The organism is Flavobacterium crassostreae (assembly GCF_001831475.1).
GTDB lineage: Bacteria > Bacteroidota > Bacteroidia > Flavobacteriales > Flavobacteriaceae > Flavobacterium > Flavobacterium crassostreae.
Map to the genome: position 1 here is coordinate 1,903,156 of NZ_CP017688.1, position 57,671 is coordinate 1,960,826.

Here is a 57,671-nt window from a genome sequence, read left to right on the forward strand (position 1 = left end):
TACTTTGTTGGTTTTGAATCCATATTGGGTATAAAGGGCATTTATTTTTTCGTTATATTCTAGGGTATTGGATAAAGGGTTGGTTGTATTGAAGGTATTTTCGGTGGACAAAACGGCATATTTTTTATTTAAGGTATTGAAATTTCCTTTGTAGCCAGCCTCAAACTGACTTCCTTCTTTGATGGGTAAAACATAATCTGCTTGAAGCAAAAATTGGTTTTGTGTTTCGGTATTGTTGGTAGTGCTGTAGGTGGATTGGTCTACAAAATGGTTGTTAATTCCGTTTATTGTAGCGTTATCGAGGTCTTTTTCTTTGGAGTAGGAGGCATCTGTGGTTAGTTTATGCCCACTTTTTGAAAAGTTTTTTATAAAATTGGAAGCAAACTCCCAATCGTTTCCAGTGTTTTTTCCGTCATTGAGACGGTAATTGGTATAAACAAAATGGTTGTTTTGGTCTAGGTTATTATAGGTTACTTGGTCTTGGTTGGTGCCGTTGTTTTGTCTATAACTCCAGCTATTGGTCCAAAAAGTGGTAGGGTTGAGGGTCCATTCGGCACCAGTTTTGGTGTTAATTCCTTTTCGGTTTCTTTTGGTGTCTCTGTTTTCGTTGATGTATTTCAGGATGCTCCCATTGTCCGGATTAAGGTATTGGGAGTTGGTGGTTCCTGCTCCTTGACTGGTTCTATAACTATAGCCAGTGGAGGTAAAGTAATTTATTTTTTGTGTTTTGTAATTTAAATTGGCGTTTAAACCATAGGTTTCGGGTAGTCCTAGCGAGCCAATTAGGGTGCCATTAAAGCCGTCTGTTTTTCCTTTTTTTAAAATAATATTCAAAATACCGGCACCACCTTCGGCATCATAGCGGGCAGATGGGTTGGTGATTACTTCTACTTTGTCAATTGCATCTGCGGGTATTTGTCGCAAGGCTTCGGCCATGTTTAGGGCATTGGATGGACGGCCGTCAATAAATATACGTACATTATCACTGCCTCTCAAGCTCACATTTCCTTCTACATCTACGGATACCGATGGAACGTTTTCAAGAACATCACTAACGGTTCCGCCTTTCACTAGCATGTCTTTGCCTACATGGTACACTTTTTTATCCAGTTTTATTTCTACGGTAGATTTTTCGGCACGAATAACTACTTCCTTTAATTGCGAAACATCCTCTATCAAAGCAAGGGTTCCGAGGGCGGTATTTTCTTTAAAAAATTGCTTTATTAGCACGGGTTTAAAAGAGATAAACTCTATTTGGAGCGTGTACAATCCGGGGGCAATTACAATACTAAATTCGCCTTTAGAGTTGGTAATTCCGCCTGCGGTTATTTTTTGGGTTTTAGAATTTGTAAAGGTAACCGTTGCATATTCTAGAGGTTGTTTGCTTGTTTTTTCGAGCACATTTCCGGTTATGGTAATATCCTTTTGGGCAGGTTTTTGTTGGGCAAAACCAAATAGAAACACAAAAAATAAAGCAAGTGAAAGTTGGTGTTTTAAGGAATACGGCATTAGGATTGGTTTGGGTTAATGTTTTTAGACACCAAAAATCGACATTGGTTTATTGGCTAAATCATAAAAATAAGTTAATATATAAAATCCTACTTATATAAAACAAGGCAATTTATCCAAATCTCTAGCTATAATTGCCTTGCCGTTTTTAATAACTATTGGGCGTTCTATCAGGATTGGATACGTTACGAGTGCTTTTATAACTTCTGTGTCCGTTAGGGTTTTGTTTTTAAAGTTTTCAATCCATATTTTTTCTTTTTGGCGCACCAATTCTATTGGTTTTAAGGATAGCATTTTTAATAAAGCAACCAATTGGGCTTCTGTGGGTGGGTTATTGAGGTATTGGATAATTTCGTAGTTTTGTTTGCTTTGTTCTAAAAAAGCTAAAGCATTTCTGGATTTTCCGCAACGAGGATTGTGATAGATTTGGATCATTATTAATTTTTTAAAGGGGTTTTATTCAAAATAAAAAAGGTATTTTTAAAGTCACAAAAATACGCCATCAAGGGCTATTAATGGCTTAAAAATTTTAAAAAAAGAAAGTAATGTTTATAGAACAAGGAGTGCGAGCAACAAACAGATTTTGGAAATATATTGTTGGTTCAGTGGTGGTTATTCTGGCTTCGGTACTTGGTCAAGTTCCGTTGTTAGTGGCGCTCAAAATGGATACCGCTACCAGTGTTGCCAGCGTTTCATTGGATTCTGAATCTGTTTTGCATCATTTTGAACCCAATATATCGTTGTTTTTGGTGCTTTTGTCTTTTGTTTTTGCGATGCTAGGGTTTTATTTCGTGGTTACTAAACTGCACCAGCAACGTTTTTTGTCAGTAACGACCTCTCGTTCAAAAGTAGATTGGGGCAGAATTTTTTTTGCCTTTGGGTTGTGGTCTCTTTTTACTATTGTAGCTACCATCGTTTATTACCAACTCGATCCACAGAGCTACCAATGGAATTTTAAACCAGTTCCTTTTGCTATTTTGGTGGTAATTGCGGTGGTTTTGATTCCTTTTCAAACCAGTACCGAAGAATATGTTTTTAGAGGCTATTTAATGCAAGGGTTTGCTAATTTGTCTGGTAATAAATGGTTTCCGTTGCTGATGACTTCTGTGATTTTTGGAGGATTGCATCTTTTTAATCCTGAAGTTGCAAAGTTGGGTAACATTATTTTTGTATATTACATCGGTACAGGGCTATTCTTAGGGATTCTTACCTTGATGGATGAAGGCTTGGAGCTTGCGCTTGGATTTCATGCCGCAAATAATTGCATTGGTGCATTGCTCATTACCTCTGATTGGTCTGCATTTCAAACGCACTCTATTCTTAAAGAAGTTGCTGCTCCCCAATCGGGGCTCGATGTTATATTGCCCGTAGTGGTGGTTTACCCCATACTTTTGTATATCTTTAGTTGCAAGTACCAATGGACCAATTGGAAACAAAAATTGACCGCCAAAATTGCACCACCAAAATTTTAATGCTTTTAAAAACGAACCGCTATGACAAATCAAACCACCTACCACGAAGTACATACTAGTTTTAAACTAAATGGACTACAACTGGACAAAAACGAATTACGCAGAGTTGCATACTCTTTGATCAAAGAAGGCGATGCCACAGAAAAGGCAATGGGAGATTTTATTTTAGACTGGTTTGATAACAAGCACTATATTGAATTGCAAACATCCGGCACAACAGGAGCTCCAAAAAGGATCCGTATGGAGAAACAAAAAATGGTAAATTCGGCTTTAGCCACTGCTGCTTTTTTTGAATTACATCCCGGAGACAAAGCATTATGTTGCTTGCCTGCCACCTATATTGCCGGAAAAATGATGTTGGTTAGAAGTTTTGTATTGGGTTTAGAAATGGATCTAGTTGTGCCCAATGCAACTCCGTTGGCTCACAATAAAAAGCATTATGACTTTGTGGCCATGGTACCCTTGCAGGTACAAAATTCATTAGAAGGTTTAGATAAAGTTAAAAAGTTAATCATTGGAGGTACTAAAGTAAGCTCCGATCTGGAAAAAAAATTAGTAAACTTAAAAAATACTTCTGTTTATGAAACCTATGGTATGACAGAAACCATCACGCACATAGCTGCCAAAAAAATAGGAGAAAAAGCACTCCGTGTTTTGCCTGGGGTGCAAATTTCACAAAACGAATCCAATTGCTTGGTGATTACTGCGCCAAAAATTTCAGACCAACCCATTAGTACTCAAGATGTAGTAACGCTCCTTGATGACAAACAATTTGTTTTTTTGGGACGTGCGGATAACCTAGTAAACAGCGGAGGAATCAAGTTAATCCCAGAACAAATAGAAGCAAAATTGGCGGCTGTACTGCATTCTAAATTTTTTGTTGCTGGAATAGCAGATCCTATCTTAGGAGAAAAACTAGTTTTAGTGATAGAAGGCAAAAAACAAAAAATAAATACCGCTATTTTTGACGTTTTGGATAAATACGAAATCCCAAAAGAAATTCTATTTGTGGCTAAATTTTTAGAAACCGAAAACGGTAAGTTAAAAAGAAAACAAACCATAGAGAGTCTTTAGGTAGCGGTTGTTAGGGCAAATTGTGTTTGTCAACCAAAAGCCCCTATCTCCAAGGGCAGCATCAAACAACTAATGGGCTTTTTTAATATCTTTTAGGATCCAGTTTAGTTCTGGATCTATATGCTGGATTCGATCTTGTAGCGTAGGTAGTATTTCGTGATCCGGATAGATACCATGTCCTACCACGGATGTTTTGTAAAAAGGGACAACGTGCATTAGTCCTGTTCTTATTTTTAATTTAGAATATGGCAATTTAAAAGTAGGCATAACGCCAGCTACGGTACCATTGTAGGCACCTCCGGTTTCTTGACCCACAAAAAAGGCTCTTTTGGATCCTTTTAAATTAGACGAAAGAATGCTAGATGCCGAAAAACTTAAACCATTAATCAGCACATACACTTTGCCTCTGAAGGCATTAGTATTGGCTTGTCTTTTTTTTGTTTCGGTGGCAAAATAACTTTTTCCGTTGTCTTTTTTGTGTATCGTACATAGCAAATAGCTGTAGTAGGCAGGAGATAAAATGGTTTTTAATATTTTTAGAACAAAAGATCCTCCGTTGTAATACGATCCGTTAAAAAATTGGGATCTAGAGACTACTTCTGAGGGTTCTAAAAAAACAAAAGTTGTATCGGATAAATAGGCATATAAATCCGAAATTTCGCTCAAACGTCCGCCACCATTATCTCTTAAATCTAAAATCAAATTTTTAGTTTGGTATTGTTTTATTTTTTCAAAAGTTTCTTTGTAAAAACGACGGTATGCTTTGTTTTTAAAACCTCTAATTTTGAGTACCGCTATGCTGCTGTCTTTTTCGAGAAAGCGGATGTTGCGCATGTATTGAGCTGTGGCGGGATCATAGCCTTGGATTCGTTTTTTCTGTCTTACTTTTTTTGCTTTTTGGGCATGGTTAGTTTGTTTTTTTGGGGTGTTTGTTTTTTTGTTTTGGGTGGTCTTGGTTTCTTTTTTAAATCGTTTGATGGTGCTGGTTTTAAGGCTATCTCGGTATTTTAGAACATAGGTTAAACTATCTTGGATGCCGTTTTCGATGGTAAAAAAAGTAGTAAACCGTGCGCCATTACCTCGTGTTTTAAAAGTGGTATTAAACCCATCTGAGGCATAATAGTTAGAATATTGGTCTATTAACTCGTTGGGTTTGGTTCGGTTAATGCTAATTACTTCGGATCCTACTAAGATGGTGCTATCTTGTGAGTTGTTTTTGAGAAGGTATAGTTTATGGTCTAGATACTCAAAATCAAATTGGGATAAAGGCCCGATGCCTTTTTGCAGGAGTGCTTTGGTTTGTTTTTTGGTGTATTTTATTCGAGGGGCTTGAACAAACAAATGGCCTTGTTTTACTGCAGCAACCACGGGGCTTATTTTTTTAAAAAAAGCTAGCGGTGTCATTGGGGTAGTAATGGTGTTTTTGAGGCTGTCAAATTGATGGTCTAAGGTCCATTTGCTGCTGTAGAGGTATAAGTTGGGATGTAGTTTTTGAAGTTGTTTGTAGGCAAAGGCAACATCTGCTTGTAATTTTGGTGCGGGTATTAGGGTTTGGTAGTGGGTGTTTTGTTTGCTAACGGTGTTGCATTGCACAAAGAAGTAAAGAAGCAATAAGAGTGGTAGTGTTTTTTTCATCCAAATTATTCATTAGAGTACTCTTTTTAAATTTTTGTTGTAGCTCCAATGGTTAGGTTTAAATTGGCTCAAATAAAAATGTTTAAATTGGAATTATGAGAAATACACCAACTAAACTTGAAATAACTTTTTTTGAAATAATTAGTAATGCTCTATAGAGTAGGACACTATTTAAAAAATATAGATTTTTGATAAATAACAATGAGAACATTATTTATGCTTTGGTAGTTTTTTTAGGCCTTAAAATAAATGCTGTAATTCCAAAAACTATGACAAACGTGGTTTGAGCAACAAGGTATCCAAATCCATATTCAGTAAGCTGTTCATAATCATAAATGATTATTTTTAGAAAACGAAATAACGAGTAAATAAACAACAGAAATGATATGTAAAATATACTTTTTTTCATATAATAAAAATTTGAGGCGGAAATTTTTTCCGCCTCAAAAGTATGATTTATTTAGTTACAGTTGTAATTGTAGGTGTGTAGATACCAAATGTTAATCCAGAGATTAATCCATTTACAAATGTTTGTCGCGTGTGTACGGTGTAGTCTTTTGCTCCACCAGCCATTTCTTTAGAATCAGAAACTCCAACTGGAGCTAAACCACCAACCACATAATGGTTCCATTTGGTAACTTGTTGGTTTCCTTGGGCTCCATTTCCAACTACACTTGTGTAAGAATAACAAGAAGTTAATAACATGGAAGCAGCAAAAATTAAGGCAATAGTTTTGATTGAATTTTGAATCATTTTTCTGGTTTTTAAATTTAAAATAGTAAGTTTAATACCATACAAATATAATTTATTTTTTAAGTTAAAAAAATAAATTATTAAAATTGCGATCTTTATTTTTAGTCATATAAGTAGGGTTACTTTGTTCTGGAGATGATTAAAAAATATAGAACAATTTAGTTGTGGTAATTTTCTTTTTTGTTTGGGCTAGAAGAGTTTTAAACCTAGTTCGGAAAAATACTTCTCAATTGTTTAGCCCCGATAGAAGCGGCATCCTTTTTAAGGCAGTTGTTTTGTGAATAACAAAAACAACTGCCTTAAAAAGATATAGCGCATAGCGGGAGGGGACTTGTTTTGGTAGTCTAGTCTGCCTGCTCCTGAATCTTTAAAAGTGTTTAAGTATGTTATACCTGAATGACTCCTAGGTTAAAGGGTTTGGTGATCGGGGAGTGGTTTGCGGCTTCGATACCCATGGAGATCCAGTTGCGGGTGTCTAGGGGATCTATGATGGCGTCGGTCCATAAACGGGAGGCGGCATAGTAGGGTGACACTTGTTCGTCATACCGGGCTTTGATTTTGGCAAATAGGGCGTCTTCTTTGGCTTGGTCTACTTCTTCACCGCTTTTTTTGAGTGAGGCGGCTTCTATCTGTGCGAGTACTTTTGCGGCTTGTGTGCCTCCCATTACGGCAAGTTCTGCGCTTGGCCAAGCAAAAATTAGTCTTGGATCGTATGCCTTGCCACACATGGCGTAGTTTCCGGCACCATATGAGTTGCCTATTATTACGGTAAATTTAGGCACTACAGAATTGCTTACGGCATTTACCATCTTGGCGCCGTCTTTGATAATACCGCCTTGTTCTGACTTGGAGCCTACCATAAATCCGGTTACATCTTGTAGGAATACTAAGGGTATTTTTTTTTGGTTGCAATTGGCTATAAAACGGGTGGCTTTGTCTGCGCTGTCCGAATAGATTACGCCGCCAAATTGCATCTCGCCTTTTTTGGTTTTGACTACTTTTCGTTGGTTGGCTACAATTCCTACTGCCCAGCCTTCTATGCGTGCATATCCGGTGAGGATGGTTTGTCCGTAACCTTCTTTGTAGGGTTCAAATTCGGAGTTATCAACCAGACGCAGGATGATGTCCATCATGTCGTATTGTTCGTTGCGGGCTTTGGGCAAGATGCCATACAGTTCTGTTGGGTCTAAGGCGGGTTTTTGGGGTTTTATTTGGTTAAAACCGGCTTTGTCATAGTCTCCAATTTTAGCCACAATGTTTTTTATTTTGTCTAATGCGTCTTGGTCGTCTTTGGCTTTATAATCGGTTACTCCAGATATTTCGCAATGGGTGGTGGCTCCACCTAGGGTTTCGTTGTCTATGGTTTCTCCAATTGCGGCTTTGACTAGATAACTTCCTGCCAAGAAAATGCTTGCTGTTTTGTCTACAATTATGGCTTCGTCACTCATAATAGGAAGGTAGGCACCTCCGGCAACGCAACTACCCATTATGGCTGAAATTTGGGTTATTCCCATGCTGCTCATTTGAGCATTGTTTCTAAAGATGCGTCCAAAATGTTCTTTGTCCGGAAAAATCTCGTCTTGCAAGGGTAGATAAACCCCTGCACTATCTACTAAGTAAATAATGGGTAGGCGGTTTTCCATGGCTATTTCTTGGGCTCTTAGATTTTTTTTGGCGGTGATAGGGAACCATGCTCCTGCTTTTACGGTGGCGTCATTTGCCACTACAACGCATTGTTTTCCTTGGATGTATCCTATTTTGACTATAACACCACCAGAGGGACAACCACCATGTTCTTTGTACATTCCTTCTGCTACAAAGGCACCTATTTCTATGGATTTTGCCTTGGGATCTAGCAAATAATCTATCCGTTCTCTGGCGGTCATTTTTCCTTCGGCATGAAGTTTGGCTATTCTTTTTTCTCCACCGCCTAAACTAACCTTAGAAAGCTGTAGTTTTAATTTGGATACTAAAAGTTTATTGTGGTCTTCGTTTTTATTGAAGTTTAAATCCATGTTGTAATAGTGTTATATAGTTGGTGCTAAAATACAAAATCCTACCATATTTTGGGATTGTTTTGTGGCTGAATCTCTCAAAAAACAGCTTTAAAGAGTCTCCAAACAGAAGTGTGTTCTTGGATGGAGATTTTTATTATGGGAGGGGTTTATTTTTTGGATTCAGTAACTAATCTCTTTAGGATTGCCCATTGTTTTAATGCGTCACGAGCTTCAACGGCGGGGTATCCTAACATGGTTTTTCCGGCGGGTATATCTCCGGTAACTCCGGATCCAGCACCGACAACTGCTCCACTACCAATGGTGGTGTGGTCTTTTATAGAAGCACTTCCGCCAATTATAACACCATCTCCTAAGGTTACGGATCCTGCTAATCCACTGTTTCCGGCCATGATACAAAAACGACCTAGCTTGCTGTTGTGTCCGATTTGTACTAAGTTGTCAATCTTGCAGCCATCTCCTACTATCGTGGAGCTAAACTTGCCTCTATCGATGCAAGAATTAGCACCAATTTCGACCCAATTGCCTATAATTACATTGCCTATTTGTGGTATTTTAACCAAGCCTTTTTCGGGGCAGGGTCTAAATCCAAATCCATCTGCTCCAATGGTAGCATTGGGGTGTATAATGCAGTTATTGCCAATATGGGATCGTTCTCTTATTACGGTTCCGGACCAAATAACACTATGGTCTCCTATGGTAGATTGGTCTAGTATGGTTACATTGGGATAAATAATACAATTTTCGCCTATTTTTACCTCTGGACCAATGTAGCATCCTGCGCCTATCTTTGTGCCATTAGCTATGGTTGCAGTGATATCAATCACTGCAGTAGGGTGGATGTCACTATTGAATAGGGGTGGTGGTGGTGCAAATAGGGTTAGTATTTGTGACATGGCTAAGTCGGCATTCTGGACTTTAATAAAGGCTCTGTTGTCTCCAGGGGCAATGCTAATATCTTGGTTTACTACTGCTACTGCAGCTTTGGATGTAAACCATAGTTTTTCGTATTTTTTATTTCCAATAAATGATATTTCTGTTTCTTGAGCAGCTTCAAGTTGTTCTGGTGCGGTTATGTGGTGGGATGTGGCACCAATAATAACTCCATTAAGGATTTCATTAATTTCTTGTACGGAGTAAGATTTCATTACGTTTTTATTAAATTGTGGTTAATATTTATCAAATAAAATGATTTTGATCGTAGCTTGCAACTATTTTTTTCATTTGAATCTAAAGTAAGCTCTTTATAAGGGATTATAGAAAGAAAAGGTATTTATTTTAGGATAAAAAGTGGTATAATCTAAAAAAAACCACCCAATAATTTTGAAGTTATTGGGTGGTTTTCTTAAAAAAAAGAGGTCTTTATATTTATAAATTGGTAATAATGGTGTCTTTTGGATACCTAACTTTATAGCTAATTCGGATTTTTTGGGTTGTATTGCTGTCTAGTTTTAGGTGCCAAGTCAATAGGCCTGTTTCTTGATTTACGTTTGCCTTGCTGGTTTCTACTAATACAACACTAATTTCTTTATCGGTTGGCAATGGATATTGGTCTTTTAGTTCTAGTACAACCGCTTCTTTTTTGTTATTTCTGACCGTGATATCATAGGTAAAGAGTTGTTCTTTATAACTAGAGAGAAATTTGGTGCCAGATTTGTCTGCTATTTTTTCGCGGTTAAGCGTTATTTTTTTGTCTCTACCCATGCTTAATTTTAAGGTATCTGCAGTTTGGCTTGGATTAATTTGTGTTTTACCTACATGCATTCCTTCAAAAATAATGTTGGCTTCGCCTGGCAGTAAATTATATTTAGAATAATCGCTGATTTCGGCCAATAAAAAGGCTTCTTTGTCTGCTTTTGGAGCAGCAAAGTAGGTATAGGTTGCGGGCAGTTTTATCTCTTTTAGGGCTACACTATGGATTTTTCCGTTGGATAAAATAGTATACGGAATTGCAATATCAAACGATACATTAAGCTGGTTTTGCACATCGGTAGCATGTAGACTTTGTACCGAGTAGGCCAATGCTTTTTTTTCTTTTTTTAATCCATTTGCCATTATGCCATCCTCTTGCAGCCTGTTATCCAAAGATTCCATTGCGGCATAGCTTCTTGGAGGGGTTTTTGTGGCAGCATAGGTATTCTGAAAGTGCAAAAACCAAGGTTGTAAATCTGGAGCTTGGTTGTTTTGATTAGGGTTGCCGCTAGAGAGGGTGAGTTGTATGTTTTTCCAGTCTATGCCCGAGTTTTGCATAACGGCAGCCTTGTACATCATGTTAATGGGAGTTTGGATGTTTTCTGTGCGTAGGTCATAAAAAGGGTTCCAGCTTGCAGTGTTGGTTATGTAGCTAATGGCCAGGGGGATGTTTCCGGCAGTTTCGTTTCGGACTTGCAAAATTAATTTTCCGGAAGCGTATTTTTCGGGATCTTTGGTATGGAATTGCAATTTGTTGTTTAGAGCCGAGAGTTTTTTGTTCCAAAGTGTTTGTTTTTCGGCTAGGTCTACAATGGTGTTTTCGAGTTCGCTTCTTTTGGTGGAATAATAGGCAACTAGTTTGGTCAATTCCATAACGTTCCAACTAGTATTGGCGGCGGAAATGGTTTTGTTTGCGTCTAATAAAGCAATTGTTTGGGTGTTAGAATTGCTTAGAATTTGTATTCTCTTTAATTCTCTTTGTACCAAAGTAATGCTGTCTTTGACTTTTTTTATGGCTGGACTGCTTTGGTCTGTTTCAAATTCTGAAATATAATTGGTAGTAAATTGTACCGATAAAATAGTCACAGTGCTAGGAGCTCCTATTTGCACGGTATTTTCGTTAAGATAATTAGCTATGTTGTTAATTACAATTTCGCTGTTTCCGGCCGGAAGAGCAACTAAGGTGTTTTGGGTGAGTTCTGCTGCATTGGCATAAACGGTGGCAGCTTTTATTTTTGCGGTAGTAAAAATTGGTTTTTGTCCTAGGGCAAAGGCAGTGACAAAAAGCCCAATCAAAATGGCTTGTTTTTGCATCTAAATCGTATTTTGAGTTTAAAGAAGTTCTTTTTTAGTAAAAGTAATCAAAAAACTACAATAACAAGGGATGGTCTTTTTTGCTTTTTTTAAACAAAAAAAAACCAAGCCAACTCCAATTTAAAGAGAAGGCTTGGTCTAAAAGGGTTATTATGAGTCTTCGTTTTGTTGCCCCATCATCATTAAATAGGCTTTTAGAAAGGCGTCAATATCGCCGTTCATAACGCCATCTACATTACTGCTTTCGTAACCCGTACGAACGTCTTTCACCAGTTTGTAGGGTTGCATAACGTAATTTCGGATCTGAGAACCCCATTCAATTTTCATTTTTCCAGCTTCAATATCCGCGCGTTGGGCCAGTTGTTTTTTTAGCTCAATTTCGTACAGTTGGGAACGCAACATTTGCATGGCACGTTGTCGGTTGTCTTGCTGGGAACGTGTTTCGGAACATTGAATTTGGATTCCGGTTGGTTTGTGGAACAACTGTACCTTAGTCTCTACTTTGTTTACATTTTGCCCTCCCGCGCCACTGGATCTCGAGGTAGTTATTTCAATATCAGCGGGGTTAATGTCAATTTCAATACTATCATCCACCAGCGGATAAACATATACAGAGGCAAACGAAGTATGGCGTTTGGCATTGCTATCAAACGGAGAAATACGCACCAATCGATGCACGCCATTTTCTCCTTTAAGATACCCAAAAGAATACTCTCCTTCAAATTCAAGTGTTACGGTTTTTATACCCGCTGCATCTCCTTTCTGAAAATTTAGTTCTTTTATTTTATAGCCATATTTTTCGCCCCACATCATGTACATGCGCATGAGCATAGATGCCCAATCACAACTTTCTGTACCACCTGCTCCAGCGGTAATTTGCACTACAGCACTCAGGGTATCGCCTTCGTCAGAGAGCATGTTCTTGAACTCAATGGCGTCTAAGTGTTTTTCTATCTGTGCATATTGTTGGTCTAGCTCTTCGGGACTTAATTCTCCTTCTCGATAAAACTCATAGGCAAGCTGCAATTCTTCGGTCATTGCAACGGCTGTATCATAATCTTCAATCCATTTTTTTTTGTTCCGAAGATTCTTTACAATATGCTCTGCTTCTTTGGCGTTATTCCAGAAATCAGGAGCAAATGTTTTTTCTTCTTCGTTGGCAATTTCGATAAGTTTAGCATCCACGTCAAAGATACCTCCTCAACGCACCAAGGCGCTCTACAATACCTTTTATTTGTTCGGTAGTTGTCATAAATTGTGTAATTTTGTTGGACAAAAATAAGGAATTTTGAGAAGAGACAAGCAACCACTTGTTTTTTTAAATAAATATAAAACCAATAGATGGAAATAAATTTAGTTAGCGATACAATTACTAAGCCCACTTATGAGATGTTGCAGTATATGTTTAATGCTGAGGTTGGAGATGATGTATACAAACAAGATCCTACAGTTATAGAGTTAGAAGATACTATTGCAGATGTTTTTGGTATGGAAGCAGGACTATTTTTTCCGTCAGGAACCATGGCCAATCAAACCGCCATTAAGCTACATACCCAACCTGGAGAACAAATTATAGCGGATAAATACGCCCATATTTACCTTTATGAAGCAGGTGGGGCTTCTTTCAATAGCGGGGTTTCTTTTTCTTTGTTAGATGGAGATCAAGGCAGGATAACAGCAGAACAAGTAGCTGGAGCAATCAATGATCCAGAGTTTTATCACAGTCCTCTAACAAGTTTGGTCTGTGTCGAAAACACCACCAACAAAGGCGGTGGCGCTTGTTATGAACTAGACGAATTGCAAAAAATCAAAACCGTTTGTGATGCTCATAACTTAAAATTTCATTTAGATGGCGCCCGAATCTGGAATGCATTAATTGCCAAAAAACAAGACCCAAAGTCTTTTGGGAGGTTGTTTGATACCATTTCTGTTTGTTTGTCCAAAGGATTAGGAGCACCCATAGGCTCCGTTTTATTGGCAGACAAGGCGACCATTACTCGTGCCTTACGCATCCGCAAAATGTTGGGTGGAGGCATGCGTCAAGTAGGCTATTTGGCAGCAGCAGGATTGTATGCCCTAGATCACAACGTTATCCGTTTGTCTGAAGACCACAGAAGAGCCAAAGAATTGGCAGGTATTTTGAGAAAAACAAGCTGGGTAGCTACCATAGCGCCTGTAGAAACAAATATTGTGATATTTACACTAAAAAGCAACTATAAAGAAGCAGAGGTTATAGAAAAATTAAAACAAAAAAACATTTCTATAAGTGCCATGGGGCAAGGCAAACTACGGATGGTAACCCATCTAGATTATAGAGAAGTAATGCATACCTATGTGCTCGAAACCTTGAGTAAACTGGCGTTATAGTGGTTTCTTAAAACCAAAAAACGGGGTGTAATATACTCCCACCCCGTTTTTTTTAATTATTTAAACAAATTGTCCATCCCCGGAATCATTGGCATGTCCATTTTTGCCACAGCGTCTAACTCCGCTTCGTTAATCTTAGAAGCTTTTTCAATGGCTTTATTGAGTACTAAAACCATATAATCTTCTAATTGCTCCTTGTCTTCTAATAAGGCATCATCAATGGTTAGTGTTTTTATTTTTCTGTTTGCAGTAAGGGTTACTTGCAACAAACCATCCGAACTTTGCTCCTCAACCAGAACCGAATCCAGACGTTTTTTAGTTTCTTCAATTTTATTTTGGGTTTCCTTCAACTTACCCATCATTCCCATTAAATCCATTTTAGTTGTTTTTTAAAGTTAATCAAGCACGAAATTACTATTTTTGGTGCAATAACCAATGCAAAATAACCTCAAAAGACGTACTATTCTAAAGTGGCTTTGTGTTATTTTTGTAAAAAACAAGACTTTCAAAAAATGACAAAAAATATACCTGCTCCAATAGCAAAGCAAATTCCTACTCCCTTAGAAAAATTCGAAGACATTAGGATCGATAATTATTTTTGGTTAAAAGATCGAGAAAACCCCGAAGTTATAGAATATCTAAACCAAGAAAACGAGTATTATCAGGCCATGACGGCGCATACCCAAGATCTTCAAAAAGATTTGTTTGAAGAAATGAAAGCCCGTATCAAAGAAGACGACCAATCTGTTCCGTATCTATACAACGGCTATTACTACATAACCCGTTTTGAAAAAGGCGGTGATTATCCTATTTATTCCCGAAAAAAAGGCAGCCTTTCGGCAAAAGAAGAAATCCTTTTTGACTGCAATCAACTCGCCAAAGGACACAAATACTTTCAATTAAGCGGCTTGAGTATCAGTATAGACAACCAAATGGCAGCCTATGCCGTAGATACCGTTGGAAGACGCGTGTATACCTTACACGTAAAAAACCTTGCTACAGGAGCAGTTTTAGAAGATAAAATTGAAAATACCACCGGAAATTCTACCTGGGCCAATGATAACAAAACCCTATTTTATACCAATCAAGATCCCAAAACCCTAAGATCAGATAAAGTATTGCAACACCAATTGGGCACCGATACCGCAACAGATACGTTGGTTTACTTTGAGCAAGACGAAACCTTTGATGTGGCAGTTGGCAAAGAAAAATCACAAAAATACCTACTCATAAGTTCTTCGAGCACGTTAACCACAGAGTTTAGGATTTTATCTGCTGAGGATCCCAACGGAAAATTCCAAGTATTTCAAAAAAGAGTTCGTGGTCTAGAATACAGTATTTCGTATTACGAGGGCTATTTTTATATAGTAACCAACAAAGATAAGGCTACCAATTTTAAGTTGATGAAAACGCCCGAAAATGCCACAGCCAAAAAAAATTGGCAAGAAGTAATCCCACATCGCGAAGATGTTTTGCTAGAAGACATTGATATTTTTAGAGATTTTCTGGTAGTTTCTGAGCGTAGCAATGGCTTGAACCACCTCCGGATTCTGCCCTGGAATGGCGATCCAGAATATTTCTTGCCATTTGATAGCCAAACCTACACCGTATATACTACCTCAAATGTAGATTTTGATACCGATATTCTTCGTTACGGATACCAATCTATGGCAACACCATCGTCTGTGATTGATTTTAATATGAAAACCAAGCAAAAAGAAGTTAAAAAAGAGCAAGAAGTTCTGGGAGGTTCTTTTGATAAAAATAATTATATCGAAGAAAGAATCTGGGCAACGGCCAAAGATGGAACCCAAATACCCATTTCGATGGTGTACCGAAAAGACCTAAAAAAAGACGGAAAAAACCCCTTATTGCTCTATGCTTATGGATCCTACGGCCATTCTATGGATCCTTATTTTTCTTCCACAAGACTCTCTTTGTTAGATAGAGGTTTTGTGTATGCTATTGCGCATATTAGAGGAGGAGAAGATCTAGGTAGACCATGGTACGAAGCAGGCAAATTAGCCAAAAAGAAAAATACCTTTACAGATTTTGTTGCTTGTTCTAAGCATCTGATAGACCAAAAATACACCTCTGCAAAGCATTTGTATGCCGAGGGAGGTTCTGCAGGCGGCTTACTGATGGGAGTTATCATCAATAAAGCCCCAAAATTATATAATGGGGTTATAGCCCAAGTTCCTTTTGTAGATGTAGTCACTACCATGCTCGATGATTCGATCCCATTAACGACAGGAGAATATGATGAATGGGGCAATCCAAACCTCAAAAAGTACTACAAATACATGAAATCGTACTCGCCCTATGATAATTTAAAAGAACAAAAATACCCCAATATTTATGTTTCTACAGGGCTACACGACTCTCAAGTACAGTATTGGGAGCCTGCAAAGTGGGTTGCCAAGATGCGAACCCTAAAAAAAGACACCACCGTTTTGTACCTAGATACCAATATGGATGCGGGTCATGGCGGGGCTTCAGGTAGGTTTGAGTCCCTCAAAGAGCTAGCAAAGGAATTTAGTTTTTTATTAGATTTAGAGAAAATTAAAAAGTAATTAAAATTTTTTTGTTAAATTTGCACTGTTTCAGGGTCTAATAAAATAAGCCCTGTTTAACTATTTTTTTATGAAAGAAGAAATAAATGCTTACAATAATGTTTTAGAGTTAATAGGGAACACCCCTCTTATTAAGCTAAACAAAGTCACCCAAAAGTTAGAAGGTAATTTTTACGCCAAAGTAGAAGCTTTTAACCCAGGGCATTCCTCCAAAGACCGAATAGCGCTATATATTATTGAAGAAGCAGAGAAAAAAGGGATTTTATCTCCAGGAGATACCATTATAGAAACTACATCAGGCAACACCGGATTTAGTCTAGCAATGGTAAGTATTATAAAAGGATACAACTGTATTTTAGCGGTAAGCTCAAAATCATCCAAAGATAAAATAGACATGTTGCGCAGCCTAGGGGCCAAAGTATACGTCTGTCCTGCCCATGTATCTGCAGATGATGAGCGATCTTACTACAATGTAGCCAAAAGATTGCATGAAGAAACCAAAGGATCCGTATATATCAATCAATATTTCAACCAATTAAATATTGATGCACATTATAACTCCACAGGGCCTGAGATTTGGAAACAAACCAACGGCAAAATCACCCATCTAGTAGCCTGTAGCGGTACCGGAGGAACCATTTCTGGAACAGCAAAGTATTTAAAAGAACAAAACCCGAATATTAAAATTCTAGGAGTAGATGCTTTTGGTTCGGTATTAAAAAAATACCACGAAACAAGAGAGTTTGATACCGACGAAATTTATCCTTACAGAATAGAAGGCTTAGGTAAAAATTTAATACCCGCTGCTACAGACTTTGACATGATAGATAAATTCATGAAAGTTACTGACGAAGAAAGCGCCCATTCTGCCCGAGAAATAACCCGAAAAGAGGGTTTATTTGTAGGATACACCTCAGGAGCCGTTTTGCAAGCAATCAAGCAATATGCCGAAGAAGGCGAGTTTGACGCCAACAGTAGAGTAGTGGCAATATTTCCAGATCACGGATCTAGATACATGAGTAAAGTATTTAGCGATGATTGGATGAATGAGCAAGGTTTTTTTGATAGTATAAACAAAGAAGAAGCACAAAAAATTGAAATGATAAAATAATTTTTATCCAATTTCATGGGATCCAAATAACACCACAGATCCAGATAAAAAATAGAAACGTGCTCCTGTTAAAAAGGACACATAAAAAATAAGGGTTTGACTTTTTAATTAAAGTTTAACCCTTTTTTTGGTAACAATAATGTAGTATGAATCCGAGCTATGATAAAATACACGATACTCTCTCGTTTTTTGGTATAGACAACCTCAGGCAGTATTATGTATCCACAGGAAACCAACTTAAGGCATATCCTAACCACGCCATTAGGATGGATTACTATTGTCTTTGTCTTTGTTACCAAGGCAGTGCCGAGGTGTTTATAGACAACAAAATACAGCTTATACATTCTAATGAAATAATAGCGACCCGTCCGGCTACTATTATTCAGTTTATAAATGAAAGCGAGGATTTTAAAATTAAATTTCTCTTTTTTGAAAAAAACTTTCTTGTTGAGAATGCTTCAAATAGTTTTTTTTTAGATAAAATAAAATTATTTAGAGGCTGCAATTACCATCTAATAAGCGTCAATGCAACACAAAGAGAAAGCTGGTTGGATTTGTTGGCTTATTTAGAAAACAAAACAGAACAAGAAAGCGCTTATATAGAAGAGAAAATCAGGACAATAATTTATTATTTATTATTAGAAACAGCCGATATTTTTAATCAAAATAAAGACAAAGATACAGACAAACAAAAGCAGCTGTTTAATGATTTGTACTTTAAGTTCTGTGATTTAGTAAATGCGAATGTTACCGCAAACAAACAGTTGGATTTTTATGCTAAAACACTCTGTGTAACCACCAAACATTTAATTGAAGAAGTAAAAAAAACATCTGGCACCACTCCGGGCAAAATTATTAATGAAGCCCTAATTCAGGAGGCATATATCCTGATGAATAATCCCACCTACAATATTACCCAAATTGCTTTCAAATTACACTTTAGCTCCACGGCATCCTTTAGCCGATTTTTTAAAAGAATTTCAGGAATTTCTCCTCGTGCTTACCAACAAAAGAATTTGAGGTAACAAAAACAGAATTTTGGGTAAAACCAATAGGCTTTGCTTGCTTTAAATTTGTAGTACTTAATCCAGTTTATAGCATTGATTTTAAATTATTTAATTAAAAATCGGTCTTTTGTAAATACGGTTTAAGCATGTTTATGTATAAATTTATTTTAACCCTAAAATTATGAGCAACAACAATTCAGACAGACAAGCCTATTTTATTGGAGGAGGTTTAGCTAGTTTAGCAGCGGCCGTTTATTTATTAGAAGATGGTGGATTTAAAGGGACTAATATTCATATTCTAGAGTCTTTACCCGTTCTAGGAGGCAGTAATGATGGAGCAGGAAACAACCAAGATGGATTTATATGTCGTGGTGGTAGGATGTTAAATGAGGAAACGTATGAAAATTTTTGGGAACTAACCAGCCGTATCCCTTCATTAGAAATACCCAATATGTCTGTAAAAGACGAAATACTAGCTTTTGATAAAGCAAACCCTACACATGCCAAATCCAGATTGGTCGATGCCAACGGAAACAAAATCTCGGTGACGGATATGGGCTTTAACACTGAGGATAGACTCCAAATGGTAAAGTTGTTTTTTTCTGATGAAAATGATTTAGATAATGTAACAATAAGAGATTGGTTTGGAGACCATTTTTTTACAACCAATTTTTGGTATATGTGGCAAACTACTTTTGCTTGGCAAGAATGGTCTAGTATATTTGAGTTTCAGCGCTACATGAAACGCATGCTATTAGAATTTTCAAGAATCCACACCCTAGAGGGAGTTACCAGAACGCCTTATAACCAATTTGACTCCGTTATCTTGCCTTTAAAAACGTTTTTGGACCGTTTTGATGTAAATTTTAAACTACGCAAAACCGTTACAGATCTTGAGTTCAAAGAAACAGACGCCATTACCGTTACCGAAATAAAGTGCACCAATGCCTTGGGAGAAACAGAAACCATAAAGGTTTTGGATACGGATTTAGTGTTCTTTACTAATGGTTGTATCACCGACAACTCCAATAACGGAAACTACCATACTCCAGCAAAATACCAACCAAACAATCCGCCTAGTTTTGCTTTATGGCGAAAAATTGCGGATAAAAAACCAGGTAGATTAGGAAATCCAGATCCATTTTTTGCCAAACCAGATCAAACCAAATGGTATTCTTTTACCCCAACATTTAAAGGAAACCGAATGCTAAAACTCATCGAAGAGTTTACGGGAAATAAACCCGGAAGTGGTGCTTTAATTACGTTCAAAGATTCTTCGTGGAGAATGTCTATCGTTATTGCTGCTCAACCTCATTTTAAAGCACAAGCAGAGGAGGTAACCATTCTTTGGGGATACGGACTCTATCCAGATAAAATAGGAGATTTTGTAAAAAAACCAATGATTGATTGTACCGGAGAAGAAATCTTAACCGAGCTAATTGGGCATTTGCATTTTCAGGAGTATGAAACAGAAATCAAACAAAGCGTTATCAATGTAATTCCTTCTATGATGCCTTATATAGATGCCTTGTTTCAACCCAGAGCCAAAACAGATCGTCCAGAGGTTGTACCGGTTGGAGCAACAAATTTTGCTCTAATTAGTCAGTTTGTAGAAATACCCGACGATATGGTATTTACCGAAGAATACTCCGTTAGGGCAGCCAAAATAGCAGTCTATACCTTGCTAGGGCTAGACAAAGAGATACTACCAGTAACCAGCTACTGGAAACATCCAGAGGTTTTAGCAAAAGCAATTCATACTTCTTATAGATCTTAAATACTTCAAATTATGACATTTAAAAATATTACCATTGCAGGAAGCGGCGTTTTGGGTTCTCAAATTGCGTTTCAAACAGCCTTTCATGGGTATTCTGTTACTCTATACGACATTACAGATGCGGCATTAGCCAAAGCCAAAACTACTTTGCTGCAACTCAGTAAAGCATTTAAAACAGATTTAAACGCCACAGAAGCACAATTAGAAGCCACTTTTGCTAATTTAAAGTATTCTTCTAATTTAACACAAGCTGTAAAAAATGCAGATTTATTGATTGAAGCAATACCAGAAAACCCAAAAATTAAAATAGATTTTTATCAAAAATTAGCAGCTGTTGCCCCACAAAAAACCATTTTTGCTACCAACTCATCTACTTTGTTACCTAGTGAATTTGCTGCGGCAACTGGACGTCCAGCTCAATTTGTGGCGTTGCATTTTGCTAACGAAATCTGGAAACACAACACTGCAGAAATCATGGGACATGCAGGTACTTCGACCGAAGTATTTGAGCAAACAGTAGCTTTTGCTAAATCAATTGGGATGCTTGCTTTGCCTTTGCATAAAGAGCAACCAGGTTATATTTTGAACACTCTTTTGGTGCCATTATTAAATGCTGCTACAAGTCTTTTGGTAAACCAAGTTGCAGATGTACAGACTATCGATAAAACTTGGATGGCGGCCACGGGTGCACCAATGGGGCCTTTTGGTATTTTAGATGTAGTAGGCATTACTACAGCTTATAATATTAATCTAATGGCTGCAAAAACCAGTAATGATCCGGTAAAGATAAAAACAGTGGCTTATCTTAAAGAAAATTTTATCGATACCCATAAATTAGGAGTGGCCACCTCCGAAGGTTTTTATAAATATCCTAACCCAGCTTATAAAGACAAAGATTTTTTGAAGAAATAGTAGCATTCTGCTACATACTTCATGTTGTATGTCTTTGTTAGATTAAGGCAGTATTAAATGCAAAACTCCAGCCGTAGCTAGAGTTTTGTATTTAATTATAAAGCAATTTAGGCTTCTTCCATGGTGTGGTAAACGTTCATTACGTCATCATCCTCTTCCAGCTTTTCAATCAATTTTTCTACGTCTGCCATTTCGACTTCGGATAGTTTTTTGGTGATTTGCGGAATTCTTTCAAAACCAGAAGATAGAATTTCTAAATTACGGTTTTCTAGCTCTTTTTGGATGGTTCCAAAATTAGTAAAAGGGGCATAAATTAAAATACCATCTTCGTCTTCAAAAACCTCTTCGGCACCAAAATCAATTAATTCTAACTCTAATTCTTCGGCATCGAGTCCTTCTGCAGGGATACGAAAGTTGCAGGTATGATCAAACATAAACTCCACAGAACCTTGTGTTCCCATGGTGCCGTTGCATTTGTTAAAATAACTTCGAACATTAGCAACTGTTCTATTGTTGTTGTCTGTAGCGGTTTCAATCAATAATGCAATACCGTGTGGAGCATAGCCTTCAAAAAGAACTTCTTTGTAATTTTCGGTATCTTTATCGGTGGCTTTTTTGATAGCACGCTCTACATTATCTTTAGGCATATTTGCTGCCTTGGCATTTTGGATAACTGCTCTTAATCTTGAATTGGCATCTGGATTTGGACCACCTTCTTTAACGGCCATCACAATATCTTTTCCAATTCGGGTAAATGCTTTGGCCATTGCGGACCAACGTTTCATTTTTCTACCTTTTCTGAATTCAAACGCTCTTCCCATTTATAAGTTTGTTATTTTGAGCTGCAAAAATACATGGATTATGCAGGTTATAAAATCATTTTATTTTTTATAAAAAGGTAGTTTAACCACTGTTGCGGCAACATCATTTTTACGTATTCTAATAAAAATAGCACTATCCACAGCACTATTGGCAACGGTAACATATCCTAATCCAATTCCTTTATTCATTGATGGAGACATGGTTCCAGAGGTTACAATTCCAATTACGGTACCGTTGGCATCTACAATCTCATAATCGTGTCTTGGAACGGCACGTTCTTGCATTTCGAAGGCTACTAATTTTCTGGTTACTCCAGCTTCTTTTTGCTTTTTTAGGTTTTCAGAATTGGTAAATTCTTTTGTAAATTTGGTAATCCAACCTAAACCAGCCTCTAATGGCGAAGTAGTGTCACTAATATCGTTTCCGTATAGACAGAATCCCATCTCCAAACGTAAGGTATCTCTGGCAGCTAAACCAATTGGTTTGATCCCAAAAGCTGCACCCGCCTCAAAAACTTTGTTCCAGATTTGTTCTGCATCGCTGTTTTTGCAATAAATCTCAAAACCACCGGATCCAGTGTATCCTGTTGCAGATATTATTACGTCATCAAATCCTGCAAAATCAGCTACTTTAAAGTGGTAATACGGAATGGTTGCTAAATCCACAGAAGATAAAGATTGCATGGCCTCTACCGCTTTAGGTCCTTGAATGGCTAGTAAAGAGTAGTCTTCGGAAAGGTTTTTCATCGCTACTCCTAAATCATTTTTGGACGAAATCCAGTTCCAGTCTTTGTCTATATTAGAAGCATTTACTACCAAAAGGTATTTTTCTTCCTCCATTTTGTAAATGATTAAATCATCTACAACACCACCGTTGTCATTTGGCAAACAAGAATATTGTGCTCTACCTACCGTTAATACAGCAGCATCATTAGAGGTTACTTTTTGAATTAAAGCCAAGGCATTTGGGCCTTCGAGCAAAAATTCTCCCATGTGAGAAACATCAAAAACACCCACGGCATTACGTACGGTTTCGTGTTCGGCATTTACTCCTTCATATAATATTGGCATGTTGTAACCAGCAAACGGAAGCATTTTTGCTCCCAAACTTTCGTGTATGTGCGTAAGGGCAGTATTTTTCATTGTTTTTGTATATAAAATTTGAAGTGGCTAATTTATTCAAAATTTATTATATCTATAGCATTTCTGTTTAAATTTACGGTTTTTTGCCAACGGTTTTTGCTTATGGTTGCTAATTGGTGCTTTGGCAGGCTTAAAACTAGAGACGCTTCTGTTGGATTAGGTTTTGGTGTTTTTGAAATTTAAAAGGGCTTGTTTTGGATTTTAATACCTAAAAAGACGTTTTGGTTTAGGTTTTATTTTGTATTTTTAGAAAAATAAATAAAAATGAAACAAGCGGTTGTTTTGGATAAAGCAGAAATAGTAAAACGCTATAAACCCATAGATCCTCAAACACACAAAGGCATGCAAGGGCATGCATTGATTATAGCCGGAAGCTATGGCAAAATGGGGGCGGCGGTTTTGGCTTCAAAATCCTGTCTTAAAACAGGTTGTGGGCTGGTAACGGCTCTGGTGCCTAAATGTGGTTATGAAATTCTGCAAATAGCAAATCCCGAGGTTATGACCCTTACGGACAAAAAGGAGCAATACCTCTCTGATATTAAAATGGCTATAAAACCACAGGCTATAGCTATTGGACCGGGTTTGGGGCAGCATATTGTTACCCAAAAGGCGGTTTTGGATTTTTTAAAAACCAATAGAATACCGTTAGTATTGGACGCAGATGCTTTGAATATTTTGGCTTGTAATAAAGCTTGGTTTTCGGTGTTGTTGCCAAAAACAATACTCACACCGCATCCTAAGGAGCTAGAAAGGCTGCTTGGAGAATGGCATACCGAAGAAGAAAAATTCCAGAAGACACGTGCCTTTGTGTGCCAATATGATTTGATCGTGGTTATGAAAGGTGCTCCTACTTATATCTTTACTCCTGATGCAGTATATGTTAACACTACCGGAAATGCTGCTCTAGCAACTGCTGGCAGCGGTGATGTTTTGACCGGCATGCTAACGAGTTTGTTGGCACAAGGCTACTCTGCCACAGATGCGGCACTACTTGGGGTGTACCTTCATGGTCTAACGGCTACTATAGCTTTGCCTAAGACTGGATACCAATCTTTTACGGCTACAACTATTTTGAAAAATATTGGAAAAGCGTTTTTGAGTTTAGAAAACCAGCTGTAGTTAGCATATTTTTTTTTCTAAAAAGACAAATTCTAGGGGTTTTTGATCAATAGAATCGGTTGGGTTTGGGAATGCTTCTCTGGCTCCTGTGGCCACATATCCATGACGCTGGTACCAAGCAAGTAACTCTTCTCGGACTGAAATTACGGTCATCTCTATGGTGTTTAGCCCTAAGGCGCGTGCGTGCTGTTCGGCGGCTTGTAGCAATTGTTTTCCTAAGCCTTTGTTTTGAAAGCTTGGGGATACAGTGAGCATTCCTAAATAGAGTTGGTGGTCTTTTTGGGTTACTAAAACGCAACCCAAGATTTGATTGTTTTGGGTGTATTTTAATAGAGTATGGATGGGGTTGGAGAGGATTTGGTTTAGTTCTTCGGGAGTGGTTCTATTGCCTTTTAGTATATAGGCTTCGGTGGTCCACCCTTGTTTGGCGGTTTCGCCACGGTATGCTGCATTTATTAGGCAATTTAATGCTAAACTATCGTTTGGATTGGCTGGGGTAATCATGTTAGTGGGTTGTTTTGAGGCAGGATAGTGGGTTGGTGCTAAAATAAAGACTACTGCACGTGAGGGAATTGCAGTAGTCTTTTGGGAATAGTATGGGTTTTGTAAATCTAATATAGATCCACTGTAATTTTTTCTAATTTTTGTGTAACAAAACCTCGGCATGTAGGGCAACTTCGTTCCATGTTTTGCTAACGCCATCTTTGCCGGTATGCAAGGCTAGGCAGGCTTTGTTGATGGCGGCTACGGCGGCTAGAGCATCCCAGTTTTCTAAATGCATTATGCCATCAAAGCTTAATTTGGTGTCTGTATTTGCGGTGTATTTTAGAGGGATGTTGGCTGTTTTTCCGTTTAGGGTTACGTCAATGGAGCATTGGTTGTTGTCTGCTACTTTGAATACTCCTGAGATGAGTTGGGTGTTTTTCATGGTTCCAAAAAAGAATTTTAGGATTTTTGGATCGCGTGTTCCTGAGGCGTCGTTGGTATATAGACTCTTTACGGGAATGCTAAATTGGGTGCCGTGGAGTGCCTCTAGTGCTGTTTTTGCTTGTTTGGTGTTGGTGAGGTTTATTTTTTGAAAGCTGCCTTTTACGGCTACTTTGTCGGTGGTTTTGTAGGCGGTAAAGTTTACGGTGGTTGCGCTGTCTATAATTTGGTAGCTGTTGGCTGTGTTGGTTTCGGGTTGGGTGGTTGTTGTGGCTGCTGGGGTTGGTTCTGGGGTGTTTTTGGGGGTTTCTTTGCAGCTAATTGCGGTAAGGGTTAGTAGGCTTAGGGCAAGGTGTTTTAGGTTTTTCATGGTGTTTGTGGGTTTTAGTGTTTGGAGGTAAAATTAAGGATATTTTGTGGGAGATTAGTATTTTGGTGCTTGTTTATGGGGGTAATTTAATGTTAAATCCTACGTAATATTGTGTTAAGATATGTAGGCTTTGTATGGGGTTTGGTGTTTTGTGATTACTTTTAGGGTATTTTTAGGTTTTGTTTTGGGTGTTGGTGGGGTTTTAGCCCAGATAGTAGCGGCATCCTTTGGGTTCTTTCTTTAAGAACCTAAAGATATAGCGGATAGCTGGAATTGCTCCTGAAAAGTAAAGAAGGATTGCTGTAACTGACACTTTTGGGACGGGATGAATAGCAATGACAGGGAGCTGAAAATGTCATCTTGGCAGTTTGTTTTGCCACAGAAGTATAAAAACTGACAATTGATATATGGGTTTTGTGTTGGCACAAAGATTGCTTTATAGTCTGCAAGTAATTAAAACAAGTATACATTAAATTAAATATATTAAAAATGGGTAAAATAATCGGAATTGATTTAGGTACGACAAACTCTTGTGTTTCTGTAATGGAAGGTAATGAAGCAGTTGTTATTCCTAATGCAGAAGGAAAAAGAACTACACCATCTATCATCGCTTTTGTTGAAGGTGGAGAAATTAAAGTAGGAGATCCTGCAAAAAGACAAGCGGTAACAAATCCTACTAAAACAATTGCTTCTATTAAACGTTTTATGGGACAAGGTTTTGGTGAGGTTTCGGCTGAAGCAAAAAGAGTTTCGTACAAAATTGTAAAAGGGGACAACAATACGCCACGTGTGGATATTGATGGTCGTTTATACACTGCACAAGAATTGTCTGCAATGACGCTTCAAAAAATGAAAAAAACGGCCGAAGACTATTTAGGTCAAACCGTGACAGAAGCCGTTATTACGGTTCCTGCTTATTTTAATGATGCACAACGTCAGGCTACTAAAGAGGCTGGTGAAATTGCTGGTCTTAAAGTAATGCGTATCATCAATGAGCCAACTGCTGCGGCACTTGCTTATGGATTGGACAAAAAAGGAACGGATCAAAAAATCGCTGTTTATGATTTAGGTGGGGGTACTTTTGATATTTCTGTTTTGGAATTAGGAGACGGTGTTTTTGAGGTTTTATCTACAAATGGAGATACTCACTTAGGTGGAGATGATTTTGACCACGAAATTATTGACTGGTTAGCGGATGCATTTAAAGAAGAAGAAGGTATTGACTTGCGTTTAGACCCAATGTCTTTACAACGTTTGAAAGAAGCTGCTGAGAAAGCAAAGATTGAATTGTCTTCTTCTACAGAAACTGAAATCAACTTGCCTTACGTAACTGCTACAGCTTCTGGGCCTAAGCACTTAGTTAAAAAATTATCTAGAGCGCAGTTTGAAAAATTAACAGATTCTTTAGTGAAACGTTCTATGGCACCAGTTGCTAGAGCGCTTAAAGATGCTGGTTTATCTGTTTCGGATATTGACGAAGTTATCTTGGTTGGTGGATCTACACGTATGCCAAAAATTGCTGAAGAAGTTGAAAAATTCTTTGGTAAAAAAGCGTCTAAAGGAGTTAATCCTGATGAGGTTGTTGCTATTGGAGCAGCTATCCAAGGTGGGGTTCTTTCTGGAGATGTAAAAGATGTATTGTTACTAGATGTAACGCCATTATCTTTAGGTATTGAAACTATGGGTGGTGTAATGACTACTTTAATTGAGTCTAACACAACTATACCTACCAAAAAATCGCAAGTTTTCTCAACTGCTGCAGATTCTCAACCAACGGTTGAATTACATGTATTGCAAGGAGCTAGAGCAATGGCTGCGGATAACAAAACTATTGGTCGTTTTAACTTAGATGGTATTCCACCAGCACCAAGAGGAGTTCCACAAATTGAAGTAACGTTTGATATTGATGCCAATGGTATCATCAAGGTATCGGCTACAGATAAAGGAACTGGAAAATCTCACGATATCCGTATTGAGGCTTCTTCTGGATTAACATCTGAAGAAATTGAAAAAATGAAGCAAGATGCAGAAGCTAATGCTGAATCGGACAAAATTGCAAGATCTAGAGCAGAGAAATTAAACGAAGCGGATGGAATGATCTTTCAAACGGAAACGCAATTGAAAGAAATTGGAGATAAATTAGCGGATGATCATAAAGTTGCTGTAGAATATGCATTGACTGAATTGAGAATGGCACACCAATCTCAAGATCTTACTGCTATCCAAACGGCACTTGATAACATCAACGCTGCTTGGAAAACTGCTACCGAAGCGATGTACGCACAAGGAGAGCAAGGTCAAGCTGCTGCAGAGCCACAAGCTGCTGCAGAAACAGATAATGTTCAAGATGTAGATTACGAAGAAGTAAAATAATTAGGCACCCGCAAGCGCACAACCAGTAAATGTTACTGGTTTGCCTTTGCAGCTACAACGAGAAGCTACGGCTGCTCTGTATACTAAATTTTAAAACCGTTCCTGTGTTTAGGAACGGTTTTTTTTTGGGAGTATACCCATAAATATGATTTTTCTCATAGAAAACAAAAGTAGCTTGTGTTAGTTTTGTTGGCTAGTATCAAAGTATATAAAATAGTATTGCTATTGTGTTAAGACGCAATGCCAACCTAAAAGTTTTTTGTAATATTACGGTATATAATAATTTTTGGATGAGAAAGATTACGTTTAAAAAAAACAGTAAAACCCACGGCAGTCCCTTAGAGTATACAGGCAAACACAAAAAGTTTGAATCCCAAATGCAGTTGTTTGTCTATGATGATCTTCAGGTTACGGAATACGAAGATTTAGAAATAGAAGCCCTAAAGAAATGTGTTGTAAATGGCAAAACCAATTGGCTTAATTTGCATGGGTTGAACGAAATAGAAATTATTGAGGGTATAGGCCATTTTTTTAAAATAGATACTTTTATCCTTTCGGATATTTTAAACACCACCAGAAGGACCAAGTTAGAAGAATCTTCTCAAAATCTATTTTTTAACATCAAATCGTTATTGCCCACCGAAAAATCAGATAATATAAGTGTAGAGCAAATTAGTTTTTTGATCCAAGATGGGGTTTTAATATCCTTTCAGGAAAAGCGATCCGATTTTTTTGCACACATCCGAACCCGCATTCGCAACCATACCGGGATGGTGAGACTCAAAAAAGCAGATTTTTTGTTGTATTTGCTTTTGGATGCCGTTATGGAAAATTTTTATATCACCATTGAGAATGAAGAGGATAAGGTGGAAGAATTGATTACAATTTCTAAGAATAGTGCCGACCCAGAGATATTAATTAGGATTGAAAAACATCGAGATAACTTTAATTTTTTGAAACGATCCATTATTCCGCTCCGAGATTCTTTATTTGCCATCAAAAGTTTGCAAGAAGACGAAGATTTTGGCCTAATTGAACACGAAACCTTTAGCTATTTTTCGAGATTGCATCAAAAAACATTAGAACTATTGGAACAAATAGACTCCGATATGGGAATGTTAGAGAGTGCTTCCAATTTTTTCTTTTCGTCCCAATCTCATAAGATGAATGAAATTATGAAAACCCTTACTATTGTATCGGCAATATTTATTCCGCTTACTTTTATAGTAGGAGTTTATGGAATGAATTTTGAGCACATGCCAGAGTTGAAATATCCATACGGCTACCACACCGTTATAGCAGTAATGGTTTTTATAGGTATTATTATGATTTTTTATTTTAAAAAAAGAAAATGGTTCTAAAAAGCCAATAAAACACCTACTAAAACCCAAAAAATCCAAACACCACTTTTATATAAAATCATTTCAAAAAACATAAAATAATGAACAAAGCCATATACATAGCAACCTCAGAACACAATAGCGGGAAATCAATTATTACCCTTGGTTTGATGCGAATGTTAATTGGAAAAACGGCCAAAGTAGGTTATTTTAGGCCTATTATTGAAGATTTTGAACACGGAAAGTTAGACAACCATATTGAAACCGTAATTTCTCATTTTAAGCTAGATATTGCCTTTGAAGATGCTTTTGCAATTACCAAAAGCAAACTAATCAAGAAAAAAAACCAGGGGAAAATAGGGGAGGTATTAGATCTAATTATTGAAAAATACAAACGCCTAGAAGAACAATTTGACTTTGTATTGGTCGAAGGCACCAGCTTTAGCGGCGAAGGCACTGTTATAGAACTAGACATGAATGTTTTGATTGCCAAAAATCTTGGTATTCCAACCCTAATTGTAGGATCTGGAGCAGGCAAAACCCTCGATGAGGTAGTGGATAGTTTGTATCTGGCCTATAATTCCTTCCGAGAGAAAGAGGTAGAGGTGCTGGCTGTTATTGCCAATAAAGTATTAGAAAAAAATATTGCAGTGGTGGCCAATGGTCTAAAAGCCAGTTTGCCAAAAGAAATTTTGGTTACTGCTATTCCTATCATTTCAAGTCTAAATAATCCTACGATAAAAGAAATTGTAGACGTATTGGATGCTAATGTTCTATTTGGAAAAGAATTTTTGAACAACGATATAGGGAGTTTTAGTGTTGGTGCTATGCAATTGCGTAACTATTTAGTACACCTAAAAGAAAACGCCTTAGTTATTACCCCAGGAGATCGAGCAGACATTATATTAGGTGCTTTGCAAGCCAATGAATCGGCCAATTATCCTACCATTTCAGGAATTATTTTAACCGGAAACATACTGCCCGAAGAAAGTATTTTAAAATTAATTGAAGGCTTAACAAGCGTTGTGCCTATCCTAGCTGTAGAAGGAGGTACTTATGGCATAACCAACAAAATAGGCAATATTAAGTCCAAAATATATGCAGACAATACCCACAAAATAGAAACCTCAATCCATACCTTTGAAAAATATGTAGATATTGATCGTTTATCCCATAAATTAAGCGCTTTCGAAGCCGAAGGCATTACGCCCAAAATGTTTCAATATAATTTAGTCAAAAGAGCCAAAAAACACCGCAAACACATTGTTTTGCCAGAGGGTAATGACGAGCGCATCCTCCTTGCAGCCTCCCGACTATTGGCTATGGATGTGGTCGATATGACTCTGATTGGTAACCAAAAAGACATAGAAAATAAGGTTGCAGAGTTAGGTATTGCTTTTGATTTTTCAAAAATAAAAATTACCAATCCTATAGCATCTGCCAAATACCAAGATTATGCCAATACGTACTACGAATTGCGTAAAAACAAAAATGTAACCATCGCAATGGCACGAGATCTAATCGAAGATGTTTCTTACTTTGGTACCATGATGGTCTACAAAGGCGATGCAGACGGAATGGTTTCGGGGGCGGCGCACACTACCCAACATACCATTTTGCCAGCATTACAATTTATTAAAACCAAACCCAACTCTAGTGTGGTTTCGTCTGTGTTTTTTATGTGTTTAGAAGACCGAGTATCCGTATTTGGAGACTGTGCCATAAATCCGAATCCAACTGCAGAACAACTAGCCGAAATTGCTATTTCTTCTGCCGATTCGAGCAAAGCCTTTGGTATAGAACCCAAAATTGCTATGCTATCGTATTCCTCGGGATCTTCTGGCAAAGGGGATGAGGTCGAAAAAGTAAGAAAAGCCACTGAGATAGTCCGACTAAAACGTCCGGATCTAAAAATTGAAGGCCCAATACAATATGATGCAGCCGTAGATATGGAAATAGGCCAAAGCAAAATGCCAAACTCCGAAGTAGCCGGACAAGCAACAGTCCTTATTTTTCCGGATCTAAACACCGGAAACAATACCTACAAAGCCGTACAAAGAGAAACCGGAGCCTTAGCCATAGGACCCATGCTACAAGGTTTAAACAAACCCGTGAATGATTTAAGTAGAGGCTGTACCGTAGATGATATTATAAATACAGTAGTAATTACTGCCATACAAGCCCAAGGGTTATAAAAAAAAATCTTTTTAGAATCTTTCGGGTTCGTCTAAAAATAAACCAAAGTACGCCATAAACCCTCTCCATATAACCGAGTAGGTTAGGGAGCATAAAATACTGATACAATGAAAATAGTTATCCTAAATTCAGGAAGTTCGTCTATTAAATACCAATTAATAGCAATGCCTAGTCAAGAAGTAATTTGTAGCGGTATGATTGACAGAATAGGCCTTGAAACCTCCAATCTAACCTATCAAACCTCTACAACCAATCTCGAAGAAACCCTACCCATTGCTAACCATAAAATCGGTTTAGAAAAAATTGCACAACTACTCCGAGATCCAAATATTGGAGTAATCCAATCTACCCAAGAAATCAACGCCGTAGGACATAGAGTAGTCCATGGTGGGGCGAGTTTTTCGGACACAGTCCTTATTGATCAAGGAGTCAAAGATAAAATTAAAGAACTTTTTGCATTAGCGCCATTACACAATCCGGCCCATTTATTAGGTATTACTGTTGCTCAAGAAATTTTTGCAACAGCAAAACAAGTAGCCGTGTTTGATACTGCATTTCATCAAACCATTCCAGAAATAGCCCATAAATTTGCCATACCCAATTCTTTTTTGACCCAAAACAAAATACGTATGTATGGATTTCATGGCACCAGCCACAAATACGTATCCGAAAAAGCAATGGCATATTTGCCCCAAAAAGCTAAAATTATCAGTATTCATTTAGGCAATGGCTGTAGTATAACCGCCATTAAAGACGGAAAAAGCATAGACCACAGCATGGGATTTTCGCCTGCTAATGGATTAATAATGGGAACCAGAAGTGGAGACATAGACCACTCTCTTATCTTTTATTTAATAGACACTCTAGGATATAGCAGTCAACAAGTAAATACCTTGTTACTCAAAGAAAGCGGTATGTTAGGGCTAACCGGTTTTAGTGATTTGAGAGAAATAGAATCTCAGGCAGCACAAGGAAATGAAGACTGCCAATTGGCATTAGCCATGAACGCCTACCGTATCAAAAAACACATCGGATCTTATGTTGCAGTTCTCAATGGTCTTGATGCTCTAGTGTTTACGGCAGGTATAGGAGAAAACTCCTCGTATATCCGCAACTTGGTATGCACCGATATGGATTATTTTGGTATAGAGCTGGATACCTCCAAAAACCAAATTCGTTCTAAAGAAATTAGAGAAATCAACACCGCTACCTCCAAAACCAAAATTCTGGTAATCCCTACCAACGAAGAACTGGAAATAGCCAATCAAGTTTATGAACTCCTAACAAGCTAAGCACAATACCTTGCGCAAACAAAATCAGTATAGCTTGTTCTAACAGCCAAAAGAGGCGGTTTTTAATACCTAAAAACCGCCTCTTTTGTAGTTGTTTATTCCTTTCCGAAGCAACTTATAGCCTAAAAATACCTCCAAAAGCAATTATCCTTTGAAAAAAGAAAAAATCTTGCGAAGCGCTATCTTCACTACTTTGCGTAGTACGGATGTCCTGCATGTTGATGTATCCACCTTTTAATTCGGCCTGAACATAAAAATATTTAAAAAACGTAACATTTAGACCCGCCTTTATAGAGGCACCAAAACCCGAAACATGAAAATCATCGTGTCGATCCTTACTTAATACCTTGGCATTTGTCTTAGGGTACAACAATCCCATTCCAACACCTTCGGTTAGGTTTACCTGAATTTTATCGGTGTTATGTATCCTAAAAAAAGCCGAAACATCATCGTGTCTTGAAAATTCAGTATTTACATAATTCAAACCATCGGTATGCTCAAAGGTCAAAAAATCCCGAGTTAACAAAACCTGGTTTGGATCCCCAACTACGGTTTCATTATAGGTACCTTTATTGGGGTATTGCCCATTATAATTTACCGTTTGCTCTTGCGTCATCACATATTTCATATGGTCCACTCCCACAGCAATACTGTAATGGTCGTCGATAAAATATCCCATTCTAAAATTAGTTTGCGGAATAGTCATTCTTGCAGGATTAATATAATCTACATGCCATCCTTTGGGTTTGTCATGCGCAGCCACATTATTTAGAGTAAAAGAATAATCCGCCCCCTTAAATGTAATGTCCGATTTAGAATAATTTTCTCGATTGCCTCCCCAAGACACAAAAAACTTCCCCTTGTTATGAGCCGTGAATGCCTCTGGAGCCACCTTTTGATCTTGAGCAGTGGCATCATATAACCCCATCAGGGCAAAAAATGCAGCGTATACAAATATTTTTTTCAAAACAATTAAAAGGTATTAATAGTTTGTCTAATAGCAACCAATTTAGTCATCAAAGCCTCAAAATAGTCCAAATGCAACATATTAGCACCATCACTCTTTGCGTTTGCAGGATCAAAATGTGTTTCGATAAAAATACCATCCACACCTACAGCAATCCCAGCCTTTGCAATGGTTTCAATCCTATCTGGTCTACCACCCGTAACACCAGCAGTTTGGTTGGGTTGTTGCAAAGAATGCGTAACATCCAGCACCGTTGTAGCATATTCTTGCATAGTTGGAATACCTCTAAAATCAACAATCATGTCTTGGTATCCAAACATAGTTCCACGATCCGTGACCATAATATTTTGGTTATTGCAATCCAAAACCTTTTGAACGGCATGCTTCATGCTCTCAGGGCTCATAAACTGTCCTTTCTTCAAGTTGACCACCTTTCCGGTAGTAGCTGCAGCCACCACCAAATCGGTTTGGCGCACCAAAAACGCAGGAATTTGCAAAACATCCACATACGCCGCCGCCATAGCAGCATCTTCATTAGTATGGATATCCGTAACCGTAGGCACACCAAAGCTTTTAGAAACCTTTTCAATAATCTTTAACGCTTTTTCGTCTCCAATACCCGAAAAACTATCAATCCTAGATCGATTGGCTTTTTTAAACGAACCTTTAAACACAAACGGAATAGCCAATTTATCCGTAATTCCCACTAATTTTTCGGCAATTCGCATAGCCATATCCTCCCCTTCAATAGCGCAAGGCCCAGCCAATACAAAGAAATTGCCACTATCGGTATGTTTAATTTGAGGTATTTGTTGTATATTCATAAGAGTTTATTTTAAGCTGTAAAGGTAACCATGATTTGCCGTTTAGCCGTAACCCAAAGCCCCTTTTTTGCATACATTAACAGTTCTATTTTGGAGCTATTTCCTGCTATACGCTTGTATCTTCTTGTTTTTAAAGAAAAAACAAGAAGGATACCGCTGCTATCAGGGCTAATGCGCAGCAGCCGAAGCCTCTTTTTTTAGACCAAACCCCACAGGAACCGCCAAAATTCCTTTTTCATAAATATTCATGTACAACACAACAGGCGTTTTTAATCCCTGCCATTCAATTTGATACACATCCAGTAAGCCAACGCCCAGATCACTTCTTTTGGTAGGAAACGGACAACAGCTCTCTAGCTTCTTGAAAACAATTTTTTCGCCCTTAGGTCCCGTCAAAGCATTCAAAAAACGCTGTTGGTTAATGGTATCGTTTTGTGTGCTATAATAAAAAATATTGATAGGATACGCTTTATCATAACCATATTTTTTATCCGTACTGTATTGCGTAATCACAAACGTATTAGCAGCAGAGAGACTCGGAATAGGAGCATCGTCAACTACATTTTTTAAAGTAGATTTACTACCCCCACACGAAGCTAGTCCCAATACAACTAGCAAACAGCTATAAAACCATCTATTTTTCATAATCAATATTTTAGTAAAAAAAGACCCAAAAAGCACCACAAATATAAGCAGCACCACAAAAGTAGGCATAGTTGCCATAAAAAAAGCACAGCAATCGTAGAAATGAGAATTTTAGAATGCCTATTTTTGTCACAAATAAATAAATTATGACTATTTTTTTTCAAACATGGCCTTGGTATCTTTCTGGCTTTATTATTGGTTTAATAATGCTTTGTTTGACCTATTTTGGCAAGTATTTTGGTATGTCGTCTAATTTACGCACCATGTGTTCCATGGCAGGTTTAGGCAAGCGCGTATCTTTTTTTGATTTTGACTGGAAAGCACAACGCTGGAACCTAGCAGTTGTTCTAGGAGCCATGCTAGGAGGATTTGTAGCCGTTACTTTTATGAGTGCTCCCTCCAATGTAGCCATTAACCCCAAAACCATTGCCCAATTGGCCGCCTTAAATATTGATGCTCCCAACGGCAAATTGGTTCCAGAAAGCCTCTTTGGAATGCACGTATTCCAATCTCCAAGCGCAATAGCATTATTGCTCCTAGGAGGACTATTGATCGGTTTTGGAACCAGATATGCTGGCGGTTGTACCTCAGGACATGCCATCTCCGGACTAAGTAATTTACAACTCCCGTCCCTAAAAGCCGTTGTTGGCTTTTTTATAGGAGGATTAATTATGACGCATCTTATTTTTCCTTTAATTTTTTAAGATTATGAAAGTAGTAAAATATATACTAATAGGTTTTATTTTCGGAATTGTCCTAACCAAGTCCGAAGCAATATCTTGGTACCGCATATACGAGATGTTTCAGTTTCAGTCTTTTCATATGTACGGCATCCTATTTACCGCAGTACTCACCGGAGTCATTGGGGTTCAAATAATAAAAAAATACCAGATACCAGACGCCAAGGGTATGCCAATTGTAATTGCCGACAAAGAACCGGGTACTACAAAATATGTACTAGGAGGTATTTTATTTGGATTAGGCTGGGCATTGGTAGGTGCGTGTCCTGGACCCATTTATATTTTGTTAGGAGCAGGTTTTTGGAGTGTAGGCGTGGTGTTGTTGGGCGCTTTATTGGGTACATATTTATACGGTGTTTTTAAAGACAAGTTACCGCATTAATAGCCTTTTTATACCCCTAAAAAACCTTTTTTGGGAGCAAAAAAACACTATTTTTGAGCATGCAATTTCAAAATGCCTATCACAATTAAGTATTGCGCCACTAAATAAGTGGTCATAATCAAAAAAGAAGAAGACACAATTGGATTACAAAATTTATTAAATCCAAGCATGCTATCCGAACAGACAAAAAATACAGCTCCCACTAAAACATAGTAATTGACAGGTTTTGGCCAAGTCAAAAACCCTTTAAAGGCAAACAATAACATCGTAGCAATACCTAAAGCATATACAAATACCGCTAGGGTCAAATTTCCTAAATTAGGAAACAAAATAGCAAAGAATACGAGTAGGTAAGTTATAATTACGGTAATCCCAATCCAGTAACGTGCCTTATGTGGATTTTGTTTTATGGACTGGTTAAACAACACAATGTAAAACAGATGCGAAACCAAGAAAGCCAATAAACCAAAAATAAAATAATATGCTTCAAGATCTGCAAAAAGCAGCAAGCAATCTCCTATCCACGAAAAAAAAAGTGCCGCAAGAAGCATTTTTTTGGATTTAAAGCCCCCACTAAAATAAACCCCAGCAAATAACAAGGGCATCAAAATAGGCTTCATAACTGCAGCAACAAGCGGCAAGTCTAAAAAAACTATCAAAAGATAGATGCTACTAAAGGCAAGGTAAAATGGCATTATTGGTGTGGTTTTCATAATGATTTTTAGGGGTGTCTAAATACTTTAAAAACGCCAAACACTAAGTCATGGCAAGGGGGTGTTTTACCAAAAAAGCGTTCTAATAAATTCTAGTACAGAATAAATTAGAACGCCTAATTGGTTTGTGTAATTAACTCTAAATTTAATTAGATTATTTCAGCACTAATGCCTGCTTCCAGCAATTGAGAACATTGTGGTTTTAGTTTGTTCAATGGGCCCGTTTTTACAGTACATTTTCCATTATAATGCACAATTAAAGAACATTGTTCTGCTTGTTCTGGTGTGTGCTCACAAACACGAATTAAGGTTTCAATTACATGATCAAAAGTGTTTACGTCATCATTATAAACAATGATTTCGTTGTTTAAGGTAGGCACTTCTTTGCGATGGACTTTTTCTCTTACTTTTTCTTTAGTACTCATTTTTTTGTACGTTTTGATTTCGTAAATATTTAATTTAGCTACTAATTTACGTATTTTAAAGAAACCCAATTGTTTCTTTCTAATTTTTTAACAAAAGTCAGCCCTTTTTCTACACAACAAGCATCAATAAACGGAATATCTTCTTGATAAAAACCACTTAATAATAAAATTCCTTTTGGGTTTAAGCTTGCTACATAACTTTGCATGTCATTCAATAAAATATTTCTGTTGATGTTTGCAATAATCAAATCGTATTTTTTGTCTTCTAACAAAGCAGCTTCTCCTTCATAGACCGTTATGTGCTTGCAGTTGTTGCGCTGGGCATTTTCTACAGAGTTTAAATAGCACCAGTTGTCAATATCTATGGCGTCAATGGGTTGTGCGCCTTTCATTTCTGCCAAAATAGCCAATATGGCGGTACCGCAACCCATATCAAGCGTTTTTAATCCGTTAAGGTCTAATGCTAATAAATGTTGGATCATCATGTGTGTTGTTTCATGGTGTCCGGTTCCAAAACTCATTTTAGGCTCAATTATAATATCAAATGCAGCAGTTGTTTTGGGATGAAAAGGTGCGCGTACATGGCATTTGCCATCTACATCAATTGGTTCAAAATTCTTTTCCCATTCTTCATTCCAATTTACTTGTTCAATCTCTTCAAAGGTATATTCTATTTTAAATTCGGCCGATTTTAAAATCTGGATGCTATCCAAAATTAGGGTATCCCAGAGTTCTTTTTGTACAAAAGCATCTATTCCGGTTTCTGTTTCAGTAAAGCTCTCAAAGGCAGTTTCGCCTAATTCTGCAATTAGTATTTCTGCACCCAATTGTCTTGCTTGTGCGTTATCTTCTGCGTTTTTTGGCTCTATAGTAAAGTGGTATCCTATATAAATATTTGACATGGTGGTTTTTTTTTGCAAAGGTACTGTTTCTGCGTTATGGACAATTATAAAAATAGTAAAAGCGGTAAAATAGCTTTATTTTACCGCTTTGGTACTCTAATTTAGGGTATTTAGATTGCATTTATGATGGCTAAAAAATCGGCTGCATTCAAAGCAGCTCCACCAATAAGCCCGCCATCTACATCTGGTTTGGAGAAAATTTCGGAGGCGTTTTCGGGCTTTACGCTTCCGCCGTAAAGTATGCTTACATCTTCGGCAATTGTAGCACCAAAGTTTTTACGAATAATCTCTCTAATAAACCCATGCATTTCTTGTGCTTGTTCTGCAGAGGCTGTTTCGCCGGTACCAATTGCCCATACTGGCTCATAGGCCAAAATAATGTTTTTCCAGGCAGCGTCTTCTATATGAAACAAACCGTCATGCAATTGGTTTTGTACAACGTTAAAATGTTGTTGCTTTTGTCGGTCTTTTAATTCTTCTCCAAAACAAAAAATCACCTTCATTTCATGCGCTAGTGCAGTGCTTACTTTGTTGGCAATCAATGCATCTGTTTCATGAAACAGGGCTCTTCGTTCCGAATGTCCTAATATTACGATCTTTACGCCAATATTGGTGAGCATTTCGGCCGAAATTTCGCCAGTAAAAGCACCACTTTCTGCTTGATGCATGTTTTGGGCAGCAACATCTATGGATATAAACTCTAAATGATCCACTGCAGATGCCAAATTTACAAATGTAGGTGCTACAATTACCTGAGTGTCAGACTCTGTAGGTATTTCGGCAATTAACTCATTAAGTAAATCTTCTGTTTGTTCTGCATTTTTGTGCATTTTCCAGTTTCCAGCTACTATTTTTTGTCTCATTTTAGTTCTTTTAAGGGTACTGTTTTACTTGTTATTTGGGGTTATTTTAAGCTTGTTAGGGTAGTTTTTATGGTATCAAAATCCGTTTCGACAGCATGATACAGAACAATTTTGCCTGTTTTATCAACAATAATGTATCTCGGGATCCAGTCTAAATCTATAGCATCTGCAAACACGCCTTGCATTTGATCGTTTGCCATAAAATGTGCCCCTTTTAGAGCGTATTTTTCAAGGCCAATTTCCCAAGCTTGTGCGGTTTTGTCCATAGAGATAAAAACGTATTCCACCTCTGGATTGCTCTCTTGCAAGGCTTTGATTTTTGGCATTGCTTTGACACAATCGCCGCACCAAGATGCCCAAACTTCTATAAGTACTGTTTTGCCTTGGTGTTGTTTTAAAATATCTTGAAAAGCTACTTGTTCTCCTTGCGGATTTAGTAAAGTTTCGGATAAGGCTTCTTGACTGAAAGAAGTTTTTTCTGTATTTGGTTTTATGCAAGATAGGGTCAGTAATGCAAGTAGTAAAGTGAGTCGTTTTTTCATTTTCATTTTGTTTTAAACAAAGTTAAACAAACCTTTGGAATGGTTTTCAGGAATTAGTTGTTTTAATTACGATAACCAACAATTTCAAGCAAGGGAACTATGGATAAACTGTTTTATTGGGTTAGAATTTTGCAGCTATTACGAGATTCTAATTTTAGGGTCTAAATAAGCATAAATGAGGTCTACTAGTATGTTGATTATTACAAAAGTGGTCGAAATAACCAGTACGGCGCCCATAATAACCGGTAGGTCTAAGTTGTTTAGGGCTTCCACAATTTCTTTGCCTAAACCATTCCATCCAAAAATATACTCTACAAAAACTGCTCCAGCAAGCATGGAAGCAAACCAGCCTGAAATAGCTGTAATTACAGGGTTTAAAGAGTTTTTTAAGGCATGTTTACGAATGATTTGAAATTCAGACAATCCTTTAGCCCGGGCAGTTCTGATATAATCTTGCCCCAGGGTTTCTAACAAAGAATTTCGCATTAATTGAATTACTACCGCCAACGGACGAATACCTAATACAATAGCCGGCAAAAGAATGTTTTTCCATTGTAGGTAACTTCCGTTGCCCAAGTCATCCACTTCATACAAACTACCAGTCATGTTAAGGTGGGTGTATTTTTGCAAAACAAACCCAAAGAGCCAAGCAAATAATATGGCACTAAAAAAAGAAGGAACACTCATCCCTAAAGTACTCAAGAGTGCAATACTGCGATCGATCCAACTGTCTTTGTGTAGGGCAGACACAATGCCTAAAATAATCCCAATTGCAATGGCAATCACAATGGCAAAAAGTGCCAAAACAGCTGTGCTGGGCAGGGTGTTTCCAATAATTTGAGATACTTTTTTGCCGCTTTTTTGAAAACTCTCGCGCAAATAAGGCATTTTGATTACAGTGGTTGTTTCTGCTGTACTAAATAGAGGAATTGCGGTATATTTTTGTTCACTCAAATAAGTGTAGTCCGTGTGGAGGTTGCTATGAAAAGAAATAGGAGATACGTCATTTAAATAATATACGTATTGGGTGGTTAGGGGTTTATCAAAACCATATTTTTTTTTGATTAAGGCAAGTTGTTCGGAGTTTTCATTTTGATCTAACATCATTCTGGCTGGATCACCCGGCAGAACATGAAATAAAAAAAAGATAACCGTAATCACACCATAGAGCGTAAGCAGTGCATAGCCTAGTTTATTTAAAAAGTATGTAAGCATTTTTAGTGGGGTATAATAGTGTCAGAAAGCCTTAGAAAGCCTTAGAAGGAATTAGAACGAAGGCTTTCTGGACTAGGGTAAATTACCATTTCAGATCCGAAATGTCATTATAATGTACTTTTTGTATAATGGTGCCTTTTTGGAGCACAATAATACTTGGATTGGCTCTTTCAATTGTTTTTAGCGTAATGGCATCACAGGTGTAGTAGTCAAAATCTAAATGGTATTTTTCTTTGGCTTTGGTAATTTCTTCTTGGGAAGAATTGGTCATTCCAATCATTTTATAGCCTTTGGATACCGCTACTTTATTTAGTTTTTGGAGTGCAGACATCCCTGCTTGGTCCGCCAGAGTCAAGTCATAACTTACTGCTAGTAGTACTTTCGGCTCCTGTAACAATTCGTCTTTATAGTCTGTGTTTTCTTTGATCATCGTAAAATCATGAATAGGTGGGACGTAACCCTCGCTAATTACATGGTCTTTTCGGTCTACAAAAGTAGCTCCTTCTGGCAGATCCATTAAATCGGCTTCTTTGAATGGCGTATCTACCCCATTTACGTTATAAATAAATACCATTTCAACCACAGATTGTGGCGCACCTTCTGGAATTTGCATTCCTTGAGTAATATTAGTACCCACACTATAGGGTCTAAAATCTATAATTGGCAAATGATTTAATACCCAAACAGCCAACAACATACATACAACAATGCTGGCATAGGTTAGCATTTTAGATACTGCGGTGTTAAAGAACGGTTTTACTAGCGAAACGTTACATGCTAGTATTAAAATAAAAAACAACAATACCATATCTTTAGTAAATGATTGCCAAGGGGTTAGTTTTAGAGCATCTCCAAAACAGCCGCAATCTTTAACTACATCAAAATAGGCAGAATAAAAGGTCAAAAAGCTAAACAATACAATCATTACCAACAAGCTCCAAATGGTTATTTTGGACTTGTAACCAAGGAGTAAGAGTACCCCCAAAACTACCTCTAGGAGCACCAAAAACAACGCTAAACCTAACGAAAATGGCACCAAAAAAAGCAGATTAAATACCGGTTCACTAAAATATTCGGCCAATTTATACGAAAATCCTACGGGATCATTTAGTTTAATCAGCCCAGAAATAATAAATAATAATCCTACAAATATTCTCGAAAATTGAGTGATGGCATTTTTCATATCCTAAATATATTTAATTGTTAGAACCCATTAATAGTAATGCAAAAATAGCATAATTAATCATATCTTGGTAATTGGCATCAATACCTTCAGACACTACTGTTTTACCGTTATTGTTTTCTATTTGCTTGACACGCAATAGTTTTTGTAAAATTAAATCCGTCAAGGAGCTTACTCTCATTTCGCGCCAAGCCTCCCCATAATCATGGTTTTTTGCCTCCATCAATGTTTTGGTGATTTTTACCTTGGCATCATATAGAGTTGTGGCTTGTTCGGTGTTTAAATCAGGTTGTTCCACCACGCCTAGTTCAAGCTGAATCAAAGCCATGAGTGCATAATTGATGATTCCTATAAACTCTCCTTTTTCATCTTCATCAATTTTTCGGACATCATTTTCTTGTAAACTACGGATGCGTTGGGCTTTAATAAAAATTTGATCCGTTAGAGAGGGTAGTCTTAAAATGCGCCACGCGCTACCATAATCTTGCATTTTATTAATAAATAAAGAACGACACAGGGTGATTATTGTATCGTATTCTTGAGAAGTATTTGCCATTATATTAGGAGTTGTTTTGGTATAAAATTTGCTCAAAAATAGGGATAATTTTAAAAAAAAATACGGTTTGTGGTCTAAAGTTATCTTAATACCTTTGTTTGCCCTTATCTGCTGTATTTTTGCTTAGATAGGGATTCAAAAAACCAAAAACCAATGACAATAAATTGTAAAGGCCAATTGATTGATTTAAGCGTTCCTAAAGTTATGGGAATTTTAAACGTGACACCGGATTCTTTTTTTGATGGCGGAAGTTATAGCAACCAAAAAGCTGTTTTAGATCAGGTAGAAAAAATGCTAACAGAGGGAGCTACCTTTATAGATGTTGGAGCCTGTTCTAGCAAGCCCAATGCGGCTCTAGTTACCCAATCAGAAGAACTACAGCGTATCGTAGCTGTAGTACAGTGGATACAAAAGTATTTTCCGGAGGTTATTCTCTCTATAGATACCTACAGAGCCAGTGTTGCCGCCACTTGTTTGGATCATGGTGCGGCTATGATTAACGATATTGGAGCAGGACATCTGGATGACGGCATGCTAGAGGTGGTTGCAAAATACCAAGTGCCCTACGTTATGATGCACCTGCGTGGCACCCCACAAACCATGCAACAACACACCAACTACCAAGACATTGTAAAAGAAATGGTGTTGTATTTTGCAGAGCGTATACACAAAGCCAGAAGCTTAGGTATTTCGGATTTAATTGTAGATCCTGGATTTGGATTTGCCAAAAACCTGGACCAAAATTATGAAGTATTGCAAAAAATGGAGCTGTTCCAAACCCTTGAAGTGCCTATTTTAGTAGGTTTTTCCAGAAAATCCATGATTCAGAAAGTATTGGGAGTTACTGCCCAAGAAGCCTTAAATGGCACCACGGTTTTGAACACCTTGGCTCTTACCAAAGGGGCGTGTATTTTGCGAGTTCATGACGTTAAAGCAGCAACAGAATGTATAAAATTGTACCATCAACTAAATAAATAATAATGAAGTATAGTATTTTAATAGCGGTTTTGTTTTTATTTTCTTGCAACAATAAAGAAACCATCTTATTGCCAAAGGCCAATGTTAGTGTGGTGGCGGATGTACAAGACCATTCTCCAATTTACCTTTTTTTTAGAACCAAAAACCAAGATACGCTAACCGAAGTAAACCGAAAAAACAGCATCATCACTACAAATTGGATCCTAAATATTGACAAACGCTTGCCTTTGCGTGTTGTGATTCCGGAGGTAATTAAATTACAAGAAAAAAAGCGAAAAGAAAAAGCGCACAAAAACGAAAAGGCTGAGAATTATTATGCCTACGCAGATAGCATTGCCAAAAATATGGCCTTTTTTCCTTTTACAAAAGTGTATTATAAAATGCAAAAACCAGCACAAGATGGGCTTGTGATTTATTTCAAAAAAAATTCAGATTCTGTCTCTATAGCTAATACAACCTTAAAAGTAAACCAAGTTGTAGACTATATCCACCAAAAAAATGGTGTACTTGCCCCTAAAGTGGTTTTGGCTTTTGATAAAAACATGTGTTTTGAACAATACATCCAACACAAAATAGCAGTTAGAGCACTAACAGAATCTAAGAATGTTGTTTGGTCCGAATATGTTTTTTAAACCTTATTGGTGGTGGTAGGGTTCGTTTTTTAGAATAGTAAACCCTCTGTATACTTGTTCTATAAAAAACAAACGAACCATTTGGTGCGAAAACGTCATGGAGGAGAGCGAGATTTTGCCTTTTGCCTTAGCGTAGACCGCATCAGAGAAACCATAAGGGCCACCAATGACAAAAACTAGGGTTTTGATACCAGAGTTCATTTTTTTTTGTAATTCTTCCGAAAAAGCCACACTAGAGAATTTTTTGCCGTTTTCATCCAACAAAACAAGTTGGTCTGTAGGGGTGATTTTGGATAAAATTAGTTCTCCTTCTTTCTCTTTTTGTTGGTTTTCAGAAAGATTTTTGACATTTTTGATATCCGGAATACTTTCTAAATCAAATTTAACATAAAAAGAAAGCCTTTTGGTGTATTCTTCTATTAAGGATTGTAAGGCTTTGTGATCTGTTTTGCCAATAGCGAGAAGTTTAATATTCATTAGTAGGGTGGTTTTTAAAACAAAAAATAGCTTTAGCTGAACCGAGTCAAAGGTCTTACAAATGGCAACGATTTTATAATTAGAGTGCGCAAAATACCTTCTTTTGCTTAAAGCAGCGCAAATATACTAGATTTAAAACAGTAGATGCTGCAATTTGTTGCTTAAAGCGATAGTCTAGGTAGAGTCCAAGTCGGTTTTGTTCTGTAAAACAGCATCTTGGAGGCCATACTTTTTTTAGGCTTCCAATTCTAACAAAAGAGTACTAGCCGCGCAAAGCAAAGCCCAATACGCATCTGCTAAAAGGCACTAAAAAACAAATTTTTATGTCCACAAAAAAAGAAGTACTTTAGCAGTATAAAATTTGTACAAAATGATTAGTCAACAACAATTGGAGCAAGAATTACAACTATTAATTGCAAATGCCATACGCGAAGATGTAGGAGATGGAGACCATAGTTCTTTAGCCTGCATTCCGGCTACAGCACAAGGAAAAGCCAAGCTTTTAGTCAAAGACAATGGCATTATAGCTGGAGTAGCTTTTGCCAAAATGATTTTTGACTATGTGGATCCAAGTTTGGTTCTCGAAACGTTTATTGCAGATGGTAGCCCAGTGAAGCATGGCGATGTTGTTTTTCATGTATCGGGTAGTTCGCAATCTATTTTAAAAGCAGAACGCATGGTTTTAAACTCCATGCAACGCATGTCTGCCATTGCCACCAAAACCAATAGTTATGTAAAATTGCTAGAAGGAACCCAAACCAAAATATTGGACACACGCAAAACAACACCAGGTTTTAGAGTTGCCGAAAAATGGGCCGTAAAAATAGGCGGAGGCGAAAACCACCGTTTTGCACTCTATGATATGGTGATGCTCAAAGACAACCATATTGATTTTGCCGGAGGTATTGGCTTGGCTATAGCCAAAACAAAAGCCTATCTTAAAGACACGAACAAAGACTTGAAAATTATAGTTGAAGCCAGAGACCTAGACGAAGTAAAACAAATACTTCAAGCAGGAGGCGTGTACCGCATTTTGTTAGACAACTTTGATTACCAAACGACCAAACAAGCCGTCCAATTAATAGCAAATCAATGCCTAACAGAATCTTCTGGAAACATCAATGAAGATACCCTACGCCATTATGCAGACTGTGGCGTTAATTACATTTCGTCCGGAGCCTTAACACACTCTATCTACAATATGGATCTGAGTTTAAAGGCCATATAAACTATTTGGCAAGGTTTTGGTTGCATAAATTCTGGTATTCCAAATTTGGATATAGGTAATTTGTGACACCAACTTATTTTTTTAATTTTTATAAAAAAAAACATAAAGTCCCTTTTTTGCAGCCGCAATTCAAACCAAAACGTATCGTTGATGTCTACAGAAATTGAACAAAAAATAGATAAAATACCCGTATTGAGGAATATTATCTCTGCTCTAAAAAAAATAAAACTTCCTTGGCTAGAAGGACTAACCCTCTATGATTTATTAGAATTGTATGGTCTAGGCATTGCCGAAGGAGCCTTGTCCAATAGAGCAGGAGCAATTGCTTTTAGTTTTTTTATGGCATTATTTCCTTTTGCATTATTTATTTTAAATTTAATTCCGTATATTCCCATAGAAGGATTTCAGGATGATTTTTTAAAATTTGTAGAAAACGGCGTACCTCCCAATACCTTTTATGCCATATCCAACATTGTAAATGATATTTTGCATAACAGCCATTCGGGATTGTTATCTTGGGGTTTTTTGCTATCTATTTTTTTGATGGCAAACGGATTGAATGCCATTTTGGGAGGCTTTGAAAACTCCAGACATATAGTAGCAAAAAGAGGTTTTTTGAGACAATATTTAGTAGCCCTAGGCATCTCGGTACTACTATCTATATTATTAATTGTGACCGTTGCAACCATTGTAGTATTTGAAATTTTTATACAAAAATTAACCGCAAGAGAGTTTCTAAGCGAAAAAATACCCTTAATGGTATTGGGGCGTTACCTGTTTTTGATCGTAATGATACTGGTTACTACCTCTATACTATTTAAATTTGGAACCAAACAAGTCAGGCGTAGGTCTTTTATTTCAATAGGCTCTGTTTTTACCACCCTATTTACGATCATAACGTCCTATTTTTTTGGAATATGGGTCGTCCGATTTTCAAAATACAATGAGCTATACGGTTCTATTGGAACCCTACTAATAGTCATGTTTTACATCTGGATCAATTGCATGATTCTTTTACTGGGATTTGAACTTAATTTGGCTATAAATCAATTAAAAAACAAAAAGATAACCCGCTTAAAATAAGAATAATAACTAATTTTATAGTAAGTTTGATAAAAATCAGGAGCTAATTCCTGCTGTACGCTGTATCCACGCCCCAAAAAGCGTGGGATGCCGCTTCCATCAGGGCTAAAAAAACCACATTATGAAAAAACGAATCACCACCCTTGTTTTAGTATTTGTAACCACGATTTTCTATTCTCAAGAAGTAATCGGAAAATGGAAAACAATAGACGACCAAACCGGAAAAGCAAAATCCATAGTAGAGATTTATGAAAAATCAGGTAAAATTTACGGAAAAGTAGTAGAAATACTAGATGCCTCCCACGCCAAAGATTTATGCCAAAATTGCCCAGGAGAAGATGCTAAAAAACCAATCTTGGGATTAAATGTAATCAAAGGTCTGTCCAAAGATGGCACAGAATACAACTCCGGAGAAATCATAGATCCCAAAACGGGCAAAATATACAAATGTTTGATAGAATTAGAACAAAAAGACAAGCTAAAAGTACGTGGTTATATAGGCTTTGCTCTAATGGGAAGAACACAGTATTGGTATCGGGTCAAATAAACCAGTATTTTTGTAACCCAATAAACCAGTATTCTAACCCCAATAGTATCCCCAATAAATGCATTTTTTTGTAGAAGTAATACTGCCGCTCTCTCTTGCTAAAACCTTTACCTATAGCGTTTCGGAGGCAGAGTATCATTTTATCCAACAAGGGATGCGTATCTCGGTCCCTTTTGGTAAAACCAAAATATATACCGCACTGGCTGTTGCAACACACCAAAATAGCCCCACGTTATATGATGCCAAAGAAATCCACGAAATACTGGATCATACTCCTATTGTAACCCCAATTCAAATAACACATTGGCAATGGATTGCAAGTTATTATATGTGTGCCATTGGAGATGTCTATCGGGGCGCCATGCCTAGTGGATTGCTGTTGGAGAGCGAGACAATTATTTCTAAAAAAACCACTAGCAGTACCGATACAAGCACCTTGTCCGACGAAGAATTTTTGATCTATGAAGCCCTAGAACTACAATCTTCATTAAAAGTGCAGGATATTATTGCAATACTGAACAAAAAAAACATATTTCCAACCATTCAAAAATTACTAGACAAAAACATAATAAGCCTTCAAGAAGAAACCCAAGAAACCTACAAGCCCAAATTAGTACGTTACATAAGGTTGCACCCACAATATAACTCGGATCAAGGATTAAGTGCGCTTTTGGAAGTTTTAAAAAAGGCAAACAAACAAAAGGAACTGGTTTTGAATTATTTTCAGTTGCAGGCATCCTACAAAAAACCCATTTCGGTCAAAAAATTAATCGAAACAGCGCAATCCTCTTCGGCAGTTGTCAAAACACTGATTGACAAAGCAGTTTTTGAAGACTATCTAATCCAAGAAGATAGAGTAGATTTTAGTAAAAACCTAACCCAGAAAGACTTGGTTTTGAGCCCAGCCCAACAAAAGGGATTGGAAGAAATAAAAACAGAATTTGCTCAAAAAGAAGTCTGTTTATTGCACGGAGTTACCGCAAGTGGCAAGACAGAAGTGTATATTCAACTCATAGAAGAATATCTTGCAATGCATAAACAAGTGCTTTTTTTGTTGCCAGAAATAGCCTTAACTACCCAGCTAGTATCTCGACTTAGTGCTTATTTTGGCAATAGAATAGCAGTTTTTCATTCCAAATACAACAACAACGAGCGTGTTGAAGTCTGGAGGAACGTTTTACAAAATTCAGACAAAGCCCAGATTGTTATTGGTGCTAGATCTGCATTGTTTTTGCCGTTTTCCAATTTGGGATTTATAATTGTAGATGAAGAGCACGAGCAAACCTTTAAACAAACGGATCCAGCACCACGTTATCATGCCCGAGATACCGCCATTGTGCTTGCAAATTTTCATAAAGCAAAAGTACTATTGGGATCAGCCACCCCCAGTATCGAAACCTATTTTAATGCCACTACGACTAAGTTTGGATTAGTAGAAATCAAAGAGCGTTATGGTAAGGTTAGTATGCCAGAAATTGCCTTGGTGGATCTTAAAGATAAGTATTTTAGAAAAAAAATGACAGGGCATTTTAGTGATACCTTAATAGAGGCTATTACTGCTGCTACAACACTAGGTGAACAAGTGATTTTATTTCAAAACAGGAGAGGATACGCTCCTTTATTAGAGTGCATGACCTGTGGACACGTGCCCCAATGCCAACAATGTGATGTCAGCCTAACGTATCACAAACATAAAAATCAGTTGCGCTGCCATTATTGTGGCTATGCAATAGCCAAACCGACCCATTGCCATGCTTGTTCTAGTATAGAATTAACCACCAAAGGTTTTGGAACCGAGCAAATACAACAAGAGTTGGAACAACTTTTTCCGGATAGCAAAACCGGAAGGATGGATCAAGATACTACACGAGGTAAATTTGGTTTTGAAAAAATTATAAACAGTTTTAAAAATAAAGAAATAGACATTCTGGTAGGCACACAAATGTTGGCCAAAGGATTGGATTTTGACAACGTGAGTTTGGTAGGGATAATGAACGCCGATAATATGCTGTATCATCCTGATTTTAGAGCCTTTGAGAGGAGTTTTCAGATGATGACACAGGTTTCTGGCAGATCCGGAAGATCCCAAAAACAAGGTAAAGTAATCATCCAGACCTATAATCCAGACCACAATACGATACAGCAAGTCACGGTTAATAATTATGCCGGAATGTATAAAGAACAATTGTATGATAGACAAATCTATAAATACCCGCCTTATTTTAGAATTATTAAAATAACCTTAAAGCATCGGGATTACGAAAAATTAAAACAAGGAGCAATGTGGTTGTATCAAGTAATGCATACCAATCTGAATATACCTGTTTTGGGTCCAGAAGAACCAGGAATTAATAGAATTAGAAACGAATACATCCGTACCATAATTGTAAAAATACCGCAGAGTTCTTCTCTAGGAGGAGTAAAAAAAATAATGCAAAAAATGTTGCAAAGTTTTGACGCTGTTGCGCCATACCGAGCTATAAAAGTGAGTGTAAACGTAGATTTTTATTAATCCAAAGACAGGGCTTTTACCAAATCTTCTTTTTTATTTCGGCTCAAAGGGATTTTAGTGGCTCCAATTTCGGCAAATTTACTATTAAAGCGTTCTATTTTATCAATATTTATAATATAGGATTTATGAACCCGTACAAATTTCTTTTTAGACAAATCATTTTCAAAAGCTTTCATGGTAGAGAGCACTAAATTGCTGTCGTCTTCTGTAACCACTCTAACATAATCTCCAAAGGCTTCAATCCACTTTATTTTTGCCGTAAATATTTTAAGTTTTTTGAGATTGCTTTTTATAAAAATATGTTCTCCCTCGTCCTCTTTGGTGTCTGTTTTGAGTAGATACAAATCGATAGCTCTTTTGACTGAGGCATTAAAACGATCTAGCACAATTGGTTTTTGAAGGTAGTCTGTAGCGTCATAATCAAAGGCTTTCATGGCATATTCTGCCTTCGAAGTAACAAATATAATTTGTGGCTTTATTTTTAAACCATCTAAAAAAACAAACCCATTGATCACAGGCATTTCAATATCCAAAAATATTAAATCTACGTCGTTGGTGGTCAGGCAACTCTTTGCTTCAATAGCATTAGAGAAATTACCTACTAAGTGTAAATTAGTATGATTCGTAACTAACTTTGCTATGAGCATTCTTTGTATAGAACTATCATCTACAACAACACAATTTAGTTTCATAAAAGGCAATTATTTTTTAGTTGCGTAAATTTATATTAATTTTTTAAAACCCTAGTATTTATTAGCGTGTTTTTTGCTTTTAAACGATTATTGTCAAAAAAAACTTGTTTGATAGAAAAAAAACCCTACTTTTGCACCCAAATTAACAATAAAATAAATTTTTATGAATCATTATGAAACTGTTTTCATTTTAAATCCCGTTTTATCTGACGTTCAGGTAAAGGAAACAGTAAGCAAATTTGAAGATTTTCTTACTAGTAGAGGTGCTACTTTTGTATCTAAAGAGGACTGGGGTCTTAAAAAAATGGCTTACGAAATCCAAAACAAAAAATCTGGATTTTACCATTTGTTTGAATATAACGTATCGGGAGAGGTTTTGATCGCTTTTGAAACTGAATTCAGACGTGACGAAAGAATTATGCGTTTTTTAACCGTAAGTCTTGACAAACATGCTATCTCTTGGGCTGAAAGAAGAAGAGCAAAACTTAAATCTCAAAAAGCTTAATTATTATGGCAACATTACAACAATCTGCTTCAGGAAAAAAAGACGGGGATATCAGATATCTTACGCCTTTGAACATAGAAACGAACAAACAAAAGAAATACTGTCGTTTCAAAAAATCAGGTATCAAATATATTGATTATAAAGATGCTGATTTCTTATTGAAATTTGTTAATGAGCAAGGAAAAATTCTTCCTCGTCGTTTAACAGGAACTTCATTAAAATACCAAAGAAAAGTGTCTGTAGCTGTTAAGCGTGCACGTCACTTAGCTTTAATGCCATACGTGGCCGATTTATTAAAATAATATTAAAAATAAAGTTGTTGTTCCGATAGCTATCGGGACTAACTTCTATAATACAAGGACAACAACATGGAATTGATTTTAAAACAAGACGTTCAAAATTTAGGATTTAAAGATGACGTAGTAACTGTAAAAAACGGATACGGTCGTAATTATTTAATCCCACAAGGATTTGCTCAATTAGCTACCTCTTCTGCAAAGAAAGTATTGGCTGAAAACCTAAAGCAAAGAGCACACAAAGAGGCAAAAGTAGTTGCTGATGCGCAAGCAATAGCAGAAAACTTAAAAGCTATCGAAATTAAAATTACAGCAAAAGCAGGTGGTGAAAAATTATTTGGTTCTATTACCAATATTGATTTAGCAGATGCTTTAGCAAAAGGTGGTCAAGTAATTGACAGAAAATTCATCACTAGCGGTATCGTTAAACGTACTGGTAAATACACAGCAAGTGTTCGTTTACACAGAGATGTAATTGTAGAATTACCTTATGAAATTGTTGCAGAATAATATCAAAAAGATAATTTTTTGTTATTCAAATATTAAAAATCACTCCTAGGAGTGGTTTTTTTTTTACCTACTTTTTAATAATAAGAATATGAAATACACCCGATTAACCAAAGAACAATTTGAGGAATTAACGCAAGAGTTTACCAATTTTTTAGCCACACAAGCCATTGATAAAGCCGAATGGGACAAAATTAAAACCGAAAAACCAGAAGTAGCAGAACAAGAGTTGGATGTTTTTTCGGATTTAATTTGGGAAGGAGTACTTACCAGGGCAGAATATCTAGAACATTTTTCAAAAAACCATATATTTTTATTTCAAAGTTACGATACCCATGTACAATCTATCGTCTTGAAATCCTTAGTTCCAGAGGTAGATTTTTTGACAAAAGAAGGCTTGCAATGGTTAAGTGACAATATGTTTACCGATACAATTGAAATGAAAACCGGAAGAAAAGAATTTACAGAAGAGCGTAATAGTTCCTTATTTGCTTTAATACAACAAGGTGCTTTTTTGAGTGACGGAAAATTATACCAACAAATTAATCAAATTATTGCCTCTTAATTTTGGGACTATTAATTATTTATTGGCTATTTTAGTACTCCATTTTCAAACACTAAAATAGCCAATTTTTTATTATATGGATATTGCCCAAACCATTGCATCTTTAAGAGAAGAGCTGAATCTTCATAACCATAATTATTATGTTTTAGACCATCCCGTTGTGTCTGATTATGAGTTTGATATCAAGTTAAAACAGCTACAAGAGTTAGAAAATAAATACCCCGAATATTTAGATTTAAATTCTCCAACACAACGAGTGGGAGGGGCGGTAACCAAAAATTTTAAAACCGTATCCCACCAATATCGGATGTACTCTTTGGATAACTCGTACTCTAAAGATGATTTATTAGACTGGGAAAAACGCATTCAAAAAGTTTTGGGTCAAGTACCCTTAAGCTACACCTGCGAATTGAAGTACGATGGTGCTTCTATTAGTATCACCTACCAAAACGGAAAATTACTCCAAGCCTTAACCCGTGGAGATGGTTTTCAGGGAGATGATGTAACCAACAATATCAAAACTATAAAATCCATCCCTCTGCAACTACAGGGCAATTATCCTGATTTATTTGATGTCCGAGGAGAAATTATCTTGCCCTTTGCAGGATTTGAAAAAATGAACCAAGAATTAATAGAAATTGGCGAAACACCCTATTCAAATCCCCGCAATACCGCCTCAGGAAGTTTAAAACTGCAAGACAGTGCCGAAGTAGCCAAACGGCCTTTAGATTGTTTGTTGTATTTTTTGATAGGCAAATCATTGCCATTTTCGACCCAATTTGAGGGCTTACAAGCCGCTAGAGAATGGGGTTTTAAAGTGCCCAATGAAGCCAAGTTAGCAAATAATTTAGAAGAGGTGTTTGCGTTTATTGATCATTGGGATCTACACAGACAGCATTTACCTTATGAAACCGATGGAGTAGTTATAAAAGTGAATAGCTTGCAATACCAAGACGAATTAGGATATACCGCCAAATCCCCTCGTTGGGCCATGGCTTACAAGTTTAAATCCGAACAAGTTAGCACGGTTTTAAATAGTATTTCGTATCAAGTTGGGCGTACTGGTGCCATTACCCCAGTTGCAAATTTGCAAGCAGTACCACTTGCAGGAACTATAGTAAAAAGAGCCTCTTTGCATAATGCAGATCAAATACAAAAGTTAGATATTCGGGTAGGGGATACCGTATTTGTAGAAAAAGGCGGTGAGATTATTCCTAAAATTATAGCCGTAGATCTAAGCAAACGCCCCCAAAATGCTTTAGCTACCACATACATCACACATTGTCCGGAATGTCAAACTTTGCTGGTGCGATCCCAAGGCGAAGCCAACCATTATTGTCCTAATTTTTATGGATGTCCGCCACAAATAATAGGAAGAATTCAGCATTTTATTTCTCGTAAAGCCATGGATATAGAAGGATTAGGAGGAGAAACAGTAGCATTATTGTATCATAACGGATTGGTACAAAACTATGCAGACTTGTATAACATAACTATAGATAAAATTCTTCCATTGGAGCGTATGGCTCAAAAATCTGCAGAAAATTTAATCCTTGGAGTGCAAAAATCCAAACAAATTCCTTTTGAAAGAGTTTTATACGCATTAGGTATCCGTTTTGTTGGAGAAACCGTAGCCAAAAAACTAGCAAAACATTACAAAAACATAGATGCTTTACGTCAGGCTACTTTGTTAGAACTGGTTTTAGTTGACGAAATTGGAGAAAAAATTGCCCAAAGCATACTAGATTTTTTTGCCAACTCCGAAAATAGTAAAAACATAGAACGTCTCAAAGAACAAGGCATTCAATTTGAAGTTATTGAAAAACACAATCCCAACGCCACCACAAAACTGGCGAACAAAACATTTGTAATTTCGGGTGTTTTTACAAAATTCTCGCGAGAAGAGTTAAAAAAAATAATTGAAGACAACGCCGGTAAATTAGCAAGTTCCATCTCCTCCAAAACCCACTATGTGATTGCTGGAGATAATATGGGGCCTGCAAAATTAGAAAAAGCAAACCAATTAAACATACCGGTTTTAACCGAAGATGCGTTCGTAAACCTATTGCATGAAAATTAAAACAATAGCCAAAGTAACCTACTTCTCTGCGGCTTTCTTTACCATTTTATGGAGCACCATTGAAGATAAACAGTGGATGCTATACTCCAAAGCATTGGTATTGCCATCTATAGTGTTTTATTATTTAATCCGAACGCAGTTTAAAATTGATTTTTTAAAAGGAGCTATTTTTTTGTTTTCTTATTTGGGAGCCTTGTATCCTTTATTGTTTCCAGACAAAGACGAAACCGTTTATATTCTGTGTTACTTATTTTCTAACGTTTTATTGTTAGGCTATCTCTTGCCTAATTTTATAAAATGGTATAGCAAATACAGTTACAGTCTGATTCTGATCGTATTCACTAGTGTGCTGCTAACTATTTTGGCCTATTTTATACTGACCTTACAATTTGAAAAAATGCACATTCCTATATTTTATCTGGTAGTGTATGCAATCATCTTGTCTTTTTTGGTGTTTATAGCCGTAGTGGAGTACAACCGCAAGAGCAATAGGTGCAATTCTAATTTACTATTGCTGGCAATTTTGTATCTACTGTCCGATTGTTTTTATATGTTTAATAAATTTTATGTACCCTTTTCTATTTTTAATTTCATCAACGTTTCTACACAGGTTTTTTCGTATTATTTTTTAGTACATTTTTTTATTTTAAATCAAAAAGAAGCATCCAAACTAAACTAAGATAGATTTTCCGTGAGTTTTTTTATTTCTATTAGAATCAAAATAAAAATCAATTCGGCCTAGATTAATGCCATAACAGCCCACTTGGTTGACCAAAACCTCTTTTCCAACAACATTTTGGACCACGGTAGGTTTTTCCAAAAAAGTATGGGTATGACCTCCAATAATCAAGTCAATATCTTGAGTTAATTGCGCTAATTTTAGATCCGAAATTCTGGATTCGTCCCTTTGGTAGGCATACCCAAGATGAGACAAGCAAATAACCACATCACATTGTAGTTCTTTTTTTAAGAGCCGGCTCATCTCTTGACTAATCTCTACAGGATCCTTATAAACGGTTTCCAAATACATTTTTTTATCCACCAACCCCTCCAGTTGAATACCAATACCAAAAATACCAACTTTTATTCCATTTTTATGAAATACCTTATAGGGCTTTATGATTCCATCTAGTAGTGTATTTTTAAAGTCATAATTAGCAGCCACAAAATCAAATTTTGCATGCGGCATTTGTGCATACAAACCATCCATTCCATTGTCAAAATCATGATTTCCAATAGTTGCCAAATCGTATTGCATCATGCTCATGAGCTTAAACTCCAATTCGCCACCATAATAATTAAAGTAAGGAGTTCCCTGAAAAATATCTCCAGCATCCAGCAACAATACATTTGGATTTTCGCGTCTAATAGATGCAATCAAAGCCGCTCTTCTAGCCACACCTCCCATATTGGCATTTCGGGGATCCTCAGGCCCAAAAGGATCAATATGGCTGTGCACATCATTGGTATGCAAGATGGTCAATTGTTTGATAGCAACAGTATCAAAACTATTTAAAGACAACCCTAAGCCAAGCAATGCAGCACCACTACTAGTTTTTTCTATAAACTCTCTTCTTTTCATTTTTAATTTATTTGGAGCTATTTCTTGCTATACGTTACAATCTTTTGGATGCCGTTAAAAAAAAACGGCATCCAAAAGGATTTTCACTACTATCAAGGCTATGGCTTTAGTTTAAAAAATTTTATTTACGTTATTCAACACTAATTCGTTGGTCTATATATCCAGTAATGGTATCGGTTTGTTTAAAATAATCCAACCATATATTTCTCAATTTATAATTCAAATCATACGGTTTGGATCCTTTAGCAAAAAAAGTCATATTGTCTCCACCATTAGCTAAATAATCATTGGTAGCCACATAATACAACTGCTCTTTGTATAAAGGTTTTCCTTGTATCAAAATAGTTTCAGCAAGATTATCTTTAGTAATCCTAAAAGTAAGACCCGACAACGGATGCGCCTTTTTAGTAGCAATAAAATAAGCAATCAGGTCTAATATTTGATCTCCAGTTAAGGCAATTACTACCAGATTATTTTCAAAAGGCATAATTTCAAAAGCATTTCGGGCGGTTACATTCCCTTTTGGCAAAATGGCCCGTATGCCACCACTATTGAGTAGACAAAGAGCAATTTCTTTTTGTTCTTTTTTCCAAAAAACAGCATTTCCGGCCTTTAAAACCACATCAGCCATCAGATTCCCTAGAGTAGATTGTAGGTTTGTTACTTTTTTGTCAAGAGTAACAGGGCAATAACTCAATACACTATCTAAATCCTTGTTAATGTGTTCTCTATAGGGTTTTATGTAGGCTTCAATAGCAGAACTAGAACCCTCTTGGGGCATTAAAGCAGTCTCTGGAGTTATTGCAATTTGTTTTCCCTCAATCTTGGTTAAGGCGCCAATTTTGTTCCCACAAGAAAGAATACCAAAAAATGTTAAGAATATAACAAAAAGTTTCAAAACCCTAATATACTTTTTTAGATTTACCATTTATAATAGTACTTAATTAATTAATTTTGCTAGCAGATAAAAGTAATACGTATATTCCTTTTAGTAGCGCAATTGTTGTAAAATTACTATTAAATAAACCGTTGTTTTTTAACCAAAAAATAACGGTTTATTAAAGACATATTATTCCAAGAATCACAGAAAATTAAAAAATACAATAAACCCAAACATACCCAATATGCAATCATTAATAGGAACCGGTGTTGCTCTTGTAACCCCATTTAAAGAAGATTTTTCAATTGATACTGAGGCATTAACTCGGATTGTTAATTTTTCTATAGCTGGGGGAGTA

Annotated in this window: 56 protein-coding genes (2 of these 56 only partly in view); 28 read left to right on the plus strand and 28 right to left on the minus strand. The window is 36.9% G+C overall.

Annotated features, from left to right (window positions below):
- A protein-coding gene (locus tag LB076_RS08475) for a TonB-dependent receptor (protein WP_066331451.1) crosses the window boundary here: on the minus strand, positions 1-1,509 show its 5' portion. Its footprint begins 954 nt before the window's first position; 1,509 of the gene's 2,463 nt are visible here — the first part of the coding sequence; its start codon is at positions 1,507-1,509; its stop codon lies beyond the left edge, outside the window.
- 93 nt (positions 1,510-1,602) lie between these two features.
- A complete protein-coding gene (gene arsC / locus LB076_RS08480) occupies positions 1,603-1,944 on the minus strand; it encodes an arsenate reductase (glutaredoxin) (protein ID WP_066331447.1) in 342 nt (113 codons plus the stop codon).
- A 110-nt stretch (positions 1,945-2,054) separates the two neighbouring features.
- Here arsC and LB076_RS08485 point away from each other — a divergent pair, with 110 nt between their 5' ends.
- Complete coding sequence (locus tag LB076_RS08485; protein ID WP_066331445.1) at positions 2,055-2,981, plus strand: CPBP family intramembrane glutamic endopeptidase; 927 nt, start codon at positions 2,055-2,057, stop codon at positions 2,979-2,981.
- Between the two features lie 21 nt (positions 2,982-3,002).
- Positions 3,003-4,055, plus strand: coding sequence for an AMP-binding protein (locus LB076_RS08490; RefSeq protein WP_066331442.1), 1,053 nt, complete (start codon positions 3,003-3,005; stop codon positions 4,053-4,055).
- 69 nt (positions 4,056-4,124) lie between these two features.
- On the opposite strand, the gene LB076_RS08495 is transcribed toward LB076_RS08490, so the two are convergent.
- The 6 genes from LB076_RS08495 to prfB form a co-directional block, all read right to left on the minus strand.
- Complete coding sequence (locus LB076_RS08495; RefSeq protein ID WP_066331440.1) at positions 4,125-5,690, minus strand: S41 family peptidase; 1,566 nt, start codon at positions 5,688-5,690, stop codon at positions 4,125-4,127.
- 456 nt (positions 5,691-6,146) lie between these two features.
- Complete coding sequence (locus tag LB076_RS08505; RefSeq protein WP_066331795.1) at positions 6,147-6,443, minus strand: Bor family protein; 297 nt, start codon at positions 6,441-6,443, stop codon at positions 6,147-6,149.
- Positions 6,444-6,829: 386 nt separating this feature from the next.
- Entirely contained in the window at positions 6,830-8,458 is a 1,629-nt protein-coding gene (locus LB076_RS08510; RefSeq protein WP_066331431.1) for an acyl-CoA carboxylase subunit beta, read from the minus strand.
- A gap of 149 nt (positions 8,459-8,607) precedes the next feature.
- Positions 8,608-9,606 (minus strand): UDP-3-O-(3-hydroxymyristoyl)glucosamine N-acyltransferase, encoded by a 999-nt coding sequence (gene lpxD / locus LB076_RS08515; RefSeq protein WP_066331430.1) that lies wholly within the window; start codon positions 9,604-9,606, stop codon positions 8,608-8,610.
- 220 nt (positions 9,607-9,826) lie between these two features.
- Positions 9,827-11,464: a DUF4139 domain-containing protein gene (locus tag LB076_RS08520; RefSeq protein ID WP_066331429.1), complete on the minus strand. Its 1,638-nt coding sequence runs from the start codon at positions 11,462-11,464 to the stop codon at positions 9,827-9,829.
- A 150-nt stretch (positions 11,465-11,614) separates the two neighbouring features.
- Positions 11,615-12,716, minus strand: a protein-coding gene (gene prfB, locus LB076_RS08525; RefSeq protein WP_141672798.1) for a peptide chain release factor 2 whose coding sequence is annotated in 2 segments (ribosomal slippage) — positions 11,615-12,652 and positions 12,654-12,716 — 1,101 coding nt in all. Because the reading frame shifts where the segments join, the coding sequence is not laid out codon by codon here.
- A gap of 89 nt (positions 12,717-12,805) precedes the next feature.
- On the opposite strand from prfB, the gene LB076_RS08530 reads away from it, so the two are divergent.
- Positions 12,806-13,831 carry a threonine aldolase family protein gene (locus LB076_RS08530; protein WP_066331428.1) on the plus strand — a complete coding sequence of 342 codons (1,026 nt, stop codon included), beginning with the start codon at positions 12,806-12,808 and terminating at the stop codon, positions 13,829-13,831.
- Between the two features lie 56 nt (positions 13,832-13,887).
- On the opposite strand, the gene LB076_RS08535 is transcribed toward LB076_RS08530, so the two are convergent.
- Positions 13,888-14,208: a YbaB/EbfC family nucleoid-associated protein gene (locus LB076_RS08535; protein ID WP_066331427.1), complete on the minus strand. Its 321-nt coding sequence runs from the start codon at positions 14,206-14,208 to the stop codon at positions 13,888-13,890.
- A gap of 135 nt (positions 14,209-14,343) precedes the next feature.
- Between LB076_RS08535 and LB076_RS08540 the strand changes: the two genes are divergently transcribed.
- The 5 genes from LB076_RS08540 (at position 14,344) to LB076_RS08560 (ending at position 21,211) form a co-directional block, all read left to right on the plus strand.
- Positions 14,344-16,404, plus strand: a complete 2,061-nt coding sequence (locus LB076_RS08540; RefSeq protein WP_066331426.1) for a S9 family peptidase — start codon at positions 14,344-14,346, stop codon at positions 16,402-16,404.
- A 70-nt stretch (positions 16,405-16,474) separates the two neighbouring features.
- A complete protein-coding gene (gene capA, locus LB076_RS08545; protein WP_066331419.1) occupies positions 16,475-17,515 on the plus strand; it encodes a cysteate synthase in 1,041 nt (346 codons plus the stop codon).
- 146 nt (positions 17,516-17,661) lie between these two features.
- Positions 17,662-18,540: a helix-turn-helix domain-containing protein gene (locus LB076_RS08550; RefSeq protein WP_066331406.1), complete on the plus strand. Its 879-nt coding sequence runs from the start codon at positions 17,662-17,664 to the stop codon at positions 18,538-18,540.
- Between the two features lie 163 nt (positions 18,541-18,703).
- Positions 18,704-20,299 carry an oleate hydratase gene (locus tag LB076_RS08555; RefSeq protein WP_066331404.1) on the plus strand — a complete coding sequence of 532 codons (1,596 nt, stop codon included), beginning with the start codon at positions 18,704-18,706 and terminating at the stop codon, positions 20,297-20,299.
- A gap of 12 nt (positions 20,300-20,311) precedes the next feature.
- Positions 20,312-21,211 carry a 3-hydroxyacyl-CoA dehydrogenase gene (locus tag LB076_RS08560; RefSeq protein WP_066331398.1) on the plus strand — a complete coding sequence of 300 codons (900 nt, stop codon included), beginning with the start codon at positions 20,312-20,314 and terminating at the stop codon, positions 21,209-21,211.
- 107 nt (positions 21,212-21,318) lie between these two features.
- Here LB076_RS08560 and LB076_RS08565 read toward each other — a convergent pair whose 3' ends face one another.
- Positions 21,319-22,032, minus strand: coding sequence for a YebC/PmpR family DNA-binding transcriptional regulator (locus tag LB076_RS08565; protein WP_066331397.1), 714 nt, complete (start codon positions 22,030-22,032; stop codon positions 21,319-21,321).
- Between the two features lie 60 nt (positions 22,033-22,092).
- Positions 22,093-23,175 carry a glycine cleavage system aminomethyltransferase GcvT gene (gene gcvT, locus LB076_RS08570; protein WP_066331396.1) on the minus strand — a complete coding sequence of 361 codons (1,083 nt, stop codon included), beginning with the start codon at positions 23,173-23,175 and terminating at the stop codon, positions 22,093-22,095.
- A gap of 264 nt (positions 23,176-23,439) precedes the next feature.
- On the opposite strand from gcvT, the gene LB076_RS08575 reads away from it, so the two are divergent.
- Complete coding sequence (locus LB076_RS08575; protein ID WP_066331395.1) at positions 23,440-24,294, plus strand: NAD(P)H-hydrate dehydratase; 855 nt, start codon at positions 23,440-23,442, stop codon at positions 24,292-24,294.
- Here LB076_RS08575 and LB076_RS08580 read toward each other — a convergent pair whose 3' ends face one another.
- Together LB076_RS08580 and LB076_RS08585 are read right to left on the minus strand one after the other, a co-directional pair.
- On the minus strand, positions 24,295-24,798 hold the full coding sequence (locus LB076_RS08580) for a GNAT family N-acetyltransferase (RefSeq protein WP_066331791.1): 504 nt from the start codon (positions 24,796-24,798) through the stop codon (positions 24,295-24,297).
- A gap of 133 nt (positions 24,799-24,931) precedes the next feature.
- Positions 24,932-25,591: a YceI family protein gene (locus LB076_RS08585; protein WP_066331394.1), complete on the minus strand. Its 660-nt coding sequence runs from the start codon at positions 25,589-25,591 to the stop codon at positions 24,932-24,934.
- Between the two features lie 489 nt (positions 25,592-26,080).
- Between LB076_RS08585 and dnaK the strand changes: the two genes are divergently transcribed.
- The 4 genes from dnaK (at position 26,081) to LB076_RS08605 (ending at position 32,792) form a co-directional block, all read left to right on the plus strand.
- A complete protein-coding gene (dnaK, locus tag LB076_RS08590; RefSeq protein WP_066331391.1) occupies positions 26,081-27,964 on the plus strand; it encodes a molecular chaperone DnaK in 1,884 nt (627 codons plus the stop codon).
- A 290-nt stretch (positions 27,965-28,254) separates the two neighbouring features.
- Positions 28,255-29,325, plus strand: a complete 1,071-nt coding sequence (corA, locus tag LB076_RS08595) for a magnesium/cobalt transporter CorA (RefSeq protein ID WP_066331390.1) — start codon at positions 28,255-28,257, stop codon at positions 29,323-29,325.
- Between the two features lie 80 nt (positions 29,326-29,405).
- A complete protein-coding gene (gene pta, locus LB076_RS08600; protein WP_066331388.1) occupies positions 29,406-31,499 on the plus strand; it encodes a phosphate acetyltransferase in 2,094 nt (697 codons plus the stop codon).
- 108 nt (positions 31,500-31,607) lie between these two features.
- Complete coding sequence (locus LB076_RS08605; protein ID WP_066331387.1) at positions 31,608-32,792, plus strand: acetate/propionate family kinase; 1,185 nt, start codon at positions 31,608-31,610, stop codon at positions 32,790-32,792.
- 115 nt (positions 32,793-32,907) lie between these two features.
- Here the strand turns inward: LB076_RS08605 and LB076_RS08610 are convergent, their stop codons facing one another.
- From LB076_RS08610 to LB076_RS08620, 3 genes are all read right to left on the minus strand, one after another.
- A complete protein-coding gene (locus LB076_RS08610) occupies positions 32,908-33,720 on the minus strand; it encodes a hypothetical protein (protein WP_066331384.1) in 813 nt (270 codons plus the stop codon).
- 44 nt (positions 33,721-33,764) lie between these two features.
- The gene (gene kdsA / locus LB076_RS08615; protein ID WP_066331383.1) at positions 33,765-34,583 is read right to left on the minus strand and encodes a 3-deoxy-8-phosphooctulonate synthase; all 819 of its coding nucleotides are present in this window, start codon (positions 34,581-34,583) and stop codon (positions 33,765-33,767) included.
- 168 nt (positions 34,584-34,751) lie between these two features.
- Positions 34,752-35,228: a 2-dehydro-3-deoxyphosphooctonate aldolase gene (locus LB076_RS08620; RefSeq protein WP_066331788.1), complete on the minus strand. Its 477-nt coding sequence runs from the start codon at positions 35,226-35,228 to the stop codon at positions 34,752-34,754.
- A gap of 146 nt (positions 35,229-35,374) precedes the next feature.
- Between LB076_RS08620 and LB076_RS08625 the strand changes: the two genes are divergently transcribed.
- Both LB076_RS08625 and LB076_RS08630 read left to right on the plus strand, forming a co-directional pair.
- Positions 35,375-35,932: a YeeE/YedE family protein gene (locus tag LB076_RS08625; RefSeq protein WP_066331382.1), complete on the plus strand. Its 558-nt coding sequence runs from the start codon at positions 35,375-35,377 to the stop codon at positions 35,930-35,932.
- A 4-nt stretch (positions 35,933-35,936) separates the two neighbouring features.
- Complete coding sequence (locus tag LB076_RS08630; protein WP_066331381.1) at positions 35,937-36,350, plus strand: DUF6691 family protein; 414 nt, start codon at positions 35,937-35,939, stop codon at positions 36,348-36,350.
- A gap of 47 nt (positions 36,351-36,397) precedes the next feature.
- On the opposite strand, the gene LB076_RS08635 is transcribed toward LB076_RS08630, so the two are convergent.
- The 8 genes from LB076_RS08635 to LB076_RS08670 form a co-directional block, all read right to left on the minus strand.
- Complete coding sequence (locus LB076_RS08635; RefSeq protein WP_066331375.1) at positions 36,398-37,063, minus strand: lysoplasmalogenase; 666 nt, start codon at positions 37,061-37,063, stop codon at positions 36,398-36,400.
- Positions 37,064-37,212: 149 nt separating this feature from the next.
- Entirely contained in the window at positions 37,213-37,488 is a 276-nt protein-coding gene (locus LB076_RS08640; protein WP_066331785.1) for an ATP-dependent Clp protease adaptor ClpS, read from the minus strand.
- A 41-nt stretch (positions 37,489-37,529) separates the two neighbouring features.
- The gene (gene prmA, locus LB076_RS08645) at positions 37,530-38,390 is read right to left on the minus strand and encodes a 50S ribosomal protein L11 methyltransferase (RefSeq protein ID WP_066331783.1); all 861 of its coding nucleotides are present in this window, start codon (positions 38,388-38,390) and stop codon (positions 37,530-37,532) included.
- Between the two features lie 110 nt (positions 38,391-38,500).
- Positions 38,501-39,253 (minus strand): triose-phosphate isomerase, encoded by a 753-nt coding sequence (tpiA, locus tag LB076_RS08650; RefSeq protein WP_066331373.1) that lies wholly within the window; start codon positions 39,251-39,253, stop codon positions 38,501-38,503.
- Between the two features lie 41 nt (positions 39,254-39,294).
- Complete coding sequence (locus LB076_RS08655; protein WP_066331780.1) at positions 39,295-39,795, minus strand: TlpA family protein disulfide reductase; 501 nt, start codon at positions 39,793-39,795, stop codon at positions 39,295-39,297.
- 138 nt (positions 39,796-39,933) lie between these two features.
- Positions 39,934-41,010 (minus strand): ABC transporter permease, encoded by a 1,077-nt coding sequence (locus LB076_RS08660; RefSeq protein ID WP_066331368.1) that lies wholly within the window; start codon positions 41,008-41,010, stop codon positions 39,934-39,936.
- An 82-nt stretch (positions 41,011-41,092) separates the two neighbouring features.
- Positions 41,093-42,193, minus strand: a complete 1,101-nt coding sequence (locus LB076_RS08665; protein ID WP_066331366.1) for a BT_3928 family protein — start codon at positions 42,191-42,193, stop codon at positions 41,093-41,095.
- Between the two features lie 13 nt (positions 42,194-42,206).
- Positions 42,207-42,749 carry a DUF1599 domain-containing protein gene (locus tag LB076_RS08670; protein ID WP_066331365.1) on the minus strand — a complete coding sequence of 181 codons (543 nt, stop codon included), beginning with the start codon at positions 42,747-42,749 and terminating at the stop codon, positions 42,207-42,209.
- 153 nt (positions 42,750-42,902) lie between these two features.
- Here LB076_RS08670 and folP point away from each other — a divergent pair, with 153 nt between their 5' ends.
- Positions 42,903-43,727 carry a dihydropteroate synthase gene (gene folP, locus LB076_RS08675; RefSeq protein WP_066331364.1) on the plus strand — a complete coding sequence of 275 codons (825 nt, stop codon included), beginning with the start codon at positions 42,903-42,905 and terminating at the stop codon, positions 43,725-43,727.
- A 2-nt stretch (positions 43,728-43,729) separates the two neighbouring features.
- Positions 43,730-44,359, plus strand: a complete 630-nt coding sequence (locus LB076_RS08680) for a hypothetical protein (RefSeq protein ID WP_066331361.1) — start codon at positions 43,730-43,732, stop codon at positions 44,357-44,359.
- Positions 44,360-44,362: 3 nt separating this feature from the next.
- Here the strand turns inward: LB076_RS08680 and rlmH are convergent, their stop codons facing one another.
- Positions 44,363-44,836 carry a 23S rRNA (pseudouridine(1915)-N(3))-methyltransferase RlmH gene (gene rlmH, locus LB076_RS08685; RefSeq protein ID WP_066331353.1) on the minus strand — a complete coding sequence of 158 codons (474 nt, stop codon included), beginning with the start codon at positions 44,834-44,836 and terminating at the stop codon, positions 44,363-44,365.
- Between the two features lie 370 nt (positions 44,837-45,206).
- Here rlmH and nadC point away from each other — a divergent pair, with 370 nt between their 5' ends.
- The 4 genes from nadC to priA all read left to right on the plus strand — a co-directional run bounded on the left by nadC (position 45,207) and on the right by priA (position 50,206).
- On the plus strand, positions 45,207-46,064 hold the full coding sequence (gene nadC / locus LB076_RS08690) for a carboxylating nicotinate-nucleotide diphosphorylase (RefSeq protein ID WP_066331345.1): 858 nt from the start codon (positions 45,207-45,209) through the stop codon (positions 46,062-46,064).
- Positions 46,065-46,214: 150 nt separating this feature from the next.
- The gene (locus tag LB076_RS08695; RefSeq protein WP_066331342.1) at positions 46,215-47,147 is read left to right on the plus strand and encodes a YihY/virulence factor BrkB family protein; all 933 of its coding nucleotides are present in this window, start codon (positions 46,215-46,217) and stop codon (positions 47,145-47,147) included.
- A gap of 121 nt (positions 47,148-47,268) precedes the next feature.
- Positions 47,269-47,694, plus strand: a complete 426-nt coding sequence (locus LB076_RS08700; RefSeq protein WP_066331339.1) for a DUF2147 domain-containing protein — start codon at positions 47,269-47,271, stop codon at positions 47,692-47,694.
- 58 nt (positions 47,695-47,752) lie between these two features.
- The gene (gene priA / locus LB076_RS08705; RefSeq protein WP_066331337.1) at positions 47,753-50,206 is read left to right on the plus strand and encodes a replication restart helicase PriA; all 2,454 of its coding nucleotides are present in this window, start codon (positions 47,753-47,755) and stop codon (positions 50,204-50,206) included.
- Here priA and LB076_RS08710 read toward each other — a convergent pair.
- Positions 50,203-50,898 carry a LytR/AlgR family response regulator transcription factor gene (locus LB076_RS08710; RefSeq protein WP_066331333.1) on the minus strand — a complete coding sequence of 232 codons (696 nt, stop codon included), beginning with the start codon at positions 50,896-50,898 and terminating at the stop codon, positions 50,203-50,205. The two genes, priA and LB076_RS08710, sit on opposite strands and share 4 nt — an antisense overlap.
- Positions 50,899-51,061: 163 nt before the next feature.
- Between LB076_RS08710 and rpsF the strand changes: the two genes are divergently transcribed.
- From rpsF to LB076_RS08740, 6 genes are all read left to right on the plus strand, one after another.
- Positions 51,062-51,403: a 30S ribosomal protein S6 gene (rpsF, locus tag LB076_RS08715; protein WP_026709513.1), complete on the plus strand. Its 342-nt coding sequence runs from the start codon at positions 51,062-51,064 to the stop codon at positions 51,401-51,403.
- Positions 51,404-51,408: 5 nt separating this feature from the next.
- On the plus strand, positions 51,409-51,705 hold the full coding sequence (gene rpsR, locus LB076_RS08720; protein ID WP_066077030.1) for a 30S ribosomal protein S18: 297 nt from the start codon (positions 51,409-51,411) through the stop codon (positions 51,703-51,705).
- 66 nt (positions 51,706-51,771) lie between these two features.
- Positions 51,772-52,209 (plus strand): 50S ribosomal protein L9, encoded by a 438-nt coding sequence (rplI, locus tag LB076_RS08725; RefSeq protein WP_066331332.1) that lies wholly within the window; start codon positions 51,772-51,774, stop codon positions 52,207-52,209.
- Between the two features lie 88 nt (positions 52,210-52,297).
- Positions 52,298-52,771 carry a DUF6495 family protein gene (locus LB076_RS08730; RefSeq protein WP_066331331.1) on the plus strand — a complete coding sequence of 158 codons (474 nt, stop codon included), beginning with the start codon at positions 52,298-52,300 and terminating at the stop codon, positions 52,769-52,771.
- A 76-nt stretch (positions 52,772-52,847) separates the two neighbouring features.
- Entirely contained in the window at positions 52,848-54,851 is a 2,004-nt protein-coding gene (ligA, locus tag LB076_RS08735) for an NAD-dependent DNA ligase LigA (protein ID WP_066331330.1), read from the plus strand.
- Positions 54,841-55,530 carry a lysoplasmalogenase gene (locus tag LB076_RS08740; RefSeq protein ID WP_066331329.1) on the plus strand — a complete coding sequence of 230 codons (690 nt, stop codon included), beginning with the start codon at positions 54,841-54,843 and terminating at the stop codon, positions 55,528-55,530. The genes ligA and LB076_RS08740 overlap by 11 nt, the downstream gene beginning before the upstream one ends.
- On the opposite strand, the gene LB076_RS08745 is transcribed toward LB076_RS08740, so the two are convergent.
- Complete coding sequence (locus tag LB076_RS08745; protein ID WP_066331322.1) at positions 55,522-56,433, minus strand: bifunctional metallophosphatase/5'-nucleotidase; 912 nt, start codon at positions 56,431-56,433, stop codon at positions 55,522-55,524. The two genes, LB076_RS08740 and LB076_RS08745, sit on opposite strands and share 9 nt — an antisense overlap.
- A 130-nt stretch (positions 56,434-56,563) precedes the next feature.
- Complete coding sequence (locus LB076_RS08750) at positions 56,564-57,331, minus strand: 5'-nucleotidase C-terminal domain-containing protein (RefSeq protein WP_425598037.1); 768 nt, start codon at positions 57,329-57,331, stop codon at positions 56,564-56,566.
- Positions 57,332-57,557: 226 nt separating this feature from the next.
- Between LB076_RS08750 and dapA the strand changes: the two genes are divergently transcribed.
- On the plus strand, positions 57,558-57,671 hold the start of the coding sequence (gene dapA, locus LB076_RS08755; RefSeq protein ID WP_066331318.1) for a 4-hydroxy-tetrahydrodipicolinate synthase. It continues 768 nt past the right edge of the window; only the first 114 of its 882 coding nucleotides appear in the window; its start codon is at positions 57,558-57,560; its stop codon lies beyond the right edge, outside the window.

Bases quoted from the DNA above. Each gene is read 5' to 3' on its own strand.
- LB076_RS08495 (WP_066331440.1), bottom strand. From the start codon at position 5,690: ATGAAAAAAACACTACCACTCTTATTGCTTCTTTACTTCTTTGTGCAA.
- LB076_RS08635 (WP_066331375.1), bottom strand. From the start codon at position 37,063: ATGAAAACCACACCAATAATGCCATTTTACCTTGCCTTTAGTAGCATC.
- gcvT (WP_066331396.1), bottom strand. From the start codon at position 23,175: ATGAAAAATACTGCCCTTACGCACATACACGAAAGTTTGGGAGCAAAA.
- dnaK (WP_066331391.1), top strand. From the start codon at position 26,081: ATGGGTAAAATAATCGGAATTGATTTAGGTACGACAAACTCTTGTGTT.
- LB076_RS08605 (WP_066331387.1), top strand. From the start codon at position 31,608: ATGAAAATAGTTATCCTAAATTCAGGAAGTTCGTCTATTAAATACCAA.
- LB076_RS08640 (WP_066331785.1), bottom strand. From the start codon at position 37,488: ATGAGTACTAAAGAAAAAGTAAGAGAAAAAGTCCATCGCAAAGAAGTG.
- LB076_RS08710 (WP_066331333.1), bottom strand. From the start codon at position 50,898: ATGAAACTAAATTGTGTTGTTGTAGATGATAGTTCTATACAAAGAATG.
- tpiA (WP_066331373.1), bottom strand. From the start codon at position 39,253: ATGAGACAAAAAATAGTAGCTGGAAACTGGAAAATGCACAAAAATGCA.
- LB076_RS08630 (WP_066331381.1), top strand. From the start codon at position 35,937: ATGAAAGTAGTAAAATATATACTAATAGGTTTTATTTTCGGAATTGTC.
- prmA (WP_066331783.1), bottom strand. From the start codon at position 38,390: ATGTCAAATATTTATATAGGATACCACTTTACTATAGAGCCAAAAAAC.
- LB076_RS08585 (WP_066331394.1), bottom strand. From the start codon at position 25,591: ATGAAAAACCTAAAACACCTTGCCCTAAGCCTACTAACCCTTACCGCA.
- LB076_RS08565 (WP_066331397.1), bottom strand. From the start codon at position 22,032: ATGGGAAGAGCGTTTGAATTCAGAAAAGGTAGAAAAATGAAACGTTGG.
- LB076_RS08560 (WP_066331398.1), top strand. From the start codon at position 20,312: ATGACATTTAAAAATATTACCATTGCAGGAAGCGGCGTTTTGGGTTCT.
- LB076_RS08620 (WP_066331788.1), bottom strand. From the start codon at position 35,228: ATGAAAAATAGATGGTTTTATAGCTGTTTGCTAGTTGTATTGGGACTA.
- LB076_RS08540 (WP_066331426.1), top strand. From the start codon at position 14,344: ATGACAAAAAATATACCTGCTCCAATAGCAAAGCAAATTCCTACTCCC.
- LB076_RS08730 (WP_066331331.1), top strand. From the start codon at position 52,298: ATGAAATACACCCGATTAACCAAAGAACAATTTGAGGAATTAACGCAA.
- corA (WP_066331390.1), top strand. From the start codon at position 28,255: ATGAGAAAGATTACGTTTAAAAAAAACAGTAAAACCCACGGCAGTCCC.
- rpsR (WP_066077030.1), top strand. From the start codon at position 51,409: ATGGCAACATTACAACAATCTGCTTCAGGAAAAAAAGACGGGGATATC.
- LB076_RS08700 (WP_066331339.1), top strand. From the start codon at position 47,269: ATGAAAAAACGAATCACCACCCTTGTTTTAGTATTTGTAACCACGATT.
- pta (WP_066331388.1), top strand. From the start codon at position 29,406: ATGAACAAAGCCATATACATAGCAACCTCAGAACACAATAGCGGGAAA.
- LB076_RS08520 (WP_066331429.1), bottom strand. From the start codon at position 11,464: ATGCAAAAACAAGCCATTTTGATTGGGCTTTTTGTCACTGCCTTTGCC.
- LB076_RS08670 (WP_066331365.1), bottom strand. From the start codon at position 42,749: ATGGCAAATACTTCTCAAGAATACGATACAATAATCACCCTGTGTCGT.
- LB076_RS08550 (WP_066331406.1), top strand. From the start codon at position 17,662: ATGAATCCGAGCTATGATAAAATACACGATACTCTCTCGTTTTTTGGT.
- LB076_RS08535 (WP_066331427.1), bottom strand. From the start codon at position 14,208: ATGGATTTAATGGGAATGATGGGTAAGTTGAAGGAAACCCAAAATAAA.
- arsC (WP_066331447.1), bottom strand. From the start codon at position 1,944: ATGATCCAAATCTATCACAATCCTCGTTGCGGAAAATCCAGAAATGCT.
- LB076_RS08575 (WP_066331395.1), top strand. From the start codon at position 23,440: ATGAAACAAGCGGTTGTTTTGGATAAAGCAGAAATAGTAAAACGCTAT.
- nadC (WP_066331345.1), top strand. From the start codon at position 45,207: ATGATTAGTCAACAACAATTGGAGCAAGAATTACAACTATTAATTGCA.
- priA (WP_066331337.1), top strand. From the start codon at position 47,753: ATGCATTTTTTTGTAGAAGTAATACTGCCGCTCTCTCTTGCTAAAACC.
- rpsF (WP_026709513.1), top strand. From the start codon at position 51,062: ATGAATCATTATGAAACTGTTTTCATTTTAAATCCCGTTTTATCTGAC.
- kdsA (WP_066331383.1), bottom strand. From the start codon at position 34,583: ATGAATATACAACAAATACCTCAAATTAAACATACCGATAGTGGCAAT.
- rplI (WP_066331332.1), top strand. From the start codon at position 51,772: ATGGAATTGATTTTAAAACAAGACGTTCAAAATTTAGGATTTAAAGAT.
- LB076_RS08505 (WP_066331795.1), bottom strand. From the start codon at position 6,443: ATGATTCAAAATTCAATCAAAACTATTGCCTTAATTTTTGCTGCTTCC.
- capA (WP_066331419.1), top strand. From the start codon at position 16,475: ATGAAAGAAGAAATAAATGCTTACAATAATGTTTTAGAGTTAATAGGG.
- ligA (WP_066331330.1), top strand. From the start codon at position 52,848: ATGGATATTGCCCAAACCATTGCATCTTTAAGAGAAGAGCTGAATCTT.
- LB076_RS08580 (WP_066331791.1), bottom strand. From the start codon at position 24,798: ATGATTACCCCAGCCAATCCAAACGATAGTTTAGCATTAAATTGCCTA.
- LB076_RS08660 (WP_066331368.1), bottom strand. From the start codon at position 41,010: ATGCTTACATACTTTTTAAATAAACTAGGCTATGCACTGCTTACGCTC.
- LB076_RS08485 (WP_066331445.1), top strand. From the start codon at position 2,055: ATGTTTATAGAACAAGGAGTGCGAGCAACAAACAGATTTTGGAAATAT.
- LB076_RS08530 (WP_066331428.1), top strand. From the start codon at position 12,806: ATGGAAATAAATTTAGTTAGCGATACAATTACTAAGCCCACTTATGAG.
- LB076_RS08610 (WP_066331384.1), bottom strand. From the start codon at position 33,720: ATGGGGTTATATGATGCCACTGCTCAAGATCAAAAGGTGGCTCCAGAG.
- LB076_RS08625 (WP_066331382.1), top strand. From the start codon at position 35,375: ATGACTATTTTTTTTCAAACATGGCCTTGGTATCTTTCTGGCTTTATT.
- LB076_RS08680 (WP_066331361.1), top strand. From the start codon at position 43,730: ATGAAGTATAGTATTTTAATAGCGGTTTTGTTTTTATTTTCTTGCAAC.
- LB076_RS08665 (WP_066331366.1), bottom strand. From the start codon at position 42,193: ATGAAAAATGCCATCACTCAATTTTCGAGAATATTTGTAGGATTATTA.
- LB076_RS08555 (WP_066331404.1), top strand. From the start codon at position 18,704: ATGAGCAACAACAATTCAGACAGACAAGCCTATTTTATTGGAGGAGGT.
- folP (WP_066331364.1), top strand. From the start codon at position 42,903: ATGACAATAAATTGTAAAGGCCAATTGATTGATTTAAGCGTTCCTAAA.
- lpxD (WP_066331430.1), bottom strand. From the start codon at position 9,606: ATGAAATCTTACTCCGTACAAGAAATTAATGAAATCCTTAATGGAGTT.
- LB076_RS08740 (WP_066331329.1), top strand. From the start codon at position 54,841: ATGAAAATTAAAACAATAGCCAAAGTAACCTACTTCTCTGCGGCTTTC.
- LB076_RS08510 (WP_066331431.1), bottom strand. From the start codon at position 8,458: ATGGATTTAAACTTCAATAAAAACGAAGACCACAATAAACTTTTAGTA.
- LB076_RS08655 (WP_066331780.1), bottom strand. From the start codon at position 39,795: ATGAAAAAACGACTCACTTTACTACTTGCATTACTGACCCTATCTTGC.
- LB076_RS08490 (WP_066331442.1), top strand. From the start codon at position 3,003: ATGACAAATCAAACCACCTACCACGAAGTACATACTAGTTTTAAACTA.
- rlmH (WP_066331353.1), bottom strand. From the start codon at position 44,836: ATGAATATTAAACTTCTCGCTATTGGCAAAACAGATCACAAAGCCTTA.
- LB076_RS08745 (WP_066331322.1), bottom strand. From the start codon at position 56,433: ATGAAAAGAAGAGAGTTTATAGAAAAAACTAGTAGTGGTGCTGCATTG.
- LB076_RS08695 (WP_066331342.1), top strand. From the start codon at position 46,215: ATGTCTACAGAAATTGAACAAAAAATAGATAAAATACCCGTATTGAGG.